This is a genomic window from Burkholderia reimsis, from assembly GCF_003294055.1.
Lineage (GTDB): Bacteria > Pseudomonadota > Gammaproteobacteria > Burkholderiales > Burkholderiaceae > Burkholderia > Burkholderia cepacia.
Genome location: NZ_QMFZ01000006.1, coordinates 55948 through 111162, shown reverse-complemented (window position 1 = coordinate 111162; position 55215 = coordinate 55948). Strand labels below are relative to the sequence as shown.

The following is a 55215-nucleotide window of genomic DNA, read 5'->3' as shown; positions in this document are numbered from 1 at the left end:
TCGCCCAGCCGGTCGTGACCTGAGCGGGAAACAGCGCGACCGTCGACGTGATGTTCGCCGAGAGCGGCGACATGCCCGACACGATCAGCGCGGGCAGTGTGACGAACGAGCCGCCGCCCGCGAGGGTGTTCTGCAGACCGGCCCACAGGCCGGCGAGGATGACGAGAGCGAGCATGAGTGAAGTGCGGGAACGGGGAGGTGGCTGGAGGCCCGCTTGCCGGAAGCGGGCAGGCGCGGCGGACGCTCGATGGTAATGCAGGATCGCGGACGCAGGAAGGCAGGCGGGGCGTTCTGCGCGATGCGGTGCAGGTCGTGGTGTGTCGACGCGATGTTGCGCGGCCCGTCGATGGCGGCCGCGCCGATTGCAATCCCGGCGGTGACACCCGGACGACGCATGTCCGCTCACGTGGAGATCGCCATGGAAAGCCGGATTTAACGCTTCATTACGATAGGTTTACCGGAAAGGTGCTAAATTCGCGCATCGATATCTCGAAAAGTGGCGAGGGCAGACAGATGCTGAAGAAATGGGCTGGAATGGCAGCGATGGTCGGCGCGATGGTGGCGGTCTCGGCGCCTGCCGTGGCGGGCGACACGAACAACGCACTGGGCGGCGCGCTCGGCGGTGTCGCGGGCGCGGCGGTCGGTAACGCGGTCGGCGGAAGCACGGGCGCGATCATCGGCGGGGCCGTGGGCGGCGGCGCAGGCGGCGCGGTGACGTCGAACAAGCGCGAACGCACGGGCGCCATCGTCGGCGGCGCACTGGGCGGCGGCGCGGGCACCGCGGCGGGCCACGCGATGGGCGGCACGACCGGCGGGCTCGTCGGCGCGGCCGTGGGCGGTGGCGCGGGGGCGGCGCTGGGCGGCCACGTGTCGCGCAACAACTCGCGCTCCGACGATTACTACCGCGGCGGCAAGCACAAGAAAAAGAAGCACCACAAGCACGACGACTGACCGGCGGTTCCCGGCGGCCTCCGATGGCGCCGGGTTACCGTGCGCGAACGGCAACGGCGGCGCTCAGGCCGCCGTTCCGTTTTCGGTGATCAGCGCCCTGAGCACCAGGTCCGAGATCGTGCGATAGGCCGCGTCGAAATCGTCGCTCCCCAGCGCGCGCTTGCCGAGCACCAGCAGCATCTGCGACGCGAAATCCGCATACGACTGCGTCGCTGCCCAGATCAGGAAGAACAGGTGCTCGGCATCGACCTGCCGGACCTTGCCTTCGTCGATCCAGCGTTCGAGCACCCGGATGTCGTCCCGCAGCACCGGGATCAGTTGCTTGCGGATCTCCTTTCCGTAGGTCTTCGCGCCGCCGATGATCTCCAGCGCGAACACCCGCGATCCATGCGGGCGGTTCCGGGAAAACTCGAGCTTGGCGCGGATATAGGCCGACATCGCTTCCGCCGGCTCGCGCTCGGGCGCCGCGAACTCCCGCATCCTGCCGAGCCAGTCCCGCAGGACGTCGTCCAGCACGCGTCTGTAGAGCGCCAGCTTCGTCGGGAAGTAATACATCAGGTTCTGCTTCGACAGGCCGGCCGCCGCCGCGATCGCCGCAACGGAACTCCCTTCGAATCCATACGTGGAAAACGACTCCTCGGCGGCGGCGAGAATGGCCGCCTCGAGGGTATCGCGCAGCGCTTCCCGCCGGCCGGGTGGCCGGTCAGGCGGCCCTGCGGTCGGCCCGGACGGGTTCATCGCTCGATCCTCCACCGGCATGTCGGGCCGGAGCCGCCGCCCGCTCAACGCGCGTTCGCTTCGGGATAGGTGATGTGTTCCGGCGCGCGCTGCATGATGACCTTCCCGCCGCGCAGCGACGTACGCACCCTGGCCTGCTTGCGAATCACTTCGTAGTCGCTATCGGCGTCGAGGATCAGCAGATTGGCCGGCCGCCCGACGGCGAGGCCGTACCGGTCGCCGAGGGACATCGCGTTCGCGCTGTGCTCGGTGACGAAATCGAGGCACCGCTGCAGGTCTTCGTATCCGAGCATGTGGCACACGTGCAGGCCCACGTCGAGAATGCGCAGGATGTTGCCGTTGCCGACCGGATACCACGGGTCCTTGATCGAATCCTGTCCGAAGCACACGTTGATGCCGGCGCGATCGAGCTCCGCCACACGCGTGATGCCGCGCCGTTTCGGGTAGGTGTCGAAGCGCCCCTGCAGGTGGATGCTTTCGGTCGGACACGAGATGAAATGAATCTCCGAGCGCTTCAGCAGCCGGAACAGCTTCGAGCAATAAGCGTTGTCGTAGGAGCCCATCGCGGTCGTGTGGCTCGCGGTGACGCGCTTGCCCATCCCGCGTACCCGCGCTTCCTCGGCGAGCACTTCCAGGAAGCGTGATTGCGGATCGTCGGTTTCGTCGCAATGGACGTCGACGAGGCAGCCCTTGCGCTCCGCGAGATCCATCAGGAACTTGATGGAGCTCACGCCCTGGTCGCGCGTGTTCTCGAAATGCGGAATGCCGCCGACGACGTCGGCGCCCATGTCGATCGCGCGCTCCATCAACGCGCGGCCGTTGTCGAACGATTCGATGCCTTCCTGCGGAAACGCGACGATCTGCAGGTCGATGAGATCGCGCGCCTCTTCCCTGACCTCGACCATCGCCTTCAACGCGGCGAGCGTGGGGTCGGTGACGTCCACGTGCGTGCGCACGTGCTGGATGCCGTTGTCGCGCAGCATCCCGATCGTCGTGTGCGCGCGGGTTTTCGTATCGTCGTGCGTGATCGTGGCCTTGCGCTGGCCCCATCGCTCGATGCCTTCGAACAGCGTGCCGCTCATGTTCCATTCGGGTTCGCCGGCGGTCAGCGTCGCATCGAGATGGATATGCGGCTCGACCAGCGGCGGGATGACGAGATTGCTGCCGGCATCGATGACGTCGTTCCCTTGCGGCGTCAGCGGCGACGGCTGGAGGTCGATCGCACGGATCGTGTCCGCATCGAGGTCGATCGTGAAGAGGCCGCTACGGCCGCGCAATCTGGCGTTGATGATCTTCATGTGGGTTCCTGTCGTTCGAGTGGGGCCGGAGGGCGCGCAGCGGAATCATTCGCCCTGGACGGACGGCTCGCGCGAGAACGCGCGGGCAACCTGCAGCAGCACGATATACGCGGCGGCGGACGCCGCGATGCCGACGATCGGCGCGATCCACGGCGAGGTGTAGGCGAGTATCGCACCGATCGCATAGGCAGCCAGGCCGACCAGGTTGAAGCGCGGCAGGCGGGCGGTCGCAAGCGACGGGTAGGTGCCGCGATGGCGGTACCAGTAGTCCGCCATGATCACGCCGCCGACGGGCGGAATGATCGAGCCGAGCAGCACGAGGAACGGAATCAGCAACTCGTACATCCCGCCGACCGCGAGCACGATGCCGATCGCCGCGCCCACGAGGACGAGCGTGCGGCGCCGTTCGGTGCGCAGCAGGTGGCAGCCGGCGGCGGCCACGTTGTACATCGTCGGCCCCTGGATGGTCCAGAGATTCAGGCACAGCATCACGACCGCCGCGATCGACAGGCCCTGCAGCATCATCACCTCGACGATGTCGGCCTGCTGATAGACGATCGCGCAGTACGCGCCCGCGACGATCATCAGGCCGTTGCCCGCGAAGAACCCGATCATGCTGGCCGACACGGCGCTGCGCGCGCTGCGGGCGAGGCGCGTCCAGTTGGTCGCCTGCGTGGCGCCGCTCGCGAAGGTGCCGATGACCATCGTCACCGCGGCTGAGAACTGCATCGGATGCGTCGGCATAACGTGCTTGAGGCCGGCCCACCCGCCGATATCGCGGGTGGCGATCCACATCGACGTCATCAGCAGCACGAACATCAACGGCACGGACACGCGCGACAGCACGTCCATGCCGCGATAGCCGATGATGGCCGTGATCGAGAAGCCGAATCCGAACAGGATCATCAACGGCGTGGTCACCGACGCGGGCCAGCCGAGCAGCTTGACCAGCACGATGGCGACCGTCGCGGTGCCCCACGCGTACCAGCCGAGTTCCGCGAAGCCGAGCAGGAAATCGGACAGCTTGCTGCCGACTTCGCCGAAGCAGAAGCGCCCCATCAGCACCGCATTCAGGCCGCTGCGCGCGGCGATCAGCGCAAGCGACGCCGCATAGGCGGCGAGCAGCAGGTTACCGATCACGGCGATCTGGATCATGCTGACGACATCGAAGGCGACGCCGATCTTGCCGCCGGCGAACATCGTCCCGGTGAAGAACGTGAAGCTCAGCAGCACCATCGTGATGGACAGGAAGCCGGTGCGTTTCTCGAGCGGGACTTCGCTCAGCGCGAATTCCCCGTGGTTCGACCCGGCAGTCGGGCGTGCATCCTGGTTCGTGTGCATCTCTTCTTCCGTGAGCGATCGGGTTGTGGGCCGAAGGAGGTTGCGGAAGCCCGTGCACGGGCAGCGGACGGGCTGTTGCTGTTTCTGTTTCAGCGCGTCATTCTCTCTGGCCAAAATTTTTACAAGCGTAAAAATTTGATGTGTGCGTGTGGTGGTCGCGAAGCGGTGGCCGGGAAAGGGGGGGCGCGGTTGATCGTCCTGTCGAGATTCACTTACTTTCGACGTCGAATTGATGGTGTGGCGACCTCCCTCCGCCGGAAAGTCTCCCTGCCCAGCAGCAGACAGCTCAGGCCGCCGCGACTGTCTGGCGAACAACTCCATATGAAAGCGCGACGTTGTCGGCGACGATTTCCGCCGTCGAGGCGGACAGCGTCCAGCCCAGGTGGCCATGCCCCGTGTTGTAGAACACGCCCGGTCGCTTGCCCTGTCCTACCCGCGGCAACATGCTCGCCAGCATGAGCCGCAGTCCGGCCCACGGTACGACTCGCGCCGTCGATACTTCTGGGAAATTGCGGCGAACCCACGTGATCAGCGGTGCGACGCGATCAGCGCGAATGTCCTTGCTAAAACCGTTGTTTTCCGCAGTACCCGCCACGCGAAAGCGATCGTGCCCGAGACGGCTGGTGACGATTTTGGCCGCATCATCCAGCAATGACACCCACGGCGCGCCGTTCTGGCTCGCCTCGTCGTCAAGGTTGACGGTGATCGAGTAGCCCTTGACCGGATAGATGTTCACGTGATCTCCGAACATCGACGCGAAACGCCGGCTATGCACACCGGCACACACCACCACCGCATCGACGATATCGGTCGACTGTTGCGCATCGCGGCGCGCGACGATCTGGACCCGACCGTCTGCAAGGGCATCCGCGCGAAGGATCTCGGTGTCGTAGGCGAAGCGCACACCGCGTCGCGTGCTCGAGTCGGCGAGCCCGCGTGTGAACCTGTGGATGTCACCGGTCGAATCGGACAGCGTGAAAAATCCGCCGTAGAACTGCCCCTGAATCGCTGGTTCGATCAGCTTCATTTCGCTCGGTGTCACCGGCCGTCGATCGAGATCGCCCTGATTCAACAGCACGTTGACCTTCGTCGCGCCGTCGAAACCTTTCTTGTCGGCGTAGACGTGAAGGATGCCGCGCTTCTCCAGATCGAAGTCGATCCCTTCCTGCTCGGCAATCGAGAACATGTATTCGCGCGCCACGATGGCAAGGCGAACCGTTTCGACGGTATTGCGCTCGTACTTTGGAATCTGCCGGAGGAATTCGCCGATCCAAGAATACTTATGCCAGGAAGGCATGGGGTTGAGGGGCAATGGCGCGTCCGAACTCAGCATCCATTTGATGCCCTTGAACACCGTCGCGGCGCTGTTCCAGACTTCAGCATTGCTTGCCGAGAGTTGACCACCGTTCGCGAATGACGTTTCCATCGCAGCGTAACGGTTACGCTCGAACACCGTCACGTCGAAGCTACGTTTGACCAGCGCATACGCGGTCGTCACGCCGGTGATACCGGCGCCGATTACAGCCACTTTTTTCATTGGACAGATCCAAACCATCGATGCAGCCAGAGCTGCATGCCCCATCTGTCCATTTACCTGAGAGTTTCCTCCCCGCACACGCGAGGATCTCCTTCGGTGGACGCTTAAACGTCGCTCTCCAGATGTCGACGTAGCACGGTTCGTTTGCCTGAGAGTTTCCGGGGCGGTTGCTCCGTCGGTGCCGTCGTGATGACGGTCTCTCCCGTGAGACGCTGCGAAAAGCGTTGCGCTGGCAGCATCGGTAGTCCGAGCACCAGTCTTATCGCGCATATCACTTTTAGAAGGAACCGGTCGAACCTCGCGTGCAATTTGGGAGTCGTTGGAGGTCCAACTCCACGAGATCATCTCGGCGCGCGGCCATTTTGGCCGGTCCAGATTTCGTCGAGCACGCGTCTTAGGGTTAGCCGCACGTATAACTTCAACTTATAGAGTTAATAGACCATCCTACTTGTCGAGGCCTTTTCGTCGCTGAAGAATTTCCCCTGCATTGATACTTCTTCGGACGGACCATGACAACGCATATCGAGACAAAGCATCCTTTTAACAGCCTATCGCCTGCGACCTACCGCGCCTCCACTATCGTCTTCGACAAAATAGAAGATTTCGTTACCCGCAAGTCCAGGCAGCCCGATGGTTATAGCTATGGCACAACTGGCACACCCACTCATCGCCATCTGGAAGCGAGGATCGCTAAGCTCTCAAGCGCAGATCACTGCGTTCTAGCGCCTTCCGGTCAAGCCGCGCTTGTTGCAGCAGTTCTCACGTTCGCTCGCGCAGGTGATCATGTGCTTCTGTCCGAGGCGGCATATGGCGGACTCAAGAGCTTCGCGAGCGAATGGATGCATCGGCTTGGGATAGTTGTCGAAAGCTATCCCGCTGACGCTTCAGCGGCCGATATCGAGCCTTTGATCAGGCCAAGCACCACGATGATCTGCTTGGAGTCACCCGGCTCCATTACGATGGAAATGGCAGATGTCCCCGCCATCGCGGTTGTCGCGAAAGCGCGTGGGATTCTGACGATGATGGACAACACGTGGGCTAGTCCGCTCGCATACAAACCGTTGTTGCACGGCGTCGACTTAGTGGTTGAGGCGGTGTCGAAGTTCTTCTCTGGGCACTCTGATCTGTTGATGGGCTCAACCTGTACCAACAGCTTTCACCTTTACGAGCAACTGCGTGAAGCCCAAGCTACGATGGGTCTGGCGGTCGGATCCGATGACTGCTTCCTTGCTTTGCGAGGGCTCGAAACCTATGAGCTTCGTTACAGAGAACAGAGCCAAAACGCATTACAGGTCGCGCGCTGGCTTGAAGCTCACCCCGCCGTCGACCAAGTTCTTTTCCCCCCGCTTGAAAGCGACCCCGGGCATGCGATCTGGAAGCGTGATTTCAAGGGGAGCGGGTGCCTGCTTTCCTTCGTATTGAAACCTGCCTCCCAAAAGGCCTTCGCGGCTCTCTTTGAGTCGCTTAACGTGTTTTCCATCGGCGCGAGCTGGGGTGGAACCCATAGTCTGATTGCGTTTTACCCCGCCGAACTTCAGCGTGCCCGTCGGAAATCGCCGACTGACGGCCCCGTTTTGCGAATCTCGGTTGGTCTAGAACCTCTCGACAAGCTTATCGAGGATCTCGGCGTCGCCTTGTCGGTATTCCAATTCGCCAAAGAATAAAACAATACCGCAGCGTGCTGCTACCGAGCTGCGCAACCTAAGAGACATAAAATGGATCTGGAAAGTCTTTTCCTACGTGCGTTACCTTTGCTCAAGGTCGCGATACTAACGACGCTAGAACTTGGCGTTTGTGCTTTCGTGCTGGGCTCAATAGTCGGTCTCGCGATAGCCCTCATGCGGCTAAGCCGATACCCGACCCTGCGTGCGGCAGCCTTTGCGTACGTATCTGTATTCAGAGGGACGCCGCTCCTTCTACAGATGCTTCTGATCTATTTCGGACTGCCTTACTACGGGATCGTCATGGATCCCTTTATGGCAGCAACCCTCGCGCTAACTCTCTTTGCTGCCGGCTATTTGAGCGAAGACTTCCGAGCCGGTTTGCTATCGGTTGAAAAGGGACAATGGGAAGCGGGTCTTTCACTGGGAATGGGGTACGCAAAAACTCTTCGACGCGTGGTTCTACCACAAGGCTTGCGGATTTCGATTCCTCCGGTCTCTAGCCGTTTGATTGGCCTGATGAAGGATACGTCACTGGCATCGACCGTCACGGTTGTCGAGCTGACGCGTGTTGCAAATCAGGTCGGAGCTGCAACCTTCCGCTATATGGATATGTTCCTGATCGTCGGCGTGCTTTACTGGGTGATCAGCCAGACTTTGACGTTTGCCCAGACTTTCCTTGAAAGCCGTCTAACCAGGAGACACGGATGAAAACGTTGGATACAGTCATTCTCAAAGCGACGGCGCTGTGCAAGAGCTTTGGAGGCACCACCGTACTCGACGGTGTGAACCTTGCCGTTCGCACGGGCGAAGTCGTGGTGATCATGGGAGCCTCCGGCTCTGGGAAGACGACCCTGATCAGATCACTCGATTTCCTTGAGATGCCAGACAGCGGAACCGTTGAAATCTGCGGGATTGAGGTGTCATGCGACCCCGCTGCTAAGGGTTCCCTAGAGAAATGTCGTCGAGCCGACAGGCGGAAGATGGCTGCGATCCGGCAGAACACCGCCATGGTGTTTCAGTCTTTCAATCTCTTTCCGCATATGACTGCGCTCGAAAACGTGATGGAGGCGCCGGTCCATGTAAAGGGTGTGTCACATGCCGAAGCCAAGGCGCGCGGTCTTGAGTTGCTCGCGCGAGTAGGACTATCTGAGCGCGCCGACTCCTATCCCCGTCAACTTTCGGGCGGTCAGAAGCAGCGGGTCGCGATAGCCCGCGGTCTGGCGATGGATCCGCACGTCATTTTCTTCGATGAGCCTACTTCTGCCCTCGATCCAGAGGTGCGTGAGGAGGTCCTCGCCGTCATGCGCAAACTTGCGAGCGAGGGAATGACGATGTTGATCGTCACGCACGAGGTCAAGTTCGCGAGGGACGTCGCAGATCGCATTCTCTTTCTCGAGGCGGGAAAAATCCTCCACGATCAATCGGCCAGGGAATTTTTCTCAGAATCGAACGGCAGTGAGCGCACCAGAAGGTTTCTGGGACAAGTCAGCAACTAATCATACGGAGATACACATGGGACACCTGTTCACCACACGTTTTGGTAAGCTCAGCCTCGCCTTGATCTTCACGGCTAGCGTTGCCGGCCAGGCAGCCAATGCTCAGGTCAAAACCTTCGAGGCGATCAAATCAGAAGGCACGATTCGAATCGCCAATACGCAGACGAGCCCGCCGTGGAGCGCTCTGGATAACAACAACCAGCCGGCCGGCTACGACGTAGACGTCGCACGGGAGGTCGCGAAGCGGATGGGGCTTAAGGTCGTCTTCGTTGGCGATTCCTGGAACAACTTCGTGCAGGGTCTGAAGAGCGGAAAATACGATCTTGTGATGTGCGATCTCACGCCGACGCCTGAGAGGGCCAAACAAGTTGACTTCAGTGTCCCTTATGGCGTCGAGGACTTCCGGATTTGGGTGAACGAAAAGAACTCGACGGTGCGGTCCCCCAGCGATCTGGCTGGTAAGAAAGTCGGTGTCGTAACGGGAACGTCAAACGAGGTTTGGTCACGCTCGCATCTCAAAAACTCGATCTTTGTCGACTACGACAACGATGGCCTACTCTTTAGTGACCTCGCTAACGGGCGCATTGACGCGACTATTCAATCGCACTTTGGTGGGCTTGCACAAAGAGATAGCAACCATCTACCTGTAAAAGAGGTCGGCGAACCATTGACGTTCCAACTCTCAGCGGCGGCTATGAACAAGGGAAACAGCGCCCTGCAGAATTCGGTGAATCGCGCCGTCTCTGAAATGCTGGCAGACGGAACCATTGACCGTCTCGGGAAGAAATGGGTGGGCAGCAACTATCAAATGGCTCGTTATATCAAGAAAGGGGAAGAAGAGCGGAATTAACTGACATGCGCTGGAGCGTTTCTTGTAGAACGCTCCATTGCTGTCACACGACCAACATGTATCCACTTTGACACTGATGGGGAAATCGTGTGTCAGCGTGCTCCTGCCCTGGTGCAACGAGGGGACTGCCTTTTCCAGCTTGCGCAGGCAGAAGGCGGAGGTGATGATATTGGCTAGGGGGATCCCGCAACTTTGGAACACGGCAATCCAGACCACCGACCCGGTTCGAGGCGCTACCGCCGTCCCCGGTCGCGTTCCCCTGAGGATTCCAACGTAGTGTCATGAATTACGTAACGAGACCGGTCACGATACGGAACATTTCAGGTACAAAATGAGTATTCGGGACATTGAAATATTTCGCGCTGTGATGAATGCAAAGAGCACCGCCAAAGCTGCCGTGCTCCTCAGCATTTCTCAGCCCGCCGTGAGTCAGGCAATCAGGCGTCTCGAGGCTCAAGCAGGGTTGAAACTTTTTGAGCGAGTTCGGAGCCGGCTGGTACCTACCCACGAAGGTGAAGCACTGATGCGGGAGGTCGACCGATATTTCCTAAGCTTTGAAGTGATCGAGCATCGGATAAGAAGTCTTCGATCTTTCGGCGTAGGGCGGTTAACAATAGCGACATTGCCGGCGTTAGGGAACGGTTTCCTGCCGCGCGCCATAGCTGCGTTCAACGCCGAAGCGCGTGGCGTACAGATTTCGCTTCAGTTGATGAGTTCGCGGGAAGTGTACGAAAGAGTCCTCGCTGGACAAGCAGATTTGGGACTGATGGCAGACGAATTGTCGACCGCTGGACTTGAGAGCTCAGTGTTTTCCTCGCTGCCCGGTGTTGCTGTAATGAACGCCGAGCACCCTCTCGCAAAAAAGAACGCTCTCACGGCATCCGATCTCTCAACCTCTTCGTTCATCTCTCTAAACCCCGAAGATACCAGTCGGCGAGCGCTAGAGAGTCATCTGGATGCACTCGGTGTCAAGCTGCGACCGGTCGTGGAAACTGCATACACCCATACTGTTTGCGAACTGGCACTTGCAGGCGTGGGCCTCGGAATCGTGCACCCGCTTGCTGCGTTGGACTACGCTTCTCGCGGCCTTGTTATAAAGCGGATCGATCAGGAAATACTCTTTACGGATCTGCTTGTGTTTCGCGCTGGCTCGCCGTTGCCTGAGGCAGTTAAGAATTTTCTCCGCGAAATGCGCCTTACGCTTCACAGAGACAAAAGCTTGATGGATACAATGGTCGGCGTTCAGTCTCGGAAAGGGCTCCGTTGAGCAACTCTATGGAAAGCATCGACGGACATTTATACGAACGAGACTCGCCGAATTTCCGTCCCGGTATTGGTTGTGAAATTCCGGCTCTTCAGGACGGGCCGGATCGGCGTGATATTTGGCTAACTGGTCGTGTCACCAGTGGAAATTTCCTGATTGGAAGACGCATAACAGGTGGTGAACTTTCAGGCCGGCGGGAGCCTTGCGCCTGTTTTGTCGCCCTGGCCGAATATCCAGCACCCGCTTTTCGGATACGCATGCCCCAAGTTGGACGCGCACGGGTCGGGCAGAATCGAGCGGCGCCGCTACTAAAACAGGTACAACTGCCCTGGATCTCGACCGGATACTGAGACACTATTTGCTCATCGAGCTTGACCAGGTTGTTCCATTGCTCCCGCAGCGTCTCGATCAACATCGTAGGAAGGCGGTTTGCAAGGCGTGCGAGTACATCTCGAATGGCGCTGTCGAGTCCCTTGCGACTTCGGCTCATGACTTCTCCGTATCCGGTCAAAAGCCCGCGGAGCGAATTGATCTGCATCGTTCGCCCCTTCACCAGCTGCTGTCGCATCCGGTGCATCGCAAGAACCGCCTGCTGACCTTCGGTCTTAACCGCGGCGCCCTTTCCGGGTTGTTGTACTGCAAGGTTAGGGTCGGTTTCAACTTGAACGAAAAAATTTCCAAGTTGGATGCATCTCGACACGTCAGTGTCGAAATTCGTTTAAGTCTGAACCATTGCGCCGGCGAGGATTGGACGGCGGGCCGCGCCGCTCATTTAACCCTGAACCGTTGGTTCACTTAACCATGAACTTTTTCGGATTGGGTTCGCTTACCTCTGAAATTTCGGGCGTTACTTCCAACGTCAGAGGTAGCATGCGGATCGGCTTTCGAGCGATATCCGCCGCAGTCATTTGAACCTTTCTCTTTTCCGACCTAAGCTTGCTCTCAGCGACGCGCCGTAGCGGGTGTCTATCAATGGCGAGTGCCGCACGATAAGGACAATGCAGCGTTGAACTTAGAGGAAGCTCACAAAGACAACGTTGCTTCCGTCCCTGTCGAAGCAGTTTTGTGGAATGCACCTCCGCGTTTTATCAATCTCTCGTAGGGATTAGCGATGGAAAAGTCAAAAGATGAAATAATCTCCGCAGCCATGAGTTTCCCATTGGGGCGAGTGATAGACCATTATGTAATCACTTATAACGTTTCTCACGAAGAGGCGGCCGAGCACGAGCGCGAGCTGAGACGTTTCCTCACGTTGTGCGCGCTCGGTGGTGCGAAGGCCCGCTATGGTATTGGAAAACCTATTGACGATCTATGGCATGACTTCATTCTCTTCACAAAAACCTATACTGACTTTTGTCAAAGCGTTGCCGGCAAATATATTCACCACAAGTCCAGAATGCCCGGAGCAAGCAGATCAGAAGCGGACGTCGATGCCATGCACGCAGCATTCTTGGCCGATTATAAAAACGTATTTGCGGAAGAGGCGCCTGCACAATACTGGAGCGCTAGAAAAGAATGCAGTCATGTGGAAGACTAGATAAGTAACGCCGCACGAAAAGCCTAAATCCATCGTGCGGCTTCTCCCCTGCCCAAATCGCCGCGATTGCCGACGATTCAAAGGTTGTTGTTGATTTTCTTGCTTAGGGCCGTACGAAGTTGGACGACCTAGCACCTTCGCCGTACTCAACCCCGTGTCCCTGCCTCGCTCTATGCTGCTCGTCTGCCGGGCCCGTCAGCGCGTTCGCCCTTCCTGCTCATGACCGTACGCGCGGAAGGGTGCGACAGGAATTCGGGGTTGAGTGAACAAAGTTCAGGGTTAAGTGAATCTCGACAGTCAGGCCAATCGGCGATTTTCCCGCCCGCTTGCTCCCGTGAAATTGTCATGCTAGTTTTTCATGAAATTTATCGGCAAGAATTTCACGGGAGTCCGCATGTTCGTGCAGTCCGACCGTCACGTCGCAAGCTACTACGCCGGTACGTATCCGGAGCCGATCCCGCATCGTCCGGAACTGGACGAGCGCATCGACGCCGACGTGCTCGTCGTCGGCGCGGGGTTCAGCGGGCTGCATACGGCGCTGCGCCTTGCGCTCGCCGGCAAGCGGGTCGTCATGCTCGAAGCGAGCCGCGTCGCGTGGGCCGCGTCGGGCCGCAACGGCGGGCAGGCGCTGCTCGGCTGGTCGTGCGACATGCAGCCGCTCGAGGATTCGCTCGGCCGCGACGGCGCGCGCCTGCTGTGGGACAGCATGCGCTGGGCCGCGACCGAGGTGCGGGAACTGCCCGGGCGGCATGGTTTCGACATCGACTATCGGCCCGGCAGCCTGTGGGCGGCGGTGCGGCCGCGCCGCGTCGCGATGCTCGCGCAGGCCCGCGACGAAGCGGCCGAGCGCTGGGGCTACGACCGGCTGCGCGTGATCGAGCGGGCCGACCTGCCCGAATGGATCGGCGGCACGCGCTATCTCGCGGCGCTCTACGATCCCGAGGCCGGCCACCTGAACCCGCTGAAGCTCGCGCTCGGCCTCGCCCGGACGATCGAGCGTGCGGGCGGCCGCATCTTCGAGCAGAGCCGCGTGCTCGACTGCCGCGAAACGGCCGGGGGCCACGTCGCCCGCACGGCGCGCGGCGAAGTGCGCGCGGACGTCCTCGTGCTGGCCTGCAACGCGTATGTCGACCGGCTCGATCGCGACCTCGCGCGCCGGCTGCTGCCGGTCGGCACGTACCAGGTCGCGACCGCGCCGCTCGCGCCCGACGTCGCGCGTTCGCTGCTGCCGCGGAACAGCTGCGTGATCGACAACCAGTTCGTGCCCGACTATTTCCGGCTGAGCCCCGACAACCGGCTGCTGTTCGGCGGCGGCTGCACGTATCTCGGCGGCATCCCGGCCGATATCGCAGCGGCTACGCGCCCGCACCTCGAACGCGTGTTTCCGCAGCTGGCCGGCGTGCCGCTCGATTACGCGTGGGGCGGCCATATCGACATCAGCATGCGCCGCACGCCGGACATCGGCCGCCTCGGGCAGCGTTTCTGGCTGCAGGGCTTCTCGGGGCACGGCGTGCTGCCGACGCTCGCGGGCGCGCGCGCGGTGGCCGACGCCGTGCTCGGCGACGAACGCCTGCTTGCGCAGTACCAGCGCATCCGCAACCCGCGCTTCCCCGGCGGCGACCGGCTGGCCGCGCCGCTGGAAGCGGTCGGCAAGGCCTGGTACCGTCTGCGCGATACCGTTTGAGTACACCGGAACCCACCATGAACGAACAGGAAGAGATAGAAAGCCTGGCGATCCTGATCCGCGACCTGCGCAAGCATCGCAAGGTCACGCTCAACGATCTCGCGGAACGGATCGGCCGCTCGGTCGGCTTTCTGTCGCAGGTCGAGCGCGGGCTGTCGCGCCCGACGGTCGCGGATCTCACCGCGATCGGCGAGGCGCTCGGCGTGCCGACCACCTATTTCTACAGCCTGAGCAAGCCGCGCAGCGTACCGTGGGTCACGCGGCCCGACGAGCGGCGCACCGTGTATTACGCGGCCGGCATTACCGACATCCTCGTGTCGCCGAACATGCGCTCGCGCTTCTCGATCCTCGAAAGCCATCTCGCGCCGGGCGCGAGCAGCGGCGAGCGGCCCGTCGACGACAGCGACGAGCAGGGCGGTTTCGTGCTCGAAGGAGAACTGACGATCTGGATCGACGGCGACGACACACCCGTCACGCTCGGCCCGAACGACGCATTCCAGCTTCCCGCGCACAAGCGTTTCCGTTATGCCAACCTGACCGACGCGCCGACGCGCGTGATCTGGGTATTCACCTGAGTGGTCGGTGGGGCGGGCGGCATGACGGGCCGCCCCGCCACGCAGCCTGTTTGCAGTACTGATCGACATGATGCATGCGACGTGATGCATGCGCGTGAATCCGGTTCGCCGCGCTGCGGCACCGCCATACAAGACATGGAAAGGATGAGACATGACTGACGTCGTTCCCGCGCTGGTCGGTGAAGTCCGCGCATTCCGGCAGGCGCACCCCGAGATCCGTTATGTCGACCTGATCTGCCTCGACCTGCCCGGGCATTTCTACGGCAAGCGCTACCCGATCGACGCGCTCGAAAAGGTCGCGTCGGGCTCGTTGCTGAAGCTGCCGCAGAATTGCGTGCTGCTCGGCACGCAGGGCGGCCTCTACAAGATCGGCGACTACTGCTTCAACGACGGCGACCCGGACGCGCCGCGCCGGCTGATTCCCGGCACGTTGAAGCCCGTGCGCTGGGAGCGGCAGCCGCTCGCGCAAATGCTGATCAGTTCCGACGGCACCGATTCGCCGATCGAGTTCGAGCCGCGCGAGGTGCTCGCGCGCGTGCTGCGGCGTTTCGCGGCGCGCGGCATCCGGCCGGTCGTCGCATTCGAGCTCGAGTTCTACCTGTTCGCCGCGCAGCTCGCGGAAGGGATGCCGCAATATCCGCGCGACCGCCTGAGCGACGATCGCGACGATCAGCCGAACATGCATATCGAGCGCCTGTCGCGCTTCTCCGACGTGCTGCACGAGATGGTCGAGGCCGCGTGCGAGCAGGGTGTCGACGCGACGGTGATCACGGCCGAGCTTGGTCCCGGCCAGTTCGAGATCAATTTCGGCCACACCGACGATGCGTTGCGCGCGGCCGACTGGTCGGCACTGTTCTGCCGCAGCACGCGCGGCGTCGCGTTGCAGCACGGCTATCGCGCGAGCTTCATGGGCAAGCCGTACCTGCATGCGCCCGGCAGCGGGATGCACGTGCACGTGAGCCTCTACGACGATGCGGGGCGCAACCTGCTCGCGGCGGACGGGCAGCAGCCGCTGCGGCACGCGGTGGCCGGATGCCTCGCGGTGCTGCCGCACTGCATGCCCGTGTTCGCGCCGAATCACAACGCGTTCCGGCGCTACGGATCGATGGTGAATGCGGCGAGCCGCGCAAGCTGGGGCTTCGAGGATCGCGATGCGTGCATCCGGATTCCCGAGTCGGATGCACGCAACCTGCGGATCGAGCACCGGCTCGCGAGCGCGGACGCGAACCCGTATCTGGTGCTCGCCGCGATTCTCACCGGGATGGAGCATGGGCTCGATGCACGGATCGAGCCGATCGCGCCGCTCAACGAGGATCGCGGCAGCGGGATCGATTTCCCGAAGGAGATGCTGTCGGCCGTCGCGGCGATGCAGGATCATTCGGCCGTGCGCGAAGGGCTCGGCAGCGAGTTCGTGATGGTGTATTGCGAGAACAAGCGCCAGGAGGAGCTGGATTTTCGCAATGAAATCGGCGCGCGGGAGTATCGGTGGTTTTTGTGAGCGGATGCTGACACTCGTGCGTCTTTGTCGTCAGCGCGCCTGCGCCATCGGCAGGTGCGCGCCCCACGCGTTTGTCAGGGCCTCGATTTCCGCGACCGGGTCGATCTGTTGTCGCGCGCTTTCGTTCACGTTCTCGCCGAACAGCAGGTGCGCAAAATCACGCGCACGCTCGGTGATTGCCGTGGTTTTCGAGCGGCGCCGCAGCGTGAAGGAGGCGAGCGTGGCATCGAGGTTGCTGTCGTTGCGTGCCGCGTGCTCGTCGAGGCAACGGGCAAGATGCCACGCGTCCTCGAGCGCCTGGCAAGCGCCTTGTCCGGAGGTCGGTAGCGGGGCGTGAGCGGCATCGCCGATCAGCAGCACGTTGTCGCGGTGCCACACGTCGACCGGATCGAGATCGTGCACGTGGATCTTCGTGATCGTGTCCGACGGTGTCGCACGTATCACGTCCGCGACCGGGGCCGGCCACGCAGCGAAGCGCCGTTCCAGCATCGTCGCAGGATCGCTTTCCGTCACCTCGCCCGGGCCGGTTTCGGGCCATGCCGCCGCCCAGTACATCCGATGCCGGTCGATTGCGACGATGCCGAAGCGCTCGCGCACACCCCAGTAGTCGAATACCGACACCTCGTCGACCAGAGGCACATCACTTTGCGCGATACCGATCCAGTTGACGAATCCCTGGTAGACGGGCGTGTTGTGACCGACCACGTAGTGTCGCGCGACGGAGTTCATGCGGCCGTCGGCGCCGATCACGAGATCGGGGGCGATCGTCGTTCCGTTGTCAAAGTGAACGATGGCGCGGCCGTCCGTTCCGGTTTCGATGGCCGTCGCCCCGTGGCCGAAGCGGACGTCGATGCCGCGCGCGGCGACGTGCCGTGCCAGTACGGCCTGGAGGTCGCGCCGCAGGATCGAATACGTCGGGAAACCCATGCGGCGGTCGAGTGCGCGGATATCGGTAGCCTTGAGCGCGGTGCCGTGCCGGTCGATGCGTCGCATCGCGTGCAGGTGGCCGCCAACCTCGACGATGTCCGGCAGCAGGCCGAGTTGCTCGAGCACGAAGCCGGCATTCGGCCACAGCACGACGCCCGCGCCCATCGTCGATTCCGATGGCCGGCGTTCGTACAACCGGATCCGGTGGCCGCGTTCGGCGAGTGCGAGTGCGGTGCTCATGCCGGCAATGCCGGCGCCCAGAATGGCGATTTCCATCGTGCTCCTTCCTTGTGTCGTTCGCGTGCTCGCCGGGTCGCGGGTTCGCGCGTCGGCGTCGCATTGACGGGATGAGCATCGTAAATTATGGTCTCGGGCGGGATAAGCCGTGAAAATCGGCACGCTTTGATACCTGAAATGGGCTAATGATGCGGAGCAAGCTGGATCTGAACGCGGTGCGTGTGTTCGTGGCGGTCGTCGACGAAGGCAGCTTCGCCGGCGCCGCGCGCGTGCTCGAGATGCCGGCTTCCAACGTGAGCCGTCACGTGGCGCAACTGGAGTCGAGGCTCGGTGTGCGCCTGCTCGAGCGCAGTACGCGGCACTTGCGCATGACCGAGGCCGGGCGTTTGCTGCACGAGCGCGCGCGACCGATGCTCGATGCGCTGACGCAGGCCGAATCCGAACTGACGTCGCAGCAGACGGAGCTGCGCGGCGTGCTGAAGCTCTGCGTGCCCGGCGAAATCGGGCCGCGCATGCTCGGGCCGATCGTCGCGGAATTCGCGAGCCGTCACCCGCGCGTCGAAATCGACTGCGATACGAGCCTCGCCGGCGTGTCGACGCTGCGCGACGATATCGACCTGTCGATCATCGTCAATCGCGGGAGGCTGGACGACAGCGCATTCGTCGTCAGGCCGCTCGTGAGTTTGCCGAGCGTCGTCGTGGCCGCGCCGTCGCTCGTCGCGCGAGTTGGCTTGCCGACCCGGACGGAACAGCTCACGCAACTGCCGTGCATCACGACGTTGAGCACGCTGAAAGGGCAGCCGTGGCAATTTGCCGACGGTGAAGGGCGGATTCACAAGATTCCGGTGGCGAGCCGGTATCGCGTCAATAGCGGCGAGATGGCTGGGCTGGCCGCGGTGAACGGGATCGGCTTCGCGATTCTCGTCGAGCGCGCGTGCGCGGTCGAACTGGCCGAGGGGCGGCTGGTGCGCGTGCCGCTGGAGATGGCGCCGGCGCCACTGGAACTGCTTGCCGCTTATGCGAGCCGGAATTCGGTCAACGCGAAGATTCGCGAGTTGCTACGGATGATGCAGGCGCGGCTGGCGGTGGAGGCGGCGAAACCGTCAACGCGATCGCTTCGGTAACGCGCGCCAATAGCGCACCTCTTCGATAGGAGTCCCGTCGATCTCGAACGTCTTGATGTCGTCTTCGGCGACGAAGCCTTCGCGTTCGTAGAACGCCCTGGCCCGATGGTTCTTGAGCAGGACCCACAGCGACACCCACGCATGGCCCAGGTCGTGCAACGACCGGCATGCATGGTCGACCAGCGCCGCGCCGATCCCCCGGCCGCAATACGACGGGTGCAGATAGATCGCTTCGATTTCTCCCCACGCACGATCCTTGTCGGTGTCGCGTGTCGGACCGTAGGCGATCCAGCCTGCCGGCGTGTTGTCCGCGACCGAGACCGCGAGTGCGATGTGCGGCCGCCCGGCGTCGAACGCACCGCGCCACGAGGCCGTGCGCTTGTCGACCGACAGGCCGGCGAGGAACGCCGCCGGCATGATGTCCGTGTAGGTCGCCTGCCACGATGCGACGTGGATGTCGGCGATGGCCGGCGCGTCGGCGGAGGTGGCCGTGCGGATGTCGATCGCCGTCGTGTTCGGTGTCATGCGTGCCTCGTCAGATCGTGTGCCGTTTGCCGCGTTGCCGCGCGCGGGATTCATTCCGCCGGATCCAGGCTGCCGTCGATCGCGAAACGGTAGCCGAGATCCACTTGCGACGCGTCGCCCGGCGTATCGGTCCGCTTCAGCACGAACTCGAACGCGGGTTCGAACCAGCCGTTGCGCGGCACTTCGCCACCGAGGACTTCGACGTCGTACCAGCCGTTGTCGAGGTCGATCACGGGCCGGCCCGGTTCGCGATAACGCGCAAGCAGTGCGTTCACCGATTCGTCGTTGAAGCGTTCGAGAATGCGCCACGTGTAAAGCATCACCGAACGGTGTTCGACGCGCAGCACGTATCCGCCGCGCCGATGCTGCAGGCGGCTTCCGGCCTTCAGCAGTTCGGGCGTGTCGTCGTCCAGCGTGAAGATGACCGTATACGGATGGTTCTCGATACCGGCCAGCGGAATGACGACGCCTTCGAGCACGGCGTTGTCGCCGCTGTCGCCGGTCGTGAACGCGGACGCGACATTGTCCGGCAGCCGATGTGTTTCCTTGTAGCGCTTCAGCAGCAGAAGATCGCCGACGAGGAAACAGTCGATCAGGTCGTTGAGGACTTCGGAGAATTCATGCCGCATCGTCGTGTCTTTCGAAGGCGGTGTGTCGCGACCTGCACGGCGGCACACCGCGTCCGGCGAGCTTACTCGCCGAGCCTGGACGTCACGCAACCCGTGCTCGAGCACTCGCGCTCACGCTCGCGCAGGAACGACAGCCGCGACTGCGTCATGTCGTTCGCGCACTGGATATCCACGAGGTAGCTGTTGTTGCGCGTTTCGCTGCACTGCGCATCGCGTTGCTTCAGCCATGCGAGCTGGCCGGCCTTCAGCGCGGCCTGCTGGTCGCCGCTCAGTTGCTTGCGCAGGCGGCCGTATTCGTCGTTCAGATCGCGATCGGACTGAGAGAACTGCGTGCTGGTGCAGTACACCTGGTCGAACGCGCTGCGCGGCTTCCCGCAGCCGGCCGCGTGCGCGGCGAACGGAACGGCAAGCGCGAGCAGTGCGCAGGATGCGAGCAGATTCTTCTTTTTCATGGTGATGCTCCTGACTGGGTGAAAACCGTTGGGCCCGATGGGCGATTGCATCGTTTATTGCGGCGCGGTGCACGCGTCGATCCCGCCCGCGATCGCGGCGGACAGCTTCTGGATCGTCTCGCGACGCGCAAGCCGTGCTTCCTCGTCCGGGTTGACGATCACGCCGGCCTCGACGAGCACCGCCGGAATCGGCGCGGTGCGCAGCACGACGAGATCGTCGAAGCGGTGAATGCCGAGTGCCGGGTCGATCAGCGGGCGGTTCTCGCCGCGGATCGGCTGCGCGTGATACAGCGACGGCCGTTCGCCGGCCGCGACCAGCCGCTCGGCGATCGCCTTCGCGCAACGCAGGCTTTCCGCATAGTGCGGATTGCGTTCCGACACGAACACCGAGAAGCCGCGGAATTCGCGCTGCCGGCCGGCGTCGATGAACTGCTGCTGCATCGAGTCGTGATGGATCGACACGAACAGGTTCGCGTCGGGCGCCTGGGTCGAGCGCTGGTCGAGCGAGATCTCGCGGCCGTCGGCCGACGTGCGCAGCACGCGGTCGCCGTGCGCGGCGAGTTTGTCGGCGACCGCCGCGGACAGATCGAGGTTGTACAGGTATTCGACGCGGCCGCTCGCGCCGGTGGAGCCCGGGTGCGCCGGCGTATGGCCGGTGTCGACGACGATGTAGCGCCCGGAGGCGGGCGCGGTGCCGGTGGCGGCCGAGGTGTCGGCCGCATGCAGCGCCAGCGGTGCGCCGAGCAGCGGGGCGCAGGCGAGCACGCGCACGGCGGCGCGCACGAACGGGCGAAGGCGTCGGATGGTTCGATTCGTCATTGTTGTTGTCGAGGAGGGCATACGGCGCGTCGGACGGCGCGTCACCGTCGGCCTGCTCAATGCAGTCGGAATGTCGGGCGATTATAGCGGGTGGCGGTGGCGCCGCAATGACGGATGACGGCCGTCAGGCCAGCACGCGCCGGGCGGCGAGCATGCCCCAGTACGACGCCTCCTCGAACAGCGACAGCCCGGACAGGTCCGCATGCGCGAACACGACGGGGCCGTCGGCATCGCGCAGCGCGAGCAGCCCCGGCCGGCTCAGGAAGTCGACGTCGGGCGTCGCCATCGCGTGGCCGCGCACGGTGATCTCGAGCGCCGTCGCGTGTTTCCACAGTTCGCGCCCGTACACGGCCTGCAAGTCGATCGCCGCCTGTTCGCGCAATGCGTCGGGCCTGGCCTGCGCGAGCCAGCGGCGTGTGTCGTCCGGCGCTTGCGTGCTCAACGCCTGGTACGCGGAGAACACCGAGCGAGTCGGTGGCGACATGCGGATCAACTGGTGCGTCGACACGACATAGCCGAGCCCCGCACCGTCGTAGACGACGTTGTCCCACGCGAGCGGCACACCCGCTTCCTCGGCCGGCATGCCGTCGAGCAGGAAGTTGGACACGAGCCACGGCGCGCGCGGCGGCAGGTCGCGCGCGGGGTCGAAGCCGTATGCGCCGAGCTGCGGAAACACGCGCGCAGCGACGAACAGCGGCATCGCGCTCACGACGCGCCGCGCCTTCAGCATGAACGTCGACGGCGCACCGTCGTTGCCGACGCGCGCGCACAGCACGTCGACGCCGCCCGCGCGTTCGGTCGCGCGCACCGCGAAGCCGTCGCGCGACCACGCGCCGGAGCCGGTGCGCGCGGTGATCGAATCGCTCAGCTTCGTCACCATCGTGTGCAGCCCGTCGGGCCAGGTCAGCACCGCGCCGTCGCTCGCATCGCCCGCGTGCCCGCCGCGCGACGAGAAGTAGTGCAGGCCGGCCCACGCGGACACGCGCTCGTACCCGGCGCCATAGTCGTCGCGGCAGCAGTAGTTCAGGTACCAGTGCAGCGCCTTTGCCGTGTAGCCTTCGTCGAGCAGCCACTGGCGGAACGAGCGCCGGTCCAGCGCGCGCCAGCGCGGGTCGCGCGACGATTCGGCGATCGGGATGCAGAACACCTTGCGGCCATCGGCGCCGCGCGCGGTGCGCAGCCCGTCGGTGTAAGCAAAGAACTTCGCCTGTTGCGCGAGTTCGTCTGCGCCGAGGCCGGCGGTCGGCACGATGCCGTCCTGCCACTGGCCGGCGATGAAGAGCCGTTCGTCGGGCGCATGCACGAGCGCGCGTTCGTCGTACACAGGGCGTGCGGAGAACGGCGCGGATTCGATCACGCCAAGATCGGCGAGCATGTCGCGCAGGTGCGCGGATTCGAGCGACGGCAGCGGCAGGTAGTGCGCGCCCTTTGGATAACCGAGATCGCCGAAGCGGCCGCCGGCGGCATTGCCGCCGAATTCTGGGCCCGCGAGCACCGTGAAGCGCGTGTGCCCTGCGCGCGCAAGCTGCCATGCGCACGACAGCCCGGCAGCACCCGCGCCGAGGATCGCGACGTCGGTTTCGATCGTGCCGGAAGGCGGCGGCAGCGTCGCATGGTCGCGCAGCGCATGGCCTTCCCGCATGCCGGGGTAGCCGACCCGCGGCGTCGTCTCGATCCAGCCGGTGCGCCCGCAGGCGGCGAGCGAGGCGGCGGCCGACGCGACGAGGAACGTGCGGCGGTCCATCAGCGCAGCACGTGCTTCCAGTCGTCGTCGAAGCGGCGCACGAGCGGCTGGTCGTTGAGTTCGTTCGGCGACATCGGCAGCGCCGGCATGTCGGCCGGGAAGTGGAACATCTCGGCGGCCGTCTGCGCGTCGAGCCAGCGGGTCGGCACCGAGTAGTGCGTCGGGACCGTGAAATCGCGGCGCTTGCCGGCGATCACGAAGCCCCAGTCGCCGAACGACGGCACGTAGCAGTGGTACGGCCACGTGTTGAGCCCCGCTTCGTGCAGCGTCGCGATGATGGTCCAGTACGCGTGCGGCGCGAAATACGGCGACGTCGACTGGATCACCGCGTAGCCGTTCTCCGACAGGTGGCGCGCGAGCAGCCGGAACACGGGCACCGAATACAGCCGGCCGAGCCCGAAGTTGGTCGGGTCGGGGAAGTCGACCACGATCGCGTCGTACACGTCGGCGTTCGATTCGAGCCAGCGTATCGCGTCGTCGTTGATCACGTGCACGCGCGGGTCCTTCAGCGAGCCCTGGTTCAGCTTGACGAGCGGGGCGGACGTCGAGAACAGCTTCGTCATCGCGGGGTCGAGATCGACGAGCGTGATCTGTTCGAGGTTGCGGTGCTTCAGCAGTTCACGCACCGCGAGCCCGTCGCCGCCGCCGAGCACGAGCACGCGCTTCGCCCACGGCAGTGCGTCGATCGTCGGGTGGATCAGCGCTTCGTGATAACGATGCTCGTCGCGCGACGAGAACTGCAGGTTGCCGTTCAGGTACAGCCGCATGTCGTCGTGCCACTGGGTGAGCACGATGCGCTGGTACGGTGTCGTTTCCGAATAGATCGTCTCGTCGCCGTACACGCCGTGTTCGGCCCAGTGCGTGATGCGGTCGGACAGCACGAAGCCGGCGACGAGCAGCCCGATCACGAGCGACGCGCGCATCAGCTTGCCGCGCACGTTGCGGATCTCGTCGCGGAACAGGTGCGTCGTCCACAGCGCGACGAAGGCGTTCAGGAGCCCGAACAGGAAGCTGGTGCGCAGCAGGCCCAGGCGCGGCGCGAGCACGAGCGGGAAGATCAGCGACACGGCGAGCGAGCCGAGATAGTCGAAGGTCAGCACTTCGCTGACGGTATGGCGGAATGCCTGGCGACGCTGCTGGAACGCGCGCATCACGAGCGGGATCTCCATCCCGATCAGCAGGCCGAGCGCGAGCACCAGTGCGTAAAGCGCCGCGCGGAACGGCGCGGCGAGCCAGGCGAACACCGCGAACAGCAGCGCGGCCGACACGCCGCCGAGCAGGCCGACCAGCAGCTCGATATCGACGAAGCGGTCGAGCACGTCGTCGTCCTCGACGAACTTCGCGAGCCAGGAGCCGATCCCCATCGCGAACAGGTAGCTGCCGATCACCGACGAGAACTGCAGGATCGAATCGCCGAGCAGGTAGCTCGACAGTGCGCTGCTGATCAGTTCGTAGCCGAGCCCGCACGACGCGAGCACGAGAATCGACAGGACGAGCGCACGCTTATGCAGCATGGCGCATCCGTTGTGCAGTGTTCGGCAATGTGGATATACTGGCGCGGAATTTTGTCCGCCGGCCCTGCGGGGGCCGGCCGGCGACGGGGCGGCGAACCGAGCACAAAATCCGAGGGAAAGAATGAATAGTGCCTATCTCTATGCGGTTCATTTACTGTCGGCGTTCGTGCTGCTTCTTGTGTTCGCGGCAGTGTACCTGAAGGTCACCCCGTTCGACGAACTGGCGCTGATCCGCGACGGCAACGCGGCCGCGACGCTGTCGTTCGGCGGTGCGCTGATCGGCTTCTGCCTGACGCTCGCGTCCAGCATCGCGCACAATTCCACACTCGGCGAAGTCGTGATCTGGGCCGTCGGCGCGATGGTCGTGCAACTGATCACCTATGCGGCGCTGACGCGCCTGATGCCCGGCATGAATCATGCGATCGAGGATCGCAACGTCGCAATGGGCGGCCTGATGGGCACCGCGTCGCTCATCGTCGGCATCATCAATGCCGCCTGCCTGACCTGACGCGCCACGCGTTTCGAGGAGACCGACATGAGTCTGGGATCGTTTATCCGCAAGCAGTTCATCGACGTCCTGCAATGGACGGAAGACACCGACGGCGTGCTGGCCTGGCGCTATCCGATGGAAGACCAGGAAATCCAGTACGGCGGCAAGCTGACCGTGCGCGAAACGCAGGTCGCGATCTTCGTCAACGAAGGCAAGGTGGCCGACGTGTTCCAGCCGGGGCTGTACACGCTGGAAACGAATACGCTGCCGGTGCTCACGTACCTGAAGAACTGGGACAAACTCTTTCAGTCTCCTTTCAAGTCGGACGTCTATTTCTTCAGCACGCGGCTGCAGCTCGGCCGGCGCTGGGGTACCGCGCAGCCGGTGACGATCCGCGACCGCGAATTCGGTTTCGTGCAGGTGCGCGCGTTCGGCATCTACTCGTACCGGATCGTCGACGCGGCCGCGTTCTATCGCGAGGTCAGCGGCACGCGCGCGCAGTACACGGTCGACGAGGTCGAACAGCAACTGCGCAACCTCGTCGTGACCGCGATGAGCACGACGTTCGGCTCGGCCGACGTGCCGTTCGTCGACATGGCCGCGAACCAGTCGCTGTTGTCGCAGCGTGTCGCCGACGCGCTTGTGCCTGTCTTCACGCGCTACGGCCTCGCGCTCGACGCGTTCGCGGTCGAGAGCGTGTCGCTGCCGGCGGAACTGCAGAAGGCGCTCGACCTGCGGATCGGCGCGGGGATGGCCGGCGATCTCGCACGCGCCACGCAATACCAGACCGCGCAGGCGATTCCGCTCGCCGCGCAGAACCCGGGCGGCATCGCGGGCGTCGGCGCGGGGCTCGCAGCGGGCGCGGCGATCGGTCAGGCGATGGCCGGCCAGATCGCGGGCGCCGCGCAACCGGCGCCGGCCGCGCCGCCCGCGCCCGCTGCAGCGCCGGTGGCGGCCGCGCCGGCGGAAGGCACCGACTACGTGCAGCGGCTCGAACAGCTGAAGACGCTGTTCGACAAGGGCCTCGTGACCGAAGACGAATATTCGCGCGCGAAGGCCGAGATCCTCGCGAAGCTCACCCGGTAAGCGTCGCGCATGTTCCGTACCTCGTGCCCCCAGTGCGGCGCGCCAGTCGAGTTTCGCTCGGCGGCGGCGGTGATGGCCGTCTGCGCGTTCTGCCGCAGCACGCTGCTCAAGCGCGGGACCGACGTCGAGCGGATCGGCGAACTGGCCACGGTGCTCGACGATGCGTCGCCGATCCAGATCGGCACGGCCGGGCGCTACGGCAAGCGCACGTTCACGGTGCTCGGGCGCATCCAGATGACCTACGACGCCGGCGTGTGGAGCGAGTGGTATGTCGTGTTCGACGACGGCACGTTCGGCTGGCTGTCGGATGCGTCGGGCCAGTATGCGGTGACGGTGCGCGAGCCCGACGATGCGTCCGGCGGCGCGTGGCCCGCGTTCGGCACACTGGAGCCGGGCATGCGGATCGACCACGGCGGCCGCGCGTTTCTCGTGTCCGACGTGCGCACCGCGCGCTGCACGGGCGGCGACGGCGAGCTGCCGTTCCGCGTCGATGCCGGCTGGGAGGCGCGCGTCGTCGACCTGCGGACCGGTAACGCATTCGCGACGTACGACTATTCCGACGCCGATTCGAACGGCGGGAGTCCGGCCGTCTATACGGGCGAAGCGCTGGAGTTCGATGCGCTCGCGTTCACCGGGCTGCGCGATACCGACAACGATACGCGCGAGAAGCGCGGTGCGGAGATGGTGCCGTTCGCATGCCCGAGCTGCGGCGCGCCGCTGTCGTATGCGCCGAACGTGGCCGACTACGTGGTGTGCGGCAGTTGCCATGCGGGCGTGCAGTGCACGGCCGAGCAGCAGACCGTGTTCGCGGCACAGCGCAAGCTCGACGCGGTGAAGGGGGCGTTGGAACTCGGCGCGATCGGCACGTTCGACGGCGTGAAGTACACGGTGATCGGGATGATGCGCTGCCGCGTGCCGGGCGACGAAGAGACGTGGGACGAATACCTGCTGCTGAACCCGAAGCGCGGTTTCCTGTGGCTCGTGCAGAGCGAAGGGCGCTGGGAGCGTGTGCAGGTGCTCGACCAGTGGCCGACGATCGGCAGCGAGTCCGACGTGACCGACGGCGGCAAGACCTACCGCCTGCGCGAGGAATACGACTCGGAGGTCGTCTACGTGGTCGGCGCGTTCAACTGGCGCGTGCAGGTCGGCGATCGCACGTCGATCATCGACTATGGCTGGCAGAAGGACAAGCTGACGCGCGAGCGCAGCGACGCGGAGATCGTCTGGTCGCGCGCGCGGCCGCTGTCGGGCAGCACGCTCGCCGAACGCTTCGGCACGCCGGCGCTCGCGACGGCCGCGGCTGCTGCGACAACGGGTGCCGACGCGTCGACCGGCCTGTTCGGCCGGAAAGGCCCGCACAGTTTCGCGCCGCTGCCGCTCGTGTTCAGCGCGCTGCTCGTGATCCTGAACATGGGCGCGCTGTTCTCGTTCAGCGGCCGCTCCGTTTACGTGCTGGTCGGCCTGCTGGTGCTGTGGCTGCCTGAATGGCTGTGGAAGAGTTTTGCGTCGGACGGGGGCAACGCGTGATCCGGTACATCCTCTACGGTGTCTACGGCCTGATCGTCGTCACGCTGTTCAGCTGCGCGTCGATCGGCGGCAGCGGTTCGGGCGGCGGTGGCTGGGGCAGTTCGTCGGCGCGCAGCGGCTACTCGTCGTACGGGTCGCACAAATGACCGCGCGCGACGGGATCGCGCCGCCGCGCGCGACGTTCGGCTCGCACGTGCTGGCCGACCTGGCCGGCATCGACGCGGCGTTGCTGCGCGACGCCGCACGGCTCGAGACGCTGCTCACCGAAGCGGCGCGGCAGGCGGGCGCGCGCGTGATCGGCGCGCATTTCCATCATTTCGGCGGCGAGCACGGCGTGACGGGTGTCGTGCTGCTCGCCGAATCGCACATCACGATCCATACGTGGCCCGAGCATCGCTTCGCGGCCGTCGACGCGTTCATGTGCGGCGCGGCGCGCGCGGCCGAGGCGGTCGATGCGATTGCCGCCGCGCTCGGCACGCAGGCGCAAGTCCGGCAGCAGGTTGCGCGCGGCGGTGCGGCGACGTGAGCGGGCCTTTTACTTCCTTTCACCCTATGCGTAACAGAATCCGATTCACCGCGTTGCTCGGCTGGGCGCTGCTCGCCGGCAACGCTGCCAACGCTGCCGCCGATGTGCCGCCGAAGCCGCCGGGGCCGGTCGTGATGGTGCACTTCGATTACTACGAGAAGGACAACGCGCGCCTTCATGCGCTGGAGCAACGGCTGGGTCGCGCGGTGAAGCAGGCAGGAGCCGGCGAACTGGGCGAGACCGAACTGCATCGCGACGGCAACGACGGTTATCTGTACTTGTACGGCGCCAGCGCCGACCGCTTGTATGCGGTGGCGCGCCCGATCCTGAAATCGTCAGGATGGCTGAGCGGTATGGAAGTGACGTTGCACCGCGACGCCGGTGAGGAGACGTTCCCGTTGCGCCGGGATGGCGCACGCTAGTGCGAAGGTGGCCCGGGCGGCGCGGCGGGTACGGCGGCCGTCGCGTACCGGGACGGAAAGGATGATTTCATCGTTGCCGACGTTGCCTCATTACGACAACGCATCGCCAGGCGAGTCGTCCCCAGGCGGTCGGCCGCCGCGACGTTCCCCGCTAATGGTCGAACCGGAACGTCGACACGCTGTGCATCGTCGCGTCGTCGGTGCCGACGATGCCCTCGGTGCCCGCGACGGCCGAGCGCTTGCCGTTGCTCAGCACGGCCCAGTAGCATTCGCCGCCGGCTGCGTGAACGCCGGTTTCCGGATCGCTGATGCCGCACGTGATCGTCGCGCGCATGCCGTGCCAGCCGGGGCCGGAGAAGCGCTCGACGTCCTGCGGGATGCCGGGGCCGAATGACGTCACCCATTTGCCGTCGTCCTGCTTCACGAATCCCGCTTCCTTCTCCGCGACCGGTTCCAGCGCGCCGTCGACGATCTCGAACGAGATGAAGCTGCTGCTGTAGGTCATGTTGCGTCCGACGATCGCGACGCAATGATCGCTGCCGCTTTCCGGGCACGGCTTCTTCACCTGCCGGTTCGCGAGGTATTCGAACGAGATGCCGAGCGCAGGGTCGCGATAGGTTTTCCAGCCCGCGTGTTTCACCGGCTTCAGCGCCGCGGTGCGGTCGCGGTATGCGGCGGCGATGCAGGCGGTGTCGGCGCAGGCATCGCGCTGCGTGAGCCATGCGCGTTGCGACCGGATCACGGCCTGCTGGTCGGCGGCGATGCCGACTGCATCGTAGTACGCGTTCGACAATGCGCTGTCGGCCGACATGAGTGCCTCGTCGGTGCAGATCAGGTGCTCGGTGCGCGTCGTCGCACGTGCGCATTGGATGCCGTCGGCATGGGCCGACAACGAGAGGCCGATGGCGGCCAGCGCGAGACCAGGGCGGATGCCGAACACGGACGGCTCCTCAACGGGTTCGAACGGCGGCTGTCACGCCGCCGTCAGGTGACGCAATGGCGCACGCGGTTCGCGAAGCGTTGAACCCGTGCGCCATGCAGCGGGATGCGACAGGGCGAAATCAGCGATTGATTTCGTCCGCCGAGATCAGCTCGGCCACCAGCACCGGCGCCGGCCCCTTCAGGTAGTACTCGTGCTCGAGCGGTTCACGCAGCTTCATGAACGTTTCCGCGCCGACCTGCATCGTTTCGCCCGCATGCATGCGCGCGCCGCTTTCGAGCAGGTAATGCATCACGCTGTTGAAGATGCCCGAATAGCGTTCGCCTTCGTGATGACCTTCCGCGAGCGCGGCGAAATCCGGCAGGCCGAACACGTCGGCGCCATAGGTGCGCATCCACACGCCCTGGACGCCTTCGACCTCGTATTTCACGAAGCCGCAGAAGAACAGGCTCAGCGGGATATTTCGCAGCACGTCGAGGCTTTCGTCGCCGAGTTCCTTCGCGTTGAAAACGCCCGCCGGCAGCGACGTGTGCGCGTGCTCGTTCAGCACCGCGAGGCCGTTCTGTTCGGCCAGCGCGCCGGCGACGGCCGCCAGTGCGACGTACTGGTCGAGCGGATTCGTTTCGTGCCCCGCGTAGTAGAGGATCACGTGGCTGCGGCTCGCGCGCACCTGCTGTTTCAGGTCCTGCCCGTAGTGGGCGGGCGCGACGCACGCTTCCAGCGCGTCGGACGGATAGGGTGCATCGAAGCCGACGAGCCGGACGACGTGGTTGCCCCAGCCGGCGAGCCCGAACACCTGCGAGAGCGTCGGCTCGGTTTCGACGCGCGCCTGCTTCATGCTCGGGTGGTACGCGCGCAGTGCGGCCGTCAGCGCGGCGATATCGACCTGCAGCGGGCCGTCGAAGACGACCGTCACGCTCAGCGGATTCTCGACGTCGGGTGCCGCGGCCAGCGCGACGGGGTTTTCGGGTACTTCCTTGCGGCCAAAGAATCGGGATATCAGGCTCATCGGATTATGTTCGTGTCGAAGCCGTTTCAGGGAGGGGGCCCCGTTCTCTCGGTCGGGGCGCGCCGTCAGGGTGACGGCCGCCCGTAGTTTCCACGGGTTCGGCGAATCTGGCAAATGCGCGGTGAATGCTTGGCGGTGAGGCGACGGCGCGTTCGATTGCGTTCGGCAGGCGGGGCGCAGACACGCCGGGCCGTGCGGCCCGCGCTCGCCGGTCAGTGCGGCAGCGCTTCCGCTTCGGCCCAGCGCTTGAACGAATCGAGACGCCGGCGCGTCTGCACGAGATAGAACGCGCCGATCAGCGGTTCGAGCAGCCAGCGCAGCCAGGCCGGCTGGGCGCGGAAGTGGTACGTGAATTTCACCTCGGTCGTGCCGGGTGTGCGCTCGGTGAAGTTCCAGCTGCCGCTGAAGCGTTCGAGCACTTTCGGGCCGTCGACCATTTCGACGGCCGCGACCTGCGGCGGCCGGTACGAGATGTAGCGCGACACCATCGTCGCGCCCGACTGGCTGCGGCAGAACGCGTCGACGCCGACGTCGGCCGTCGTGCCGTCGAGCAGATAGGCATCGGTGAGGAAGCTGTCCCACACGAGCCGCCGCGCGTAATCCTGCGACCACGTGAAGAGGCGCCTGCGATCGACGCCGACGGTCCGGCTGACTGAGATCCTCATGATGGCGGGTGCAATGGCGCGGATTGGGATGGATTCGAGTGTAACCCGCCGATTCACGGCATTTCTTCATACTTCGTCAAGTCGAGCAAGGGCTCGATTGACGCCCTCCGGGATTTCCCCTACGATTCACACCAACCCTTCGGGAAAGACCCGAAGCGTTTCAATCTCTTGAGGGAGCCTCATGAGTACGCAACAGAACCGGCGCTTCGACGCGCTCGTTTTCATTGGTCGTTTCCAGCCTCCGCATCGTGGTCACCTGAACGTGCTGAAGTCGGCACTGAGCCGGGCCGAGCGCGTGTGCGTGCTGATCGGGTCGACCGACAAGCCCCGCACCATCAAGGATCCGTTCTCGTTCGACGAGCGCCGCCAGATGCTGGCTTCGCTGCTCGACGCGTCCGAGCGCGACCGCGTGACGATCGCGCCGTTGCAGGATTCGACCTACAACGACGGCGACTGGGTGCGCTGGGTGCAGGACGCCGTCGCGTCCGCGCTCGGCGACGTCGCGCAGCGCAAGGTCGGGCTGATCGGCCACGAGAAGGACGCCACGTCGTATTACCTGCGGATGTTCCCGCAATGGGAGCTCGTCGACGTCGATGCGACGGAAGACATTTCCGCCACCGAGATCCGCGACCAGTATTTCGCCGAACGCCCCAACAGCTTCGTGCAGTGGGCCGTGCCGGAACCCGTGTTCGGCTGGCTCGAGCGTTTCCGCACGCAGCCGGAATTCGCGCAGCTGAAGTCGGAAGCCGAATTCATCGCCGCGTATCGCAAGGCGTGGGCGGCCGCCCCGTATCCGGTCACGTTCGTGACGGTCGACGCGGTGGTCGTGCACTCGGGCCATATCCTGCTGGTGCGCCGCCGCAGCGAACCGGGCCGCGGCCTGTGGGCGCTGCCGGGCGGGTTCGTGAACCAGGATGAGCGGCTCGACGCGGCCTGCATCCGCGAGCTGCGCGAGGAGACCGGCCTGAAGCTGCCGGAGCCCGTGCTGCGCGGCTCGATCAAGGATCGCCAGGTGTTCGATCACCCGACGCGCTCGTTGCGCGGCCGCACGATCACGCACGCGTGCCTGTTCAATTTCCCGACCGGCGAGCTGCCGCGCGTGAAGGGCAGCGACGACGCCGACAAGGCGCGCTGGGTGCCGCTGAACGAATTCGCGCAGATGCGCAACGTGATGTTCGAGGATCACTTCGACATCGCGTATCACTTCCTGGGGAAGCTTTGATCCGCTGATTCCCCGCATTCCGGTCCGCCGCGACAGACGCGGCGGCACTTCAACGGCCTAGAGGAGCTCTAGCCATGCAAAACGTTCCCGGCGGCTTTGCCGCGGTTCTCGCCAATCCGATCCTCAACACGGATTCGTACAAGGCTTCCCACTTCCTGCAATATCCGCCCGACGCGCAGGCGATGTTCTCGTACGTCGAATCGCGTGGCGGCCGTTACGACCGCACGGTGTTCTTCGGACTGCAGATGTTGCTGAAGAAATATCTGTGCAAGCCGGTCACGCACGCGATGATCGACGAGGCGCGCGATTTCTTCACGGTGCACGGCGAGCCGTTCAACGAAGCAGGCTGGCGTCATATCGTCGAACGCTACGACGGTTATCTGCCGGTGAAGATCCGTGCGGTGCCGGAGGGTTCGGTCGTGCCGGTGCACAACGTGCTGATGACGGTCGAATGCGACGACCCGCAGGTGTTCTGGCTCGCGTCGTATCTCGAGACGATGCTGCTGCGCGTCTGGTATCCGGTGACGGTCGCGACGCGCAGCTGGCACCTGCGGCAGACGATCCGCCGCTTCCTCGAAAAGACCGACGACGATCTCGCGCAACTGCCGTTCAAGCTGCACGACTTCGGCGCGCGCGGCGTGTCGAGCGCGGAGTCGGCCGCGATCGGCGGCGCGGCGCACCTCGTGAACTTCATGGGCTCGGACACGGTGCTCGGCGTGCTGGCCGCGAACCGCTTCTATCGCGAGCCGATGGCCGCGTACTCGGTGCCGGCGGCGGAGCACAGCACGATCACGTCGTGGGGGCGCGAAGGCGAGGCCGACGCGTACCGGAACATGATTGCGCGCTTCGGCTTGCCCGGCGCGATCGTGTCGGTCGTGTCGGACTCCTACGATCTGTTCGCCGCACTCGACCTGTGGGGCGGCGAGCTTCGGCAGGCCGTGCTCGATTCGGGCGCGACGCTGGTCGTGCGTCCCGATTCGGGCGACCCCGTGAAGATCGTGCTGCAGACCGTGCGTGCGCTGGACGCGTCGTTCGGCTCGACCGTGAACGGCAAGGGGCGGCGCGTGCTGAACCGCGTGCGCGTGATCCAGGGCGATGGTGTCGACGAGCTGTCGATCGAAGCGATCCTTTCCGCGCTCGACGAAGCGGGTTACGCGGCCGGCAATGTGGTGTTCGGCATGGGTGGCGCGCTGCTGCAGCAGGTGAACCGCGATACGCAGCGCTTCGCGATGAAGTGCTCGGCGATCCGGCGCGGCGGCGAGTGGCACGACGTTCGCAAGGATCCGGTCACCGATCAGGGCAAGCGCTCGAAGAAAGGGCGGCTCACGCTGCTGCGCAATGTTCGAACCGGCGAGTATCGGACGACGACGCTGCCGGTTGCGTGGGACGACCGGATGCTGGAAGGCGAGTGGGAAGAAGCGCTCGAGACGGTGTTCGATACGGGGCGGCTGCTCGTCGATACGTCGTTTGCGCAAGTGCGGGCGAGGGCGCACGCAGGGGAGGTGTGACGCGGGCGGCGGGGTATCCCGCCGCGTCGTTCGCGTTCAGGCGGCGTGGGCGACGGGCGTGCACGGCACGGCGTCTGCGTCGACTTCTCCCGTCAGTACGTTCGCAGGCACCGGCACGAAATTGATGTCGCCTTCACCGAAACCATCGAGCGCGCTCGCCTGCCGTCACGATTCGCGGGCGAGCGCGCGCCCCGCCGTGTCCTCTGCCCGCACCGCCTCCATCGCCCGCGCCAGCGCATCGAACACCGCCGGCCCCTTGCAGCGCGACACGTTGAAGCGCATGAACGAGGTCGCGCCGTGCGACGCGCTGAACACGTTGCCCGGCGCGAGCACCACATCGTGATCGAGCGCATGGCGTGCGACACGCGCGGCGTCGAGCCCGTCGGGCAACTCCGCCCACACGAACAGGCCGCCGCGCGGCTCCGTCCAGATCCCGAGGCCCGCGCGTGCGAGGCGCCGGATCGTCTCGCCCATTGCATCCGCGAGACGCGCGCGCAGGCTGTCGAGATGGCGCCGGTACGTACCGTCGACGAGCAGCCGGTGCACGACGTTCGCGCCGATCTGCGCATGGCCGAACGACGTCGCGAGCTTCAGGTCGACGAGCGCCTCGATCCACTCCGGGCGCGCGGCGACGTAGCCGCAGCGGACCGCGGCCGACAGCGTCTTCGAGAAGCTGCCGATCGACACGACGCGCGACAGCCCGTCGAAGGCCGCAAGGCGCGGCGCGGGCGTGCTCTCGAAATCCGCGAAGATGTCGTCCTCGACGATCAGCAGGCCGTGCTCGGCCGCGAGCGTCAGCAGGCGGTGTGCGACGGGCGGCGCGAGCGTCGCGCCGGTCGGGTTGTGCAGCGCCGCGTTGGTGATGTACAGGCGCGGCCGGTGCTCGGCCAGCACCTGCTCGAAGCGCGCGAGATCGGGGCCGTTCGGCGTGTACGGGACGCTGACGATCCGCGCGCGATGCGCGCGCAGCAGCGCCTGGAAGTTGAAGTAGCACGGATCGTCGAGCACGACCGTGTCGCCCGGCTCCAGCAGCAGGCGGCACACGAGGTCGAGCGCATGCGTGCCGCCGTCGGTCAGCATGATCTGCGCGGGTTCCGCGTGGACGCCGTGCTGCGCGAGCCGCCAGGCGAGCTGCTGGCGCAGCGCGGGCAGGCCGAGCGGCGTCGCGTAATCGGTCAGCGCGTCGGATTCGTCGCGCGACACGGCGCGCAGCGCGCGGCGCAGGCTCTCGTCCGGCAGCCACGACGGCGGCAGCCATCCGCAGCCGGGCTTCACGGTCGTCGGCGCGGCCTCGAGCGACTGGCGCGACAGCCACAGCGGATCGAGCTCGCGATCGAGACGCGGGCCGAGATCGGCGAGCGCGAGCGGCGGCGCGTGCCCCGACACGTAGAAGCCCGAGCCGCGCCGCGCGACGAGCACGCCTTCGCTCGCGAGCCGCTCGTATGCATCGACGACGGTCGATTTCGACACGCCCAGCCCGTCGGCCATCATCCGGATCGACGGGACGCGCGCACCGGGCATCAGCGCGCGGCTCGCGATCCGCGCGCGCAAGGTGTCCATCACGGTTTCCACGCGCGTGCGCGACGGCGCGGGCGGAACGGAAAGCGGCGCGGAATGGCTCATGGCGAAGAATGAACTGTACGGACGGTTGTCCAGTACAGTTTGTCGGAATTGTATTGGGCTGTAGCTTACGCGCTTTTCACGGGCGGCGGATCATCGGTGATCCACTTTCCCCGTTCAGGATTTCCCGTGCAAAAGACAACCGACGGATGGCTCAGCGGCCTGCTGGGCGTGATCATCTTCAGCGGCTCGCTGCCCGCGACGCGTATCGCGGTGCAGGGGCTCGACCCGCTGTTCCTCACGTTCGCGCGCGCGACGATCGCCGGCGCGCTCGGCCTGCTGCTGCTCGTCGTGCTGAAGCAGCGGCGGCCGACCCGCGCCGAGGCCGTGTCGCTGGCCATCGTCGCGCTCGGGGTCGTCGTCGGTTTTCCGTTGCTGACGGCGCTCGCGCTGAAACATGTGACGTCCGCGCACGCGATCGTGTTCGTCGGGCTGCTGCCGCTCGCGACCGCGCTGTTCGGCGTGTGGCGCGGCGGCGAGCGGCCGCGGCTGCCGTTCTGGATATTCTCGATCGTCGGCAGCGGTGCGGTGGCTGCGTTTGCGTTGCGCAACGGCGGCCAGGCGTCGGTGATCGGCGATGCGCTGATGCTGGCCGCGATCGTCGCATGCGGGCTGGGCTACGCGGAAGGCGCGCGCCTGTCGCGCCAGCTCGGCGGGTGGCAGGTGATCTCGTGGGCGCTCGTGCTGTCGCTGCCGCTGATGTTGCCGCTCACGTGGCTCACCTCGCCCGCGTCGTTCGACGGCGTCGATGCCGCCGCACTGTGGGGGCTCGCGTACGTGTCGCTGTTCAGCATGCTGATCGGCTTCGTGTTCTGGTATCGCGGGCTCGCGCTCGGCGGGATCGCGAGCGTCGGCCAGTTGCAGCTGCTGCAGCCGTTCTTCGGCCTGCTGCTGGCGGCCGGGCTGCTGCACGAGACGGTTCCGCCGTCGATGGTCGTCGTGACGGTCGTCGTGGTCGGCTGCGTGGCGGGCGCGAAATACTTCTCGAAAGTGGCACCCGTGCAGCGCGCGGGCTGACGCGCGCGCCTGGTAGAGGGAACGGGCGCGACCCGCCGCAGGTCGCGCCCGTTCGCGCTCAATCGTCCGGGGTACACACGCGCAAGCGGTGGCCGTCCGGGTCGAGCGCGACGAACGTCAGGCCGAACACGGCCGTCATCGGCGCCTGCTCGAACGTCACGCCGAGCGCCTTCCACGCTTCGTACAGGCGCCGCACCTCGTGGTCGTCGTCGACCATGAATGCCAGCTCCGAGCGGTGGCCGGCGCCGGCCGACACGAAATCGCGCGCGCGGGTCGACCACAGGCCCAGGTGCAACCCGTTGTCGAACGTGAATGCCGCATAGGTGGGAAACGCGGCGACGGGCGGGCGCTCGAACAGGCGCGCGTAGAACTGCGCGCTGCGCGTCGGGTCGTCGACATACAGGAGAACGAGATTCGGAGAGGTCATGCGGGGCCGTCCCGGGATCGATTAAGATGCGTCCCATTCTATGAACGGATGCTGTCAGAAAATGGCAGCATGGAACGATGACGCGTGCCGAACGATTGCTCGCGCTGCTGCAGGTGCTGCGGCGCCACCGCCGCCCGGTGAGCGGCCGCGTGCTGGCCGGGGAACTCGGCGTCAGCCTCCGTACGGTCTATCGCGATATCGCGTCGCTGCAGGCGCAGGGCGCGGACATCGACGGTGAGCCCGGTGTCGGTTATGTGCTGCGTGCCGGGTTCATGCTGCCGCCGCTGATGTTCTCGCAAACGGAGCTGGAAGCGCTGATGCTCGGTTTTCGCTGGGTCGGGAAGTTCGCCGATGCGCAGCTCACGACGGCTGCGTCCGATGCGCTCGCGAAGATCTCCGCGGTGTTGCCCGCCGAGCTGCGCCGCGAGATGGAATGCACGACGCTGCTCGTCGGCCCGCGCACGATCGTCGATCGGGAAACCGTCGACATGGGCGTCGTGCGCACGGCGATCCGTACCGAAAGCAAGGTCAGGATCCGCTACGCGGACGAGGGCCGGAAAACGGGCGGCGAACGGATCGTGTGGCCATTCGCGCTCGGCTATTTCAATGACGTGCGCATCCTGGCGGCGTGGTGCGAAGGTCGGAACGATTTCCGGCATTTCCGGACGGATCGCATCGTCGCGCTCGAACGGCTGGACGTGCGCTATCCGCGGCGACGCGCGGCGTTGCTGAAGGCGTGGCGTGCGGCGGGCGCCGACGTGCGCGTGACGGTGAGGTGAGGTGAGGGGGCGAGGTGCGCAGGCCGCGCACCCCGTTCCGTCGTGCCGGCCTTACTCGAACGTTTCGAGCGCGAGCAATTCGTCGATCGTCTGCCGGCGGCGGATCAGCCGCGGCGTGCCGCGATCGACGAGCACTTCCGGCGCGAGCGGCCGGCTGTTGTAGTTCGAGGACATCGACGCGCCATACGCGCCCGCGTCGTGCAGGAACAGCAGGTCGCCGATCTGCGGCTGCGGCAGCTTGCGGTGCGTGACCACGCCGCCCGCGTCCTGCGTGAACACGTCGCCCGATTCGCACAGCGGCCCCGCGATCGCGAGCTCGACCAGCGGCCGTCCGGCCGGCAGCGCGCCATCGTGCGCGTGCACCGACACCGCGTGGTAGCTGCCGTACATCGACGGGCGCATCAGGTCGTTGAAGCCCGCGTCGATCAGCACGAAATCGTGCTTCGGCCGGCGGTTGACGGCCTGCACTTCGGTGACGAGCGTGCCGGCTTCGGCGACGAGGAAGCGGCCCGGTTCGATCTCGATGCGCACCGGGTGGCCGAGATGCCGTTCGATCCGCTTGCGCGCGGCGTCCCACTGGCTGAAGTAGTGACCGACGTCGACGCGCGGCTCGCCGTCGCGATACGGGATCGACAGGCCGCCGCCGGCCGAGATCGCGTCGATGTCATGGCCGAGCGACGTGACGAGGTCGACCATCGCATCGCATACCTGCGACAGGTGGCCGTAGTCGACGCCCGACCCGATATGCATGTGGATGCCGACCAGCTTCAGCCCGTACTGGCGCACGATCTCGATCGCGCGCGGCACGTCGTCGATCCAGATGCCGTGCTTGCTCTGCGGGCCGCCGGTGTTGGTCTTGTTGCTGTGGCCGTGGCCGAAACCGGGGTTGACGCGCAGCCACACGCGGTGGCCGGGCGCGTGCTCGCCGATGCGCGCGAGCATGTCGAGCGAACCGGCGTTCACGGTCACGCCGTGCTTCAGCACCGCCGCGAGCGTCGGACGGTCGATCAGGTCGGCCGTGAACACGACGCCTTCCGGCTCGCCGGCCGGGCTGAACCCGGCCGCGAGGCTGCGCTCGATCTCGCCGAGCGACACGGCATCGACGCACGCGCCTTCCTCGCGCATCAGCTTCAGGATATGGACGTTCGAATTCGCCTTCTGCGCATAGCGGATCACGTCGAACTGACGCAGTTGGGCGATGCGGTCGCGGATGACGTCGGCGTCGTACACCCACAGCGGGGTGCCGTATTGCTGCGCGAGCGTCGCGAGCTGGCGGGAATCGAGGGACATGGCGGATGAATCGGGTCGAATGAACGGATAACGTGAATGATGCGCCTGTTTATCTATGCAGTAAAATGCCTATTTGTCGAAATTCGATTCACATCTGATATAGACGATCATGCTCACGCACCGCCATATCGAGGTCTTTCGCGCGCTGATGGTCACCGGCAGCACGACGCGCGCGGCCGAGATGCTCTATACGTCGCAACCGACGATCAGCCGCGAGCTCGCGCGCATGGAGCAGGTCGTCGGCTTCGCGCTGTTCGAGCGCGCGCACGGCCGGTTGCGGCCGACGATGGCCGCGCTCACGCTGTTCGACGACGTGCGGCTCGCGTATGTGGGGCTTGAACGCGTCGCGGCCACGGCCGCGCGCCTGCGCGAGTTTCGCGACGGTCAACTGTCGGTGATCGCGCTGCCGGCGTTCTCGCACGCGATCCTCCCGGGCGCGGCGCGCCGGTTTCGCGACGCCCATGCGGGCGTCAGCCTGTCGGTCGAAACGCAGGAATCGCCGATGCTCGAAGAGTGGCTCACCGCGCAGCGCTACGACCTCGGGCTGACCGAGCACGACGTCGCGCCGGCCGGCACCGTGCTCACGCCGCTGCTCGAAGTCGACGAAGTATGCGTGCTGCCCGACGGCCATCCGCTGCTCGCGCAGGATGCGATCGATCTGCCGGATCTCGCCGATCGCCCGTTCGTGAGCCTGTCGCTGAACGATCCGTACCGCATCCTGATCGACGAGGCGTTTGCGCAGCTCGGCGTGGCGCCGCGCTCGGTCGTCGACACGCCGTCGGCCGTGTCGGTGTGCGCGTTCGTGCGGCAGGGGCTCGGCGTCGCGATCGTCAATCCGTTGACCGCGCTCGATTTCGTCGGGCGCGACCTGCACGTGCGGCCGCTCACCCGGTCGTTTCCGTACCGCGTCAGCGTGATCGTGCCCGAGCACCGGCCGAAAAGCCTGCTCGTCGATGCGTTTACCGATGCGCTGCGCGGCGAGGCGAAGGCGATCCGCCGCCGGCTGGCCGCGATCCTCGGCTGACGCGGCCGTATGATGGGCGTTTCGCCGCCATCGCCGTTTTTTCGTCTTTTCCGGAACCGCTCATGACCGATGCTTCCGCTTCCCTCGAACAACCGATTCTCACCGGCGAACGCGTCGAACTGCGGCCGCTCGAACGATCCGATCGGCAGGCGCTGCTGGACGCTGCCGCGGACGGCCGGTTGTGGAACCTGAAGGTCACGGTCGTGCCGGGCCCGGACACGATCGACGCGTATATCGACACGGCATTGCAGGGGCGTTCGGCCGGCACGGTGATGCCGTTCACGATCGTCGATCGCGCGTCGGGCCGCGCGATCGGCAGCACGCGTTTCTGGAAGATCGATCGCAAGAACCGCAAGCTCGAGATCGGCCATACGTGGTTGAGCGACTCGGCGCAGCGCACGCGTGCGAACACCGAAGCGAAATGGCTGTTGCTGGGTTATGCGTTCGACGTGCTGCGATGCGTGCGCGTGCAGTTCACGACCGACGAACTGAACGAGAAATCGCGCGCGGCGATCCTGCGGCTCGGTGCGAAGCAGGAAGGCATCGTGCGGCACGAACGGATCATGCCGGATGGCCGCAAGCGCAATTCGGTGCGCTTCAGCATCATCGACGACGAATGGCCGGAGGTGAGGGCGCGGTTGATGGCGAAGCTTGCGACGTAACGTGTCGCGTATGACGCACGGCGTGCGTGGCGTCGCGTCGCGTCGCCGAAGGGGGGCGGCGACGCGACGGCAGGGGAAAAAGCCGTGCGCCGCGCACGATGCGCGGCGCGGCGGCGCGTTACTGCGCCGATGCGAGGTGGTGGCGCTCCGCGAGCTTCTGCGCGTCGGCGTAATGCTTCTGCAGGATCGGCAGCGACTGGCGTGCAACTTCCTTCAGCTTCGTGTCGCGGCCCGACGCGATTTCGGCCTGGAAGGCCGAGATGGTCTTCTGCTGGCCGGCGAGCGCGACCTGCTCGATGTACGCCTTGTCGAACTCGGCGCCGCGCAGGGTCTTGATGCTGTTCAGCACGGCCGTGTCGGGGTCGTTGGCGGGCACGTCGACGCCGCGCGGGCTGGCTGCGCGCATCGCCTGGATGATCTTTTCGTCGTCGGCCGACACGCGTTGCGCGAACGCCTTGACCTGGCTGTCCGATGTGCGCGAATCGGCGACGCGCGCCGCGTCGTGCTGCGTCGACACCGTTTTCGTGCCGTCCGTGATGAATGCCTGGTCGGCTTCGTGGATGCGCGTCGCGGTGGCGGCGGCCGGCGCGGCCGGTGCCGGTTGTGCGGTTTGCGCGGTCGCCGTCACGGCGACGAGAAGCAGGCCAGCGGCAGACAAGGCAAGGCGCGAGACGTGGGGAAAGCGGTTCATGGGACCTCCTTTCAATCGGGGCTCTGGTTGAAAAACGGATCGGGTGATCCGTTGCTGTGCGAGAGACCGGGCGCGCCCGGGCCGGATTCGACCGCCGCTCTGCCGCGGCGCCGGTCGAAGTGTTTCCCGGCCCGACTGATTCTAGGAGGGCGATCCGGTAGCAGGTGCAACCGCGCTGTGGTTTGTGTAACGGTTGGTAAGACGAATCGATGAGCGCGTGTGTCGGCAGGTATTGCGTACCTGTCGCGTGCGCGGCGGCGGCAATTTTTGCGCGCATGCGGCGTGCGGGATGCACGTGGGTGTCATCTGCCAGTCATCGTCATGCCGTGGTGACGTGCGCATCGAGCGTCGACGCTGGCCGGCTCGCGATGCGCGCGAACGCGTCACACGCGGTCGAGCAATGCGTCGAGACGCGGCAGCAACGGCGTCGCGCAATGTGCCTGCAACGCGTCGGGCGCGGTGTAGCCCCACGCGACACCCTGGAATGCGATGCGCGCGCGTCGTGCCGCGTCGGCGTCGCGGATTTCATCGCCCACGTACAGCACTTCGTCGTTGCGCAGGCCGGCTTCATGAACGAGCGCGCGCAGGCGACGTGCCTTGCCGAACAGCGGAATGCCGCACGCGAAATGTTCGACACGGCTGCTGGCGTGCGGGCCGAGCCGGTCGCGCACGATCTCCTCGGTATTCGACGTCGCGATCGCGATGCGGATGCCGCGCGCGGCGAGCGCGTCGAACGTTTCGCCGACGCCGGGGAACAACGCCACTTGCGCGACGCGCGGCCGCATCAGGCGACGCATGTCGATCGTCACGCGCGGCACTTTCCACATCGGCACGTCGAGCGCGCGAATGATGTCGCGCGCCGACATCCCGCGTAGTGCCGGGCGCAGCTCGGGCGTGGCGTCGCGAAAGCCGTGCATGCGCGACGCTTCCGACAGCGCCGCGAGAAAACTGTCGAGCGAATCGGCGAGCGTGCCGTCGAAGTCGAATGCGATGAGGCGGTAGGGCATGAAGCGGCGTGGCGGGTTATCGGGCAGACGACATTGTCACCGAATCGGGGCCCATCGCCTGCACGGTTGATTGCGCCCGCGGAGAAACGAGAGGTCGAGCAGCTTCTTCGCGTCGTCCGGATGATCGGTGCTGTCCCTTGTCTCCCGCCGCGCTGCGCGGTATCGTCGACGCTTCGTTTTCCACCCACCGACCGGAGACCGACGTGCCTGCTGCCACCCCCGCCACGCTGAGATTTTCCACCGACAAGCGCGAACTCGACGTCGACGCGATCTTCGACTTCCTGCATCGCGACGCGTACTGGTCGCAGGGTATTCCACGCGACGTGGTGGAGAAGGCGATCGAGGGTTCCCTTTGTTTCGGCGCGTATATCGGCGACCGGCTCGTCGGCTTCGCGCGCCTCGTGACCGATCACGCGACGTTCGCGTACCTGTGCGACGTGTTCGTGCTGCCTGCCGAACGCGGCAACGGCTACGGCCGCGCGCTGATCGACCACGTGTTCGCGCAGGAGATGGTGCAGGGCCTGCGCCGCATCATGCTCGTGACGTCCGATGCGCACGAGCTGTACCGGCCGGTCGGCTTCGAGCCGTGCGCGAACCCCGAGCGGGTGATGGAGATCCGCCGCCCGGACATCTACGCGAAACGCTGACGCGCGGCGCAGCGCATACAATACGCGCTTTCCGTTTTTGCCGAAGAGAAACCGATCATGACCGAACAGGAAGCCGAACAGCTCGCGACGCATCGCCATTACAAGGGCGGGCTGTATCGCTACATCGGCGTTGCCCGCCATTCCGAAACCGAGGAATCGGTGGTCGTGTACGAACACCTGTGGCCGCATGCGCGCGGGTTGTGGGTGCGCCCGGAAGCGATGTTCAACGGGAACCTCGAAGACGGCACGCCGCGTTTCCGCAAGCTGCGCGACTGATCCTCGGCCGGCCGCGTAAGCCGGCCCTGTGAGCCGGCTACGCGAGCCGAATGTCGTGCCGAATGCGCGGGTATCAGTCGGCGGCCAGCGCCTTCACCAGTTCCGGCGGTGCGTGCCGGGTCGTGACTTCCGGCGTGCCGTGCCATGCCGCGAGTTTCTTCACCGCCTTCGCGACATCGGCGGCGAGCCCCGTGCCGAACCGCACGCCCGGCTCGACATGCACGGCCTTCAGTTCGAACGTGCGGAGCGTGCGATGCGCCTTCGCGTCGACGCGCCCGACCAGCCGGCCGCGATGCAGCACCGGCAGGCAGAAATAGCCATAACGCCGCTTGTGCTCGGGCGTATAGCATTCGATCGTGTAGTCGAAACCGAATAGCGTCGACGCACGCCGCCGGTCCCATACGACCGGGTCGAACGGCGACAGCAGCGTCGTGACCGTCGAGCGCAGCGTGTCGGCCTCGGCGGCCGGCAGCAACGCTTCGAGCGAGCGATGCACGTAGGCCGGCTCCTTCCAGTCGTCGATCGCCACCGGGATCAGGTCGCCCGCGTCGGCGAGCTGCTCGAGCTCCGCGCGGTACGAGCGGCGCGGCAGCCGATAGTAGTCGGCCACCCAGTCCGCGCGCACGACGCCAAGTGCACGGCATGTGTAGTCGAGCAGCGCGGGCAGCACGGCTTCGCGCGGCGGCAGGTCGCGCGTGTCGTCCCAGCCGGGCAGCACGCGCTCGCGCACGTCGTACACGCGCTGGAAATTGCGGCGTTCCGACACCATCAGGTCGCCCGTCGTGAACAGCACTTCCAGGTGGCGCTTCTCGGGCTTGCGATCCCACCAGCCGTTGCCCTTCACGCCATCCTCGCGGACGAAATCCGCCGACTTCACCGGGCCTTCTTCGCGAATCCGCGCGAGCAGCCGCTCGATGTCGGGACGATTCTGTTCATGCCATTCGGCTGCATATTTCCAGCCCATCCCCGACGGATCGAGCATCTTGTAGCGCATCAGGCCGAACTGCTCGACCGGCAGGAAGCACGCTTCGTGCGACCAGTATTCGAACAGGCGCGCCTCGGCGAGATGCTCGTCGAGCCACTGCGGCGAGAAATCGCCGAGACGGCTGAACAGCACGAGATACGGGCTGCGCGCGACGACGTGGATGGTATCGATCTGCAGCTGCGCCATCCGGCGGATCGTGTCGAGCACGTCGGCTTTGGTCGCCTTGCGGCGGGGCGGTGTCAGCAGGCCCTGCGCGGCGAGATGCAGGGCGCGGGCGGCGGCGGGCGAGAGCGTAAGCATCGGAGGGGCGGCCGGGAGTGATGGTCGGGAACCACTTTAGCGCGAAAGCGGCGCGCGCGTGCGACGTGCCGAGGCAACGTGTCTGACAATGGTTGACAGATACGTTTCGCAAGTTTCCCTATAGTGCAGTCCATGGCGCGACGAAATGTGCGCGCAACGATTCCGCTTCCGACGCACATATGTCCATGGCACGCAGGAAGCGAATCCGGGATTCTCAACCCCCATCGGGAGACCCGGAGCCCTGAGCGGACATCCATGCGGCTGTGCACCGGCCCCGTGTGGATGTCCGCTGATTTTTTTGTTTTTTCCGGTTTGCTTCGCGGGCGGTTTCCCTGCTGCCCGTTCTGCCCTGTCGCTATTCCCGCTCGTCCGACTGATTGCTACTGGCGCTTGCCGCGCGCGACTTCGTCGCCGGCGCCGGGCGGCAGCCGCCGCGTGATCGGAATCGATGCGAACGAACACAGCCCGACCACGACGAACGCGGGCCAGAAATCCGACCACACCATCTTCTGATGACCCTGCAGCCAGTGCGAAACGTGCAGCACGAGGCCGGCCACCGTCACGCCGAGACCGAGCGACATCTGCTGCACGACGCTGCCGAGGCTGGTCGCGCGGCCCGCGTCGCGCGGCGAGATGTCCGCATAGATCATCGAGTTCAGGCTCGTAAACTGCAGCGCGGGGAAGATGCCGCCGACGAGCACGATCAGCCAGATCGCCCAGGTCGCCATGCCGGGATGGAACACGCCGTACGCGGCGATCGCGAGCCCCGCGAATGCCGCGTTGTAGATCAGTACCGTGCGGAAGCCGAAGCGGCGCAGCGTATGGGTGGCCGTCGAGCGGCTCATCGCGCCGCCGAACGCGGACGCGCACGTGATGAGCCCTGAATGGAACGCGCTCATGCCGAGCCCTTCCTGCAGCGCGAGCGGCAGCAGGAACGGCACCGCGCCGAGGCCGATGCGGAACAGCGACCCGCCGACGACGCTCGCGTGATACGTCGGGATCTTGAGGAAGCTGAGGTCGAGCACCGGGCGTTCCTTGCGGCGCGCGTACGGCACGTAGAGCGCGAGCAGGACGGTGCCGGTCACGCACATGGCGAGGGCGTTCGAGCGCGACGTGAGCGCACCGTCGATCAGCGTGAGGCCCATCAGCAGCAGTGCGGCGCCGCTGGCCGACAGCAGGAATCCGAACCAGTCGAGCGGGCCCGGGTCGGGCTCGTGCGTGTTCGCGATGTGCTTGCTCGCGAGGTAGATCCCGTAGATGCCGATCGGCACGTTGATGAAGAAGATCATCCGCCAGTGCAGGTAGGTCGTGATGAAGCCGCCGACGAGCGGCCCGACCGTGGGCCCGAACAGCGCGGGAATCGCGAGGTAGTTCATCGCGCGCACGAGATCGGAGCGCGGCACGGCGCGGAAAATGATGATACGGCCGACGGGCACCATCATCGCGCCGCCGACGCCCTGGATGAAGCGCGCGAACGTGAGCACGCCGAGGGAATTGGATGCCGCGCACATCAGCGAGCCGACGACGAAGATGCCGATCGCGGTGCGGAACACGGAGCGCGCGCTGAAGCGGTCGGCCAGCCAGCCGCAGATCGGAATGAACACGCCGAGCCCGACCACGTAGGCCGTGATCGCAATGTTCAACGTGACGGGGCTGTGCCCGAAGTCCCTCGCCATCGCGGGCAGGGCGGTGACGATGATGTTCGCGTCGACGCTTTCCATGAACAACGCACAGGCAACGATGAGCGGTGCTAGAAAGACGGGCGACATGGGCTGGGCGCGCGGTAAAGACGCCATTATGCCCACAATGTGACCATTGAGTCACGTACGACAACAGATGTTCCGCATAGTGCAACAGTCGTTCTTTTCGCGGGCGGCGCGGAAAGAACGACTGCGAAAACGCCGCGCATGCATCGCGTTTGTGCACTGCACGCGTCGCGATCGCGGCCACGCGACGCAGGTCGCCTGCGCGAGCCGCGCGAATCGAAACTTGCTTGATGTGCACGTTTCGTGCGACAGTCAGGCCCACTCGCAACACAAAACGACGCGCATCGATCGAGGGCCATCGAGACGAGCGCGCGCGCGAACGAGACCTCGTGCCGACCCACTCACCATCGAAAGGAGGGGACACGTCATGACGTCACATCGTGCCGCATCGATTGCATCCCGCGTCTCAACGCGCATCCCAACGCGCTTCTCAACCCGTTTCTCAACCCGCTTTCCGCTCCGTCGCTCACCGCCGCTCGGGCGCGCCGCGCCGCGTCTTCGCTGGGCCGCCGCACTGGCCGTCGCGTATCTCGCCGTTGCCGGCTGCGCCGCGCAGGCCGACAACGCGAACCGGGCCGCCGCGCAGGCGGTCGATCAGTCGGCGGCGCCCGCGACGGCCGCGGTTGCCGGCCCCGCGTCGGGCACGCTGCTGCCGCCGCCGAGCCAGCTCTACGGCGAGCTGTTCGTCGCGGTGCAGACCGCGCAGATCTATCCCGACCAGAAGACCTTCGTCGACGCGACGCCCGACAGCGATCCCGCGACGATCGTGCAGTTGTATCAGCAACAGAAATCGCAGCCGGGCTTCTCGATGAAGGCGTTCGTCGGCCAGCATTTCACGCCGCCCCCGGAAGGCGGCGTCACGCCGCCGCCGAACCAGACGCTGCGCCAGCACATCGACTGGCTGTGGCCGCAGCTCACGCGCACGAGCACGACGGTGCCGCCCTACAGTTCGCTGATTCCGCTGCCGAAGCCGTATGTCGTGCCGGGCGGCCGTTTCCGCGAAGGCTACTACTGGGATACCTATTTCACGATGCTCGGGCTGCAGGTGTCGGGCCGCGAGGATCTCGTCGACGACATGCTCGACAACTTCGCCCATCTGATCGACACGATCGGGCACATCCCGAACGGCAACCGTACGTACTATGCGAGCCGTTCGCAGCCGCCGTTCTTCGCCTATATGGTCACGCTTGCCGCACAGGCCGAAGGCGACAAGGTCTACCAGAAATATCTGCCGGAACTGCGCAAGGAGCACGCGTACTGGATGCAGGGCGAAACCACGACGCCACGCGGGCAGGCCGCGCGCAATGTGGTCGCGATGCCCGACGGCGCGGTGCTGAACCGCTACTGGGATGCGAGCGATACGCCGCGCGACGAGTCGTATCTCGAGGACGTGACGACCGCGAAGTCGGTGCCGGGGCGCCCGGCGAACGAGGTGTACCGCGACCTGCGCGCGGGCGCCGAAAGCGGCTGGGACTACAGCTCGCGCTGGTTCGGCGACGGCAAGACGCTCGCGACGATCCGCACGACGTCGATCGTGCCGGTCGACCTGAACAGCCTGATGTTCCATCTCGAGACGACGATCGTGAAGGGCTGCGCGCTCACGCGCGACGTGGCCTGCGTGACCGATTTTTCCGGGCGCGCGGCGCGGCGTGCGGCCGCGATCAACCGCTATCTGTGGAACCGTCGCGGTTACTACGGCGACTACGACTGGCAGTTGCGCAAGCCGCGCGACGCCGTGACGGCCGCCGCGCTGTATCCGTTGTTCGCGGGCGTTGCGTGGCCCGAGCGCGCGAAGGCGACCGCGCGCGAGGTGCGCAAGACGCTGCTGCAGCCGGGCGGCCTCGCGACGACCACCGAGAACACGGGGCAGCAGTGGGACGCGCCGAACGGCTGGGCGCCGTTGCAGTGGATCGCGATCGACGGGCTGCGGCGCTATGGCGAACCGGCGCTCGCGAAGGACATCGGCACGCGTTTCCTGTCCGACGTGAAGCACGTGTATGCGACCGAAGGCAAGCTCGTCGAGAAGTACGTGGTCGAAGGCGCCGGCACGGGCGGCGGCGGGGGCGGCGAATATCCGCTGCAGGACGGCTTCGGCTGGACCAACGGAGTCACGCTGAAACTGCTCGGGCTGTACGGCGAGTGACGCGCGGCACGGGCCGCGCGCTTGCACCGCGAGAGCACGCACGGGCCGTCCGGCCCGTGTCTGCATCCGGCGTGCGTCAGAACACGATCGTCGTGCGCACGCCGACCACCGTTTCGTCCCCGATGCGCGCACCGGCCGCGTTCGGGTTCGGGATGCCGCCGCCCGGACGGAAGAAGTGCTGCAGGTCGGCCTGCAGTTGCCACCACGGCGTGACCTGGTACTGGTAGGTCGCCTCGACGACCGTTTCCGCGCGGCGTACCGGATAGCCGGGTGTCGTGTATGCGCCGGTGTCGCCGTCGAGGCCGCGCGCATGCGAGCCGATCTTCGTGTAGCCGACCGCGAGACCCGCGACGTCGTTGTCGCGTCCCTTGAACGGCGCCTTCAGCGTCACGCCTGCATTGGCGGCGAAATCGACGGTATTGCGATCGCCCGGCGCGCCCATCACGCGCGCGAACACGCCCACCGAGCGCGGGCTGTCCGGCGACGGCCGCCACACCATCTGGTCCGCGACCGCATAGAAACTGTAGTTGCCGCGATGCGTGGCCGGCATGCCGTTGCTCGCCGGATTCGCGAGCGACAGGCCGTCGGTGCCGTAGCGCGGATCGTTCGAATGCTGCGACTGATACCAGAAGCCGAGCTTGTACGTGCCCGGCAGGCCGGCCGGCTGCGGCGCCTTCGGATCGGCGGGCGGCGCGTTCAGCGCGTATTGCACTTCGCCGATCACGAACGCGCCGCTGCGCAGGTTGAAGTGGGTGCCGTGCGCGTTCAGCACCTGCGCATCGCCGTCGGTGCGGCCGGCCGGGTTGCCGTCGAACACGCCGACCATCGCGGTCCACGCATCGGCGGGCTTCACGCGCAGCCGCACGCCGAGCGACGACATCGGATACGCGGGGCCGCCGGCCGGCAGATCGGTCGACGGCAGCACGGGCCAGCCGAACGTGGCGTTCATGAAGGCCGACGCGTTCTGGCTCACCATGAATTCCTGGTCGACGCTCTGCTGGCCGACCTTCACGTCGACCTTGCCGTCGAGCAAGGACTGCTGGTACCAGAGCTCCCACAGGCGCGTGGTCGAATTCGCCTCGATGCCAGTCGCGGTCTGCAGCGTCTGCAGATAGCGTTGCGTGAGGTTGGTGCCGTGAATCTGCAGCGCCGACACGTTGAACGTGCCGCCCGGCAGGCCGATCGCCTTGCCGGTGTCGACGTCGAAGCCGAATTGCGTGAGCCCCTGGTAGGCGCCGCCGCGACCCGTGCCGCCCGACGTGTTGTACAGGTACTCGCTGGTCTCCTGCAGGTTCAGCGTGATGCCGTGATCGCCGAGCACGTCGCGCAGGCCGCCCATGTTGCCGAGCAGGTTCGAGCGTTCCCAAAGGCCGACGGGAGCGGGCGCGGCAGCATCGGCGGCCTGTTGTGCGGGCGCGGCGGCGTCACTGGCGCCGGCCGCCGGTTCGGCCGCGGCCGGCGGCGACGATTGCGCGAACGCGGGCGCGGCGGCGAGCGACAGCAGCAGCGCGGCGAGCGCATTGAGGCGGAACGAGCGCGGGACGGGTTCGAGGTAGTTCTTCATGTGGGTTCCGTCGGTGGTTTGATTAGTTACGCTGAAGAAACGAAAACGTGGTGCGGAGAGCTTGACGCGGCGGTACATGGCACATGCCACCGCCGCGCGGGGCGGGGCTTACGGCAGCCAGCCGCCGATACGCCACACCTGCGCGAAGCCGAGGCGCGGCGCGGCCGAGCACAGCAGCGCGACGAGCGCGACCGCGGCCGCCATCACGGCGAACAGCAGGCAGTCGAGCGGGCGGGGCGCTGCCGGCACGTGGGCGAGCGCCGAGCTGCGCCAGTTGCCGAGTGCATGGGCGAGCGGCGAGAGGCCGGAAACGAACGAGCGGTCGCATGCGACATGCACGATGCGCTTGAGCCTGACCGCGAGCGATTGAAGAAACATGACGCTGCCTCCGTCCGGTCCGGCGAGGGCCGGACGACGTGATCGAGCGCGGGCGCGTGACGCGGCCTGCGATCGGAGGGTGGAACGTAACGGAGCGTGCAACGGACGAACTGGCGATGGCCGGCCCGGAAGGAAGCGCGCTAACCCGACGAATGCGAGCTAGCGGCGTAAGACATGCGTCTGGCTGCTATCTCGCGATGGCTTGGCCGGCCTGGACCGGCGTCGAACTGCAACTAGAGCATGTGTCCACGGAGGGACTCCTGTGATGAATTGCGGCGGATTGTATTCGCGTCGTTTGCTGCAGTGCAAGTAAAAAACGCATGAAAGGCGCCGTGTGTGGCGGATGCGTCGCCGTGGAGCGCGCGGGTGCGAGGCCGCCACGACGAGGCGACGGCCGGGTGCCGCGCCGTTGTTCGCGCACATCGGATCGTGACCGTGACATGACGCGCTGAAAGGTTTCGGCACGTCATTTCAAGGGCAATTCTTTCAGTGCCGCGAAGTCGGAAATTTATTTCGGGAAATGGGGTTGGGCGGGGTTGACTTCACTTTCGGGCCGTCCATAGAATCCGGCATCTTCACTCTTGGGGCCGCCGCCTTGGACGCCTGCAGTAGTCGATCTTCGAACGAAATTTCCGCCTGAGCGACCGACGTCCGCGCCTCATCGAAGCCGCCGTTTGTCCCCCGGGCAAACGGTGCGCGCAGCAGTATTCCGCAGCAAATTCCTACGTGCACCCTGATTCGCGCCGGTTAGCGTGATGCGTTTTCGCATGCGCTGCCCGGTTTCACCGCCGCCTGGCAGGCGGCCGCGTTTGCGCACGCCTTTCCCTGGCGCGCGAATGCCGGCCCGCACGGCTGACGGCGGTCAACCGTGTTCTCCGGAACACCGCACAGGAGCCGCCATGAACGACAGTGACAGTTGTCCCTTATGCCCGTTGCACACACAGACCCTTGTGAACCCGGGTCGCGGGGACAATCCGGCCGACTAGCCTGACACGTCGTTCAGGCGCCGGACTGGCCCCGCGCCCACCACGCGGCCGGCACGCTTGCCGTCGCCGCACGGAGCCAGATCATGAACTTCGGCCTTCTGCTGTCGAATCTCCCGCACGTCACGGAATCGCGCAACGACTTCGACGCGATGCTGATGCTCGACGCCCGTCCGCGGGTGTTCTCCCGCCTGTTGAACCGGCTGAAATCGCTGATCCACTGAAAGACGCGCCGAGCGCGCCTCGGCATGCGCACGCGCGGCCGCCATCGGGCGGTCGCCCCGCGCGCATCCCAAGGTCGCACGCTCACCAGATAACCATTAGCCGTACGGAACACATCATGTCCACGCCATCCAACGTTTCTCCACCGATTGCCGTCGAACGCGCCGCCGTGCTCGACGAGGCCCACCTTGGCGACATCCGCGGTGCGCTCGGTACGATCGCGCATCACGACACCGGCACGCGCGGCTCGTGGTGGGCGCGCCTGCGCACGCTGCTCGCGATCATCGGCCCGGGCCTCATCGTGATGGTGGGCGACAACGACGCTGGCGCCTTCGGCACCTACACGCAGGCCGGCCAGAACTACGGCACGACGCTGCTGTGGACGCTGCTGCTGCTCGTGCCCGTGCTGTACGTGAACCAGGAAATGGTGCTGCGCCTCGGCGCGGTGACGGGCGTCGGGCATGCACGGCTGATCTTCGAGCGCTTCGGCAAGTTCTGGGGCGCGTTCAGCGTGATCGACCTGTTCCTGCTCAATGCGCTCACCATCGTCACCGAGTTCATCGGCATCACGTTCGTGCTGGATTTCTTCGGGCTGCCGAAGGTCGCCGGCGTGTGCGTGGCCGCGGCGCTGACCATGGCCGCGGTGAGTACCGGGGATTTCAGGCGATTCGAGCGGTTCGCGATCGGGCTGTGCGTGCTGAGCCTGCTGCTCGTGCCGGTGCTCGTGTCGATCCATCCGCCCGTCGCGCAGATGACGCGCGATTTCTTCGTGCCGAACTGGCCCGCGCACGCGAAGCTGTCGGACGTGATGCTGCTCGTGATCGGCATCGTCGGCACGACCGTCGCGCCGTGGCAGCTGTTCTTCCAGCAGAGCTACGTGATCGACAAGCGCATCACGCCGCGCTTCATGAAGTATGAAAAGGCCGACCTGTGGATCGGCATCGTGTTCGTGCTGATCGGTGCGGTCGCCATGATCGGTTTCAGCGCCGCGCTGTTCAACGGGCATCCGGAAGCCGGCAACTTCACCGACGCGGGCGGCATCATCGCGGGCCTCGAGAAGTATGCCGGCCGCACGAGCGCAACGCTGTTCGCGGTGGCGCTGCTCGACGCGTGCATCATCGGCGCGGCGGCCGTGTCGCTGTCGACGGCCTATGCGATCGGCGACGTGTTCAAGATCCGCCACTCGCTGCACCGCGGCGTGTCCGACGCGAAGGGTTTCTATCTCGTGTATTTCGGCATCGTCGCGGCCGCGGCCACGCTCGTGCTGATTCCGGGCAGCCCGCTCGGCCTGCTGACGGAAGCGGTGCAGACGCTCGCGGGCGTGCTGCTGCCGAGCGCGACGGTGTTCCTGCTGGTGCTGTGCAACGACCGCCAGGTGCTCGGCCCGTGGGTCAACTCGACGAAGCTCAACGTGTTCACCGGTGCGGTGATCTGGGTGCTCGTGCTGCTGTCGATCATCCTCACTGCGTCGGTGATGTATCCGGATATCAGCGGCGAAGCGATCATCGACGTGCTGGTCGGCGGCACCGTGCTCGCGATCACGGGTTATATCGCGACGGTATTGATCCGTCGCAACAAGCGCGTGATCGAACCGGCCATCGATCGCACGTTGCGCGACACGTGGCGCATGCCGCCGCTCGATACGCTCGAGCCGCAGAACATGACGCTGGCGACGCGAATCTGGATGGCCGTGCTGCGCGGCTATCTCGTGATCGCGGTCGGCCTCGTGATCGTCAAGGTGGTGCAGATGACGCTGCTGAAGTAACGCAGGCCGTCTGCCAGGAAGCGGCGCCGGGCCCGGCACCGCGCCGCAACCCGCACATGCCGGCCTTCGTGGCCGGCATGTGCGTTTACGCGCTTGCTTGCGGCACGTCGCACGCGTTGCGCGACGGTCAGATCAATTCGAGCTTCGACGTCAGGTACGTGAGCTGGATCCGGTTCGCGACGCCGAAGCGCTTGCGCAGCTTGCGCAGGTGATAGTCGACGTTGTGCGCGCTGGTGTCGAGGCGCCGGCCGATCTCCTTGTCGGATGCGCCTTCGGCGATGCCGAGCAGCAGTTCCTGCTCGAACGGCGTAAGCCCGTTCACCGCGCGCTCGCGCGAGGTCGAGATCAACTGCGGCGACGCGAACTTGTGTACCGACAGCCCGATCGACAGCGCCTGCTCGATCGTCGCCGGCGTGATCCATTCGCGCGTGCGGCGCGGCGCGGTGAAGCTCATGAACGCATGCAGCCGCGTGCCGGGCACGGCCATCGAATACATGATGCCGCTGCACATCCCGTCGTCCTGCATCGTCTGCAGGAAGCCGTCGAGCGCGGCCGGCGTCGCGCGCGGGCCGGCGTCGCGCTCGCGGTGTTCGCGGCGCAACTGCTGCAGGTCCCACACGATCGGCATGTTGCATACGCGTGCGCCGAGCGTGCGCGGATCGACGTCGTGATGGTGGTGGCGCACGTAGTCGCCGCGATAGGTGGACGGCGTGAATGCTTCGTGCAGGTAGAGACTTTCTACCCGCTCGTGCGCGAATTCGAGCGCGAAGTACGCGAACGTCGAGAAGCCCGTCAGGTGCAGCAGGCTTGCGACGATCCGGCTGCGCTCGGCCGTGCTCTGCGCGTGCGCGAGCGTATCGGCCACGCCGAGTTTCGGCGCGTGCGGCTGCGTGACGTCGCCGCGTTTCACGTCGTCGCACCAGACGACCTGCACGGGGCGCTCCCGCAGCACGTCGGGGCACGCGCCCGGCCCGTGCGACGGGTGGGGAAAGGTTGAGGCGACCGCTTCTTCATGCAATGCAATGTCGGACATGTGCCATCCCTCGGAATCGACGCATAACGCCTGGCGGCGGCCGTATCGTGTATGGCCGTCGCGGCGGTGCGATCGAGCATCGGTGTGATATGCGCGGATCGTCATCCATGACGCAGCGCGGGGCATTGTACAAAAACGCTTGTGTACGCGTAATATGCCGTAATACTAATGGCGGCGGAAGATTCCTATTCGCACGCAAATAACGAAGACCAGAAAATCCATCGAGACAAGACCAGATCGTGACGGGGCGCAGGTTCATATATTGGGAAAGGGCGGGCTCCTCATGACATACGCTGACGGCGCACCACGCGTCGAGTGGTTTTCGCAGGCCGATATCGCAACGGCCGCGGCTTATTCGAATGAACATCAGGCAATCGGGCGCGACGTTTTTACCGGCGCGCAAATCGAATTCGGTAAAACCGACCCGGCTTTGGCCGATTTCGCGTCATGCCATGCGCGCTTGCGGCAAATCGGTTTCAGCACGCTCGGTTATGGCGCTTTCGAAATGATCGGGCGGCGCATCCTGTGCGCGCACCTGCTTCGCGACCTCGCTCCCGCGACGTTCATGCAGCCGTTTTTCGAGGGCATGCTCTACGAGAGCGACCCGCGGTTCGCGCAGGTGCGGCAGAGCGGCTTTCCGGTTGCGTGGCAGCTCGACGAGATCGAGGCGGCCGCGCAGGGCAGCGGCGACCGCAAGATGCTGGCGCTCGCCGGCCATCTGCGTGCGCACGCGATGAACAGCGGCGTGCTGTTCGGCCTGTCGGCGCCGCGCCTCGACCTGCGTGTCGCGGTGAACGTGACGTCGGAGACGCACGGCACCGAATGGATCGACGATCG

The 55215-nt window shown here is 65.5% G+C and carries 54 protein-coding genes, 1 pseudogene and 1 riboswitch (2 of these 56 cut by a window edge); of the genes and pseudogenes, 29 read left to right on the top strand and 26 right to left on the bottom strand.

Annotation, left to right across the window (positions count from 1 at the left end):
- Positions 1-175: the start of a sulfite exporter TauE/SafE family protein gene (locus DPV79_RS09890; protein ID WP_021163683.1), read on the bottom strand. 563 nt of this gene lie to the left of the window's left edge; only the first 175 of its 738 coding nucleotides appear in the window; its start codon is at positions 173-175; its stop codon lies off the left edge, out of view.
- A 338-nt stretch (positions 176-513) separates the two neighbouring features.
- On the opposite strand from DPV79_RS09890, the gene DPV79_RS09885 reads away from it, so the two are divergent.
- Positions 514-951, top strand: a complete 438-nt coding sequence (locus DPV79_RS09885; protein ID WP_060066655.1) for a hypothetical protein — start codon at positions 514-516, stop codon at positions 949-951.
- Positions 952-1014: 63 nt separating this feature from the next.
- Here the strand turns inward: DPV79_RS09885 and DPV79_RS09880 are convergent, their stop codons facing one another.
- From DPV79_RS09880 to DPV79_RS09865, 4 genes are all read right to left on the bottom strand, one after another.
- Positions 1015-1689, bottom strand: a complete 675-nt coding sequence (locus DPV79_RS09880) for a TetR family transcriptional regulator C-terminal domain-containing protein (protein WP_113045314.1) — start codon at positions 1687-1689, stop codon at positions 1015-1017.
- A 44-nt stretch (positions 1690-1733) separates the two neighbouring features.
- The gene (codA, locus tag DPV79_RS09875; protein WP_113045313.1) at positions 1734-2987 is read right to left on the bottom strand and encodes a cytosine deaminase; all 1254 of its coding nucleotides are present in this window, start codon (positions 2985-2987) and stop codon (positions 1734-1736) included.
- Positions 2988-3032: 45 nt separating this feature from the next.
- Complete coding sequence (codB, locus tag DPV79_RS09870) at positions 3033-4328, bottom strand: cytosine permease (RefSeq protein WP_113045312.1); 1296 nt, start codon at positions 4326-4328, stop codon at positions 3033-3035.
- 286 nt (positions 4329-4614) lie between these two features.
- Positions 4615-5865, bottom strand: coding sequence for a D-amino acid dehydrogenase (locus DPV79_RS09865; RefSeq protein WP_113045311.1), 1251 nt, complete (start codon positions 5863-5865; stop codon positions 4615-4617).
- A gap of 35 nt (positions 5866-5900) precedes the next feature.
- A riboswitch (glycine riboswitch) is annotated at positions 5901-5997 on the bottom strand.
- 377 nt (positions 5998-6374) lie between these two features.
- On the opposite strand from DPV79_RS09865, the gene DPV79_RS09860 reads away from it, so the two are divergent.
- The 5 genes from DPV79_RS09860 (at position 6375) to DPV79_RS09840 (ending at position 11142) form a co-directional block, all read left to right on the top strand.
- Complete coding sequence (locus DPV79_RS09860; protein WP_113045310.1) at positions 6375-7529, top strand: trans-sulfuration enzyme family protein; 1155 nt, start codon at positions 6375-6377, stop codon at positions 7527-7529.
- Positions 7530-7580: 51 nt separating this feature from the next.
- A complete protein-coding gene (locus DPV79_RS09855) occupies positions 7581-8237 on the top strand; it encodes an amino acid ABC transporter permease (protein WP_060280425.1) in 657 nt (218 codons plus the stop codon).
- Positions 8234-9025 carry an amino acid ABC transporter ATP-binding protein gene (locus DPV79_RS09850; protein ID WP_113045309.1) on the top strand — a complete coding sequence of 264 codons (792 nt, stop codon included), beginning with the start codon at positions 8234-8236 and terminating at the stop codon, positions 9023-9025. Before DPV79_RS09855 ends, DPV79_RS09850 begins: the two co-directional genes overlap by 4 nt.
- Before the next feature lie 16 nt (positions 9026-9041).
- Entirely contained in the window at positions 9042-9875 is an 834-nt protein-coding gene (locus tag DPV79_RS09845; protein WP_051392385.1) for a transporter substrate-binding domain-containing protein, read from the top strand.
- A 331-nt stretch (positions 9876-10206) separates the two neighbouring features.
- Entirely contained in the window at positions 10207-11142 is a 936-nt protein-coding gene (locus DPV79_RS09840; protein ID WP_081058676.1) for a LysR substrate-binding domain-containing protein, read from the top strand.
- 352 nt (positions 11143-11494) lie between these two features.
- On the opposite strand, the pseudogene DPV79_RS09835 reads toward DPV79_RS09840, so the two are convergent.
- A pseudogene (locus tag DPV79_RS09835) lies at positions 11495-11782 on the bottom strand (IS110 family transposase); the annotation flags it as partial.
- A 468-nt stretch (positions 11783-12250) separates the two neighbouring features.
- Here DPV79_RS09835 and DPV79_RS42020 point away from each other — a divergent pair.
- The 4 genes from DPV79_RS42020 (at position 12251) to DPV79_RS09820 (ending at position 16433) form a co-directional block, all read left to right on the top strand.
- Positions 12251-12676, top strand: a complete 426-nt coding sequence (locus DPV79_RS42020) for a glycine-rich domain-containing protein (RefSeq protein ID WP_133295630.1) — start codon at positions 12251-12253, stop codon at positions 12674-12676.
- 394 nt (positions 12677-13070) lie between these two features.
- The gene (locus tag DPV79_RS09830) at positions 13071-14360 is read left to right on the top strand and encodes an NAD(P)/FAD-dependent oxidoreductase (protein ID WP_042977943.1); all 1290 of its coding nucleotides are present in this window, start codon (positions 13071-13073) and stop codon (positions 14358-14360) included.
- A 17-nt stretch (positions 14361-14377) separates the two neighbouring features.
- Positions 14378-14935, top strand: a complete 558-nt coding sequence (locus tag DPV79_RS09825; protein ID WP_021163465.1) for a helix-turn-helix domain-containing protein — start codon at positions 14378-14380, stop codon at positions 14933-14935.
- A gap of 151 nt (positions 14936-15086) precedes the next feature.
- Entirely contained in the window at positions 15087-16433 is a 1347-nt protein-coding gene (locus tag DPV79_RS09820; RefSeq protein WP_113045308.1) for a glutamine synthetase family protein, read from the top strand.
- 30 nt (positions 16434-16463) lie between these two features.
- Here the strand turns inward: DPV79_RS09820 and DPV79_RS09815 are convergent, their stop codons facing one another.
- Entirely contained in the window at positions 16464-17636 is a 1173-nt protein-coding gene (locus tag DPV79_RS09815; RefSeq protein WP_113045307.1) for an FAD-dependent oxidoreductase, read from the bottom strand.
- A 149-nt stretch (positions 17637-17785) separates the two neighbouring features.
- On the opposite strand from DPV79_RS09815, the gene DPV79_RS09810 reads away from it, so the two are divergent.
- A complete protein-coding gene (locus DPV79_RS09810) occupies positions 17786-18721 on the top strand; it encodes a LysR family transcriptional regulator (protein WP_113045375.1) in 936 nt (311 codons plus the stop codon).
- Here the strand turns inward: DPV79_RS09810 and DPV79_RS09805 are convergent.
- From DPV79_RS09805 to DPV79_RS09780, 6 genes are all read right to left on the bottom strand, one after another.
- Entirely contained in the window at positions 18701-19246 is a 546-nt protein-coding gene (locus tag DPV79_RS09805) for a GNAT family N-acetyltransferase (RefSeq protein WP_113045374.1), read from the bottom strand. The genes DPV79_RS09810 and DPV79_RS09805 overlap by 21 nt on opposite strands.
- A 50-nt stretch (positions 19247-19296) precedes the next feature.
- Complete coding sequence (locus DPV79_RS09800) at positions 19297-19875, bottom strand: hypothetical protein (RefSeq protein WP_060156274.1); 579 nt, start codon at positions 19873-19875, stop codon at positions 19297-19299.
- A gap of 62 nt (positions 19876-19937) precedes the next feature.
- Positions 19938-20327 carry a lysozyme inhibitor LprI family protein gene (locus DPV79_RS09795; RefSeq protein WP_021163471.1) on the bottom strand — a complete coding sequence of 130 codons (390 nt, stop codon included), beginning with the start codon at positions 20325-20327 and terminating at the stop codon, positions 19938-19940.
- Positions 20328-20381: 54 nt separating this feature from the next.
- On the bottom strand, positions 20382-21146 hold the full coding sequence (locus tag DPV79_RS09790; protein ID WP_113045306.1) for an N-acetylmuramoyl-L-alanine amidase family protein: 765 nt from the start codon (positions 21144-21146) through the stop codon (positions 20382-20384).
- A 124-nt stretch (positions 21147-21270) separates the two neighbouring features.
- A complete protein-coding gene (locus DPV79_RS09785) occupies positions 21271-22890 on the bottom strand; it encodes an NAD(P)-binding protein (protein ID WP_113045305.1) in 1620 nt (539 codons plus the stop codon).
- Positions 22890-24404 carry a polyamine aminopropyltransferase gene (locus DPV79_RS09780; RefSeq protein ID WP_048023273.1) on the bottom strand — a complete coding sequence of 505 codons (1515 nt, stop codon included), beginning with the start codon at positions 24402-24404 and terminating at the stop codon, positions 22890-22892. Before DPV79_RS09780 ends, DPV79_RS09785 begins: the two co-directional genes overlap by 1 nt.
- A gap of 121 nt (positions 24405-24525) precedes the next feature.
- Here DPV79_RS09780 and DPV79_RS09775 point away from each other — a divergent pair, with 121 nt between their 5' ends.
- Genes DPV79_RS09775 through DPV79_RS09755 form a run of 6 tightly spaced genes read left to right on the top strand, consistent with a single transcriptional unit; the run spans position 24526 to position 28455 of the window.
- Positions 24526-24912: a DUF350 domain-containing protein gene (locus tag DPV79_RS09775; protein ID WP_113045304.1), complete on the top strand. Its 387-nt coding sequence runs from the start codon at positions 24526-24528 to the stop codon at positions 24910-24912.
- A 27-nt stretch (positions 24913-24939) separates the two neighbouring features.
- Positions 24940-25980: an SPFH domain-containing protein gene (locus DPV79_RS09770; protein WP_111939375.1), complete on the top strand. Its 1041-nt coding sequence runs from the start codon at positions 24940-24942 to the stop codon at positions 25978-25980.
- A gap of 9 nt (positions 25981-25989) precedes the next feature.
- Positions 25990-27507 carry a DUF4178 domain-containing protein gene (locus DPV79_RS09765; RefSeq protein WP_113045303.1) on the top strand — a complete coding sequence of 506 codons (1518 nt, stop codon included), beginning with the start codon at positions 25990-25992 and terminating at the stop codon, positions 27505-27507.
- Positions 27504-27653 carry a hypothetical protein gene (locus tag DPV79_RS42560; RefSeq protein ID WP_153489189.1) on the top strand — a complete coding sequence of 50 codons (150 nt, stop codon included), beginning with the start codon at positions 27504-27506 and terminating at the stop codon, positions 27651-27653. Before DPV79_RS09765 ends, DPV79_RS42560 begins: the two co-directional genes overlap by 4 nt.
- On the top strand, positions 27650-28033 hold the full coding sequence (speD, locus tag DPV79_RS09760) for an adenosylmethionine decarboxylase (RefSeq protein ID WP_059686731.1): 384 nt from the start codon (positions 27650-27652) through the stop codon (positions 28031-28033). The genes DPV79_RS42560 and speD overlap by 4 nt, the downstream gene beginning before the upstream one ends.
- A gap of 53 nt (positions 28034-28086) precedes the next feature.
- Positions 28087-28455, top strand: coding sequence for a hypothetical protein (locus DPV79_RS09755; protein ID WP_244321726.1), 369 nt, complete (start codon positions 28087-28089; stop codon positions 28453-28455).
- Between the two features lie 151 nt (positions 28456-28606).
- Here DPV79_RS09755 and DPV79_RS09750 read toward each other — a convergent pair whose 3' ends face one another.
- The 3 genes from DPV79_RS09750 to DPV79_RS09740 form a co-directional block, all read right to left on the bottom strand.
- A complete protein-coding gene (locus DPV79_RS09750) occupies positions 28607-29395 on the bottom strand; it encodes a lysozyme inhibitor LprI family protein (protein ID WP_113045301.1) in 789 nt (262 codons plus the stop codon).
- Between the two features lie 121 nt (positions 29396-29516).
- Positions 29517-30404 carry a DUF4261 domain-containing protein gene (locus DPV79_RS09745; RefSeq protein ID WP_113045300.1) on the bottom strand — a complete coding sequence of 296 codons (888 nt, stop codon included), beginning with the start codon at positions 30402-30404 and terminating at the stop codon, positions 29517-29519.
- A gap of 212 nt (positions 30405-30616) precedes the next feature.
- Positions 30617-31069 (bottom strand): type II toxin-antitoxin system RatA family toxin, encoded by a 453-nt coding sequence (locus DPV79_RS09740; protein ID WP_021162997.1) that lies wholly within the window; start codon positions 31067-31069, stop codon positions 30617-30619.
- A 181-nt stretch (positions 31070-31250) separates the two neighbouring features.
- Between DPV79_RS09740 and DPV79_RS09735 the strand changes: the two genes are divergently transcribed.
- Both DPV79_RS09735 and DPV79_RS09730 read left to right on the top strand, forming a co-directional pair.
- Complete coding sequence (locus DPV79_RS09735; RefSeq protein ID WP_021162996.1) at positions 31251-32291, top strand: bifunctional nicotinamide-nucleotide adenylyltransferase/Nudix hydroxylase; 1041 nt, start codon at positions 31251-31253, stop codon at positions 32289-32291.
- A 74-nt stretch (positions 32292-32365) separates the two neighbouring features.
- Positions 32366-33799, top strand: a complete 1434-nt coding sequence (locus DPV79_RS09730; protein ID WP_113045299.1) for a nicotinate phosphoribosyltransferase — start codon at positions 32366-32368, stop codon at positions 33797-33799.
- A 165-nt stretch (positions 33800-33964) separates the two neighbouring features.
- On the opposite strand, the gene DPV79_RS09725 is transcribed toward DPV79_RS09730, so the two are convergent.
- On the bottom strand, positions 33965-35422 hold the full coding sequence (locus DPV79_RS09725) for an aminotransferase-like domain-containing protein (RefSeq protein ID WP_021162994.1): 1458 nt from the start codon (positions 35420-35422) through the stop codon (positions 33965-33967).
- 126 nt (positions 35423-35548) lie between these two features.
- Here DPV79_RS09725 and DPV79_RS09720 point away from each other — a divergent pair, with 126 nt between their 5' ends.
- On the top strand, positions 35549-36436 hold the full coding sequence (locus tag DPV79_RS09720) for a DMT family transporter (protein WP_021162993.1): 888 nt from the start codon (positions 35549-35551) through the stop codon (positions 36434-36436).
- A 58-nt stretch (positions 36437-36494) separates the two neighbouring features.
- On the opposite strand, the gene DPV79_RS09715 is transcribed toward DPV79_RS09720, so the two are convergent.
- Positions 36495-36863: a VOC family protein gene (locus tag DPV79_RS09715; protein ID WP_113045298.1), complete on the bottom strand. Its 369-nt coding sequence runs from the start codon at positions 36861-36863 to the stop codon at positions 36495-36497.
- A gap of 77 nt (positions 36864-36940) precedes the next feature.
- Between DPV79_RS09715 and DPV79_RS09710 the strand changes: the two genes are divergently transcribed.
- Positions 36941-37642: a helix-turn-helix transcriptional regulator gene (locus tag DPV79_RS09710; protein WP_059485457.1), complete on the top strand. Its 702-nt coding sequence runs from the start codon at positions 36941-36943 to the stop codon at positions 37640-37642.
- A gap of 51 nt (positions 37643-37693) precedes the next feature.
- Here DPV79_RS09710 and lysA read toward each other — a convergent pair whose 3' ends face one another.
- Positions 37694-38932 carry a diaminopimelate decarboxylase gene (gene lysA / locus DPV79_RS09705; RefSeq protein ID WP_042977520.1) on the bottom strand — a complete coding sequence of 413 codons (1239 nt, stop codon included), beginning with the start codon at positions 38930-38932 and terminating at the stop codon, positions 37694-37696.
- A 109-nt stretch (positions 38933-39041) separates the two neighbouring features.
- Between lysA and DPV79_RS09700 the strand changes: the two genes are divergently transcribed.
- Complete coding sequence (locus tag DPV79_RS09700) at positions 39042-39956, top strand: LysR family transcriptional regulator (RefSeq protein ID WP_021162990.1); 915 nt, start codon at positions 39042-39044, stop codon at positions 39954-39956.
- Positions 39957-40018: 62 nt separating this feature from the next.
- Positions 40019-40618, top strand: coding sequence for a GNAT family N-acetyltransferase (locus DPV79_RS09695; RefSeq protein ID WP_113045297.1), 600 nt, complete (start codon positions 40019-40021; stop codon positions 40616-40618).
- Positions 40619-40736: 118 nt separating this feature from the next.
- Here DPV79_RS09695 and DPV79_RS09690 read toward each other — a convergent pair whose 3' ends face one another.
- Positions 40737-41309, bottom strand: coding sequence for a DUF4142 domain-containing protein (locus DPV79_RS09690; protein ID WP_113045296.1), 573 nt, complete (start codon positions 41307-41309; stop codon positions 40737-40739).
- A gap of 383 nt (positions 41310-41692) precedes the next feature.
- Complete coding sequence (locus DPV79_RS09685) at positions 41693-42316, bottom strand: HAD hydrolase-like protein (RefSeq protein ID WP_059587015.1); 624 nt, start codon at positions 42314-42316, stop codon at positions 41693-41695.
- Positions 42317-42519: 203 nt separating this feature from the next.
- On the opposite strand from DPV79_RS09685, the gene DPV79_RS43285 reads away from it, so the two are divergent.
- On the top strand, positions 42520-42963 hold the full coding sequence (locus DPV79_RS43285; RefSeq protein ID WP_244321725.1) for a GNAT family N-acetyltransferase: 444 nt from the start codon (positions 42520-42522) through the stop codon (positions 42961-42963).
- Positions 42964-43020: 57 nt separating this feature from the next.
- Positions 43021-43239 (top strand): DUF1653 domain-containing protein, encoded by a 219-nt coding sequence (locus tag DPV79_RS43280; RefSeq protein WP_006480837.1) that lies wholly within the window; start codon positions 43021-43023, stop codon positions 43237-43239.
- 73 nt (positions 43240-43312) lie between these two features.
- On the opposite strand, the gene DPV79_RS09675 is transcribed toward DPV79_RS43280, so the two are convergent.
- Both DPV79_RS09675 and DPV79_RS09670 read right to left on the bottom strand, forming a co-directional pair.
- A complete protein-coding gene (locus tag DPV79_RS09675) occupies positions 43313-44524 on the bottom strand; it encodes a winged helix-turn-helix domain-containing protein (protein ID WP_113045295.1) in 1212 nt (403 codons plus the stop codon).
- A gap of 380 nt (positions 44525-44904) precedes the next feature.
- Positions 44905-46293, bottom strand: coding sequence for an MFS transporter (locus tag DPV79_RS09670; protein ID WP_059677539.1), 1389 nt, complete (start codon positions 46291-46293; stop codon positions 44905-44907).
- Positions 46294-46657: 364 nt separating this feature from the next.
- On the opposite strand from DPV79_RS09670, the gene treA reads away from it, so the two are divergent.
- Positions 46658-48433, top strand: coding sequence for an alpha,alpha-trehalase TreA (gene treA / locus DPV79_RS09665; RefSeq protein WP_113045294.1), 1776 nt, complete (start codon positions 46658-46660; stop codon positions 48431-48433).
- A 76-nt stretch (positions 48434-48509) separates the two neighbouring features.
- On the opposite strand, the gene DPV79_RS09660 is transcribed toward treA, so the two are convergent.
- Together DPV79_RS09660 and DPV79_RS09655 are read right to left on the bottom strand one after the other, a co-directional pair.
- Positions 48510-49997: a carbohydrate porin gene (locus DPV79_RS09660; protein WP_113045293.1), complete on the bottom strand. Its 1488-nt coding sequence runs from the start codon at positions 49995-49997 to the stop codon at positions 48510-48512.
- Between the two features lie 108 nt (positions 49998-50105).
- The gene (locus DPV79_RS09655) at positions 50106-50375 is read right to left on the bottom strand and encodes a hypothetical protein (protein WP_027789529.1); all 270 of its coding nucleotides are present in this window, start codon (positions 50373-50375) and stop codon (positions 50106-50108) included.
- 1069 nt (positions 50376-51444) lie between these two features.
- Here DPV79_RS09655 and DPV79_RS42555 point away from each other — a divergent pair.
- Positions 51445-51582 (top strand): hypothetical protein, encoded by a 138-nt coding sequence (locus DPV79_RS42555; RefSeq protein ID WP_165843498.1) that lies wholly within the window; start codon positions 51445-51447, stop codon positions 51580-51582.
- A gap of 116 nt (positions 51583-51698) precedes the next feature.
- Complete coding sequence (locus tag DPV79_RS09650) at positions 51699-53345, top strand: Nramp family divalent metal transporter (RefSeq protein WP_021162977.1); 1647 nt, start codon at positions 51699-51701, stop codon at positions 53343-53345.
- Positions 53346-53472: 127 nt separating this feature from the next.
- Here DPV79_RS09650 and DPV79_RS09645 read toward each other — a convergent pair whose 3' ends face one another.
- Positions 53473-54378 carry a helix-turn-helix transcriptional regulator gene (locus DPV79_RS09645; RefSeq protein ID WP_060280491.1) on the bottom strand — a complete coding sequence of 302 codons (906 nt, stop codon included), beginning with the start codon at positions 54376-54378 and terminating at the stop codon, positions 53473-53475.
- 283 nt (positions 54379-54661) lie between these two features.
- Here DPV79_RS09645 and DPV79_RS09640 point away from each other — a divergent pair, with 283 nt between their 5' ends.
- Positions 54662-55215, top strand: partial view of a helix-turn-helix transcriptional regulator gene (locus DPV79_RS09640; protein ID WP_113045292.1) — the 5' portion only. The gene runs 280 nt beyond the window's last position; 554 of the gene's 834 nt are visible here — the first part of the coding sequence; its start codon is at positions 54662-54664; its stop codon lies beyond the right edge, outside the window.

What these genes read in the sequence shown, in the direction of transcription:
- DPV79_RS09885 (WP_060066655.1), top strand. Translation starts at nt 514, where the DNA reads ATGCTGAAGAAATGGGCTGGAATGGCAGCGATGGTCGGCGCGATGGTG.
- DPV79_RS09880 (WP_113045314.1), bottom strand. Translation starts at nt 1,689, where the DNA reads ATGAACCCGTCCGGGCCGACCGCAGGGCCGCCTGACCGGCCACCCGGC.
- codA (WP_113045313.1), bottom strand. Translation starts at nt 2,987, where the DNA reads ATGAAGATCATCAACGCCAGATTGCGCGGCCGTAGCGGCCTCTTCACG.
- codB (WP_113045312.1), bottom strand. Translation starts at nt 4,328, where the DNA reads ATGCACACGAACCAGGATGCACGCCCGACTGCCGGGTCGAACCACGGG.
- DPV79_RS09865 (WP_113045311.1), bottom strand. Translation starts at nt 5,865, where the DNA reads ATGAAAAAAGTGGCTGTAATCGGCGCCGGTATCACCGGCGTGACGACC.
- DPV79_RS09860 (WP_113045310.1), top strand. Translation starts at nt 6,375, where the DNA reads ATGACAACGCATATCGAGACAAAGCATCCTTTTAACAGCCTATCGCCT.
- DPV79_RS09855 (WP_060280425.1), top strand. Translation starts at nt 7,581, where the DNA reads ATGGATCTGGAAAGTCTTTTCCTACGTGCGTTACCTTTGCTCAAGGTC.
- DPV79_RS09850 (WP_113045309.1), top strand. Translation starts at nt 8,234, where the DNA reads ATGAAAACGTTGGATACAGTCATTCTCAAAGCGACGGCGCTGTGCAAG.
- DPV79_RS09845 (WP_051392385.1), top strand. Translation starts at nt 9,042, where the DNA reads ATGGGACACCTGTTCACCACACGTTTTGGTAAGCTCAGCCTCGCCTTG.
- DPV79_RS09840 (WP_081058676.1), top strand. Translation starts at nt 10,207, where the DNA reads ATGAGTATTCGGGACATTGAAATATTTCGCGCTGTGATGAATGCAAAG.
- DPV79_RS42020 (WP_133295630.1), top strand. Translation starts at nt 12,251, where the DNA reads ATGGAAAAGTCAAAAGATGAAATAATCTCCGCAGCCATGAGTTTCCCA.
- DPV79_RS09830 (WP_042977943.1), top strand. Translation starts at nt 13,071, where the DNA reads ATGTTCGTGCAGTCCGACCGTCACGTCGCAAGCTACTACGCCGGTACG.
- DPV79_RS09825 (WP_021163465.1), top strand. Translation starts at nt 14,378, where the DNA reads ATGAACGAACAGGAAGAGATAGAAAGCCTGGCGATCCTGATCCGCGAC.
- DPV79_RS09820 (WP_113045308.1), top strand. Translation starts at nt 15,087, where the DNA reads ATGACTGACGTCGTTCCCGCGCTGGTCGGTGAAGTCCGCGCATTCCGG.
- DPV79_RS09815 (WP_113045307.1), bottom strand. Translation starts at nt 17,636, where the DNA reads ATGGAAATCGCCATTCTGGGCGCCGGCATTGCCGGCATGAGCACCGCA.
- DPV79_RS09810 (WP_113045375.1), top strand. Translation starts at nt 17,786, where the DNA reads ATGCGGAGCAAGCTGGATCTGAACGCGGTGCGTGTGTTCGTGGCGGTC.
- DPV79_RS09805 (WP_113045374.1), bottom strand. Translation starts at nt 19,246, where the DNA reads ATGACACCGAACACGACGGCGATCGACATCCGCACGGCCACCTCCGCC.
- DPV79_RS09800 (WP_060156274.1), bottom strand. Translation starts at nt 19,875, where the DNA reads ATGCGGCATGAATTCTCCGAAGTCCTCAACGACCTGATCGACTGTTTC.
- DPV79_RS09795 (WP_021163471.1), bottom strand. Translation starts at nt 20,327, where the DNA reads ATGAAAAAGAAGAATCTGCTCGCATCCTGCGCACTGCTCGCGCTTGCC.
- DPV79_RS09790 (WP_113045306.1), bottom strand. Translation starts at nt 21,146, where the DNA reads ATGACGAATCGAACCATCCGACGCCTTCGCCCGTTCGTGCGCGCCGCC.
- DPV79_RS09785 (WP_113045305.1), bottom strand. Translation starts at nt 22,890, where the DNA reads ATGGACCGCCGCACGTTCCTCGTCGCGTCGGCCGCCGCCTCGCTCGCC.
- DPV79_RS09780 (WP_048023273.1), bottom strand. Translation starts at nt 24,404, where the DNA reads ATGCTGCATAAGCGTGCGCTCGTCCTGTCGATTCTCGTGCTCGCGTCG.
- DPV79_RS09775 (WP_113045304.1), top strand. Translation starts at nt 24,526, where the DNA reads ATGAATAGTGCCTATCTCTATGCGGTTCATTTACTGTCGGCGTTCGTG.
- DPV79_RS09770 (WP_111939375.1), top strand. Translation starts at nt 24,940, where the DNA reads ATGAGTCTGGGATCGTTTATCCGCAAGCAGTTCATCGACGTCCTGCAA.
- DPV79_RS09765 (WP_113045303.1), top strand. Translation starts at nt 25,990, where the DNA reads ATGTTCCGTACCTCGTGCCCCCAGTGCGGCGCGCCAGTCGAGTTTCGC.
- speD (WP_059686731.1), top strand. Translation starts at nt 27,650, where the DNA reads ATGACCGCGCGCGACGGGATCGCGCCGCCGCGCGCGACGTTCGGCTCG.
- DPV79_RS09745 (WP_113045300.1), bottom strand. Translation starts at nt 30,404, where the DNA reads ATGAGCCTGATATCCCGATTCTTTGGCCGCAAGGAAGTACCCGAAAAC.
- DPV79_RS09740 (WP_021162997.1), bottom strand. Translation starts at nt 31,069, where the DNA reads ATGAGGATCTCAGTCAGCCGGACCGTCGGCGTCGATCGCAGGCGCCTC.
- DPV79_RS09735 (WP_021162996.1), top strand. Translation starts at nt 31,251, where the DNA reads ATGAGTACGCAACAGAACCGGCGCTTCGACGCGCTCGTTTTCATTGGT.
- DPV79_RS09730 (WP_113045299.1), top strand. Translation starts at nt 32,366, where the DNA reads ATGCAAAACGTTCCCGGCGGCTTTGCCGCGGTTCTCGCCAATCCGATC.
- DPV79_RS09725 (WP_021162994.1), bottom strand. Translation starts at nt 35,422, where the DNA reads ATGAGCCATTCCGCGCCGCTTTCCGTTCCGCCCGCGCCGTCGCGCACG.
- DPV79_RS09715 (WP_113045298.1), bottom strand. Translation starts at nt 36,863, where the DNA reads ATGACCTCTCCGAATCTCGTTCTCCTGTATGTCGACGACCCGACGCGC.
- DPV79_RS09710 (WP_059485457.1), top strand. Translation starts at nt 36,941, where the DNA reads ATGACGCGTGCCGAACGATTGCTCGCGCTGCTGCAGGTGCTGCGGCGC.
- lysA (WP_042977520.1), bottom strand. Translation starts at nt 38,932, where the DNA reads ATGTCCCTCGATTCCCGCCAGCTCGCGACGCTCGCGCAGCAATACGGC.
- DPV79_RS09700 (WP_021162990.1), top strand. Translation starts at nt 39,042, where the DNA reads ATGCTCACGCACCGCCATATCGAGGTCTTTCGCGCGCTGATGGTCACC.
- DPV79_RS09695 (WP_113045297.1), top strand. Translation starts at nt 40,019, where the DNA reads ATGACCGATGCTTCCGCTTCCCTCGAACAACCGATTCTCACCGGCGAA.
- DPV79_RS09690 (WP_113045296.1), bottom strand. Translation starts at nt 41,309, where the DNA reads ATGAACCGCTTTCCCCACGTCTCGCGCCTTGCCTTGTCTGCCGCTGGC.
- DPV79_RS09685 (WP_059587015.1), bottom strand. Translation starts at nt 42,316, where the DNA reads ATGCCCTACCGCCTCATCGCATTCGACTTCGACGGCACGCTCGCCGAT.
- DPV79_RS43280 (WP_006480837.1), top strand. Translation starts at nt 43,021, where the DNA reads ATGACCGAACAGGAAGCCGAACAGCTCGCGACGCATCGCCATTACAAG.
- DPV79_RS09675 (WP_113045295.1), bottom strand. Translation starts at nt 44,524, where the DNA reads ATGCTTACGCTCTCGCCCGCCGCCGCCCGCGCCCTGCATCTCGCCGCG.
- DPV79_RS09670 (WP_059677539.1), bottom strand. Translation starts at nt 46,293, where the DNA reads ATGTCGCCCGTCTTTCTAGCACCGCTCATCGTTGCCTGTGCGTTGTTC.
- treA (WP_113045294.1), top strand. Translation starts at nt 46,658, where the DNA reads ATGACGTCACATCGTGCCGCATCGATTGCATCCCGCGTCTCAACGCGC.
- DPV79_RS09660 (WP_113045293.1), bottom strand. Translation starts at nt 49,997, where the DNA reads ATGAAGAACTACCTCGAACCCGTCCCGCGCTCGTTCCGCCTCAATGCG.
- DPV79_RS09655 (WP_027789529.1), bottom strand. Translation starts at nt 50,375, where the DNA reads ATGTTTCTTCAATCGCTCGCGGTCAGGCTCAAGCGCATCGTGCATGTC.
- DPV79_RS42555 (WP_165843498.1), top strand. Translation starts at nt 51,445, where the DNA reads ATGAACTTCGGCCTTCTGCTGTCGAATCTCCCGCACGTCACGGAATCG.
- DPV79_RS09650 (WP_021162977.1), top strand. Translation starts at nt 51,699, where the DNA reads ATGTCCACGCCATCCAACGTTTCTCCACCGATTGCCGTCGAACGCGCC.
- DPV79_RS09645 (WP_060280491.1), bottom strand. Translation starts at nt 54,378, where the DNA reads ATGTCCGACATTGCATTGCATGAAGAAGCGGTCGCCTCAACCTTTCCC.